54 protein-coding genes and 1 pseudogene (1 of these 55 cut by a window edge) are annotated in these 57,671 nt (G+C 37.4%); 27 read left to right on the forward strand and 28 right to left on the reverse strand.

Annotated features, from left to right (window positions below; genetic code table 11):
- On the reverse strand, positions 1 to 11 hold the start of the coding sequence (locus FJR09_RS01635; RefSeq protein ID WP_168652718.1) for a tellurite resistance TerB C-terminal domain-containing protein. 1,306 nt of this gene lie to the left of the window's left edge; the window shows 11 of its 1,317 coding nt (coding positions 1-11); its start codon is at positions 9 to 11; its stop codon lies off the left edge, out of view.
- 70 nt (positions 12 to 81) lie between these two features.
- Positions 82 to 1,428: an ATP-binding protein gene (locus FJR09_RS01640; RefSeq protein ID WP_015080328.1), complete on the reverse strand. Its 1,347-nt coding sequence runs from the start codon at positions 1,426 to 1,428 to the stop codon at positions 82 to 84.
- Positions 1,429 to 1,994: 566 nt separating this feature from the next.
- On the opposite strand from FJR09_RS01640, the gene FJR09_RS01645 reads away from it, so the two are divergent.
- From FJR09_RS01645 to ctpC, 4 genes are all read left to right on the forward strand, one after another.
- Entirely contained in the window at positions 1,995 to 3,233 is a 1,239-nt protein-coding gene (locus FJR09_RS01645) for an aminoglycoside phosphotransferase family protein (protein WP_015080329.1), read from the forward strand.
- Between the two features lie 61 nt (positions 3,234 to 3,294).
- Entirely contained in the window at positions 3,295 to 4,395 is a 1,101-nt protein-coding gene (locus tag FJR09_RS01650) for a T3SS effector HopA1 family protein (RefSeq protein WP_015080330.1), read from the forward strand.
- 204 nt (positions 4,396 to 4,599) lie between these two features.
- The gene (locus tag FJR09_RS01655) at positions 4,600 to 4,968 is read left to right on the forward strand and encodes a DUF1818 family protein (RefSeq protein ID WP_015080331.1); all 369 of its coding nucleotides are present in this window, start codon (positions 4,600 to 4,602) and stop codon (positions 4,966 to 4,968) included.
- A gap of 233 nt (positions 4,969 to 5,201) precedes the next feature.
- Entirely contained in the window at positions 5,202 to 6,485 is a 1,284-nt protein-coding gene (gene ctpC, locus FJR09_RS01660) for a carboxyl-terminal processing protease CtpC (protein ID WP_015080332.1), read from the forward strand.
- A 9-nt stretch (positions 6,486 to 6,494) separates the two neighbouring features.
- Here ctpC and FJR09_RS01665 read toward each other — a convergent pair whose 3' ends face one another.
- A complete protein-coding gene (locus FJR09_RS01665; protein ID WP_015080333.1) occupies positions 6,495 to 7,595 on the reverse strand; it encodes a serine/threonine-protein kinase in 1,101 nt (366 codons plus the stop codon).
- A 698-nt stretch (positions 7,596 to 8,293) separates the two neighbouring features.
- Here FJR09_RS01665 and sipA point away from each other — a divergent pair.
- From sipA to FJR09_RS01705, 8 genes are all read left to right on the forward strand, one after another.
- Entirely contained in the window at positions 8,294 to 8,542 is a 249-nt protein-coding gene (sipA, locus tag FJR09_RS01670; protein ID WP_015080334.1) for a regulatory protein SipA, read from the forward strand.
- A gap of 50 nt (positions 8,543 to 8,592) precedes the next feature.
- Complete coding sequence (locus tag FJR09_RS01675; protein WP_015080335.1) at positions 8,593 to 9,150, forward strand: peroxiredoxin; 558 nt, start codon at positions 8,593 to 8,595, stop codon at positions 9,148 to 9,150.
- Positions 9,151 to 9,355: 205 nt separating this feature from the next.
- On the forward strand, positions 9,356 to 10,225 hold the full coding sequence (locus FJR09_RS01680) for a polyphosphate kinase 2 family protein (protein ID WP_168652717.1): 870 nt from the start codon (positions 9,356 to 9,358) through the stop codon (positions 10,223 to 10,225).
- 168 nt (positions 10,226 to 10,393) lie between these two features.
- Entirely contained in the window at positions 10,394 to 10,984 is a 591-nt protein-coding gene (locus tag FJR09_RS01685) for a chemotaxis protein CheB (protein ID WP_235081823.1), read from the forward strand.
- A 146-nt stretch (positions 10,985 to 11,130) separates the two neighbouring features.
- Positions 11,131 to 13,026: a CheR family methyltransferase gene (locus tag FJR09_RS01690; protein WP_015080338.1), complete on the forward strand. Its 1,896-nt coding sequence runs from the start codon at positions 11,131 to 11,133 to the stop codon at positions 13,024 to 13,026.
- A 242-nt stretch (positions 13,027 to 13,268) separates the two neighbouring features.
- Positions 13,269 to 14,633, forward strand: coding sequence for a cobyrinate a,c-diamide synthase (locus FJR09_RS01695; RefSeq protein WP_015080339.1), 1,365 nt, complete (start codon positions 13,269 to 13,271; stop codon positions 14,631 to 14,633).
- A 6-nt stretch (positions 14,634 to 14,639) separates the two neighbouring features.
- Entirely contained in the window at positions 14,640 to 17,585 is a 2,946-nt protein-coding gene (locus FJR09_RS01700; RefSeq protein WP_168651531.1) for a UPF0182 family protein, read from the forward strand.
- A gap of 481 nt (positions 17,586 to 18,066) precedes the next feature.
- Positions 18,067 to 18,462, forward strand: coding sequence for a hypothetical protein (locus FJR09_RS01705; protein ID WP_015080341.1), 396 nt, complete (start codon positions 18,067 to 18,069; stop codon positions 18,460 to 18,462).
- Positions 18,463 to 18,790: 328 nt separating this feature from the next.
- On the opposite strand, the pseudogene FJR09_RS01710 reads toward FJR09_RS01705, so the two are convergent.
- A pseudogene (locus FJR09_RS01710) lies at positions 18,791 to 19,060 on the reverse strand (transposase); the annotation flags it as partial.
- Between the two features lie 67 nt (positions 19,061 to 19,127).
- On the opposite strand from FJR09_RS01710, the gene FJR09_RS01715 reads away from it, so the two are divergent.
- Positions 19,128 to 21,197 (forward strand): hypothetical protein, encoded by a 2,070-nt coding sequence (locus FJR09_RS01715; protein WP_254433012.1) that lies wholly within the window; start codon positions 19,128 to 19,130, stop codon positions 21,195 to 21,197.
- Positions 21,198 to 21,263: 66 nt separating this feature from the next.
- Here FJR09_RS01715 and crtH read toward each other — a convergent pair whose 3' ends face one another.
- Positions 21,264 to 22,769, reverse strand: a complete 1,506-nt coding sequence (gene crtH, locus FJR09_RS01720) for a carotenoid isomerase (protein ID WP_168652603.1) — start codon at positions 22,767 to 22,769, stop codon at positions 21,264 to 21,266.
- 278 nt (positions 22,770 to 23,047) lie between these two features.
- Between crtH and upp the strand changes: the two genes are divergently transcribed.
- From upp to FJR09_RS01735, 3 genes are all read left to right on the forward strand, one after another.
- Positions 23,048 to 23,698 carry a uracil phosphoribosyltransferase gene (gene upp, locus FJR09_RS01725; protein ID WP_168652604.1) on the forward strand — a complete coding sequence of 217 codons (651 nt, stop codon included), beginning with the start codon at positions 23,048 to 23,050 and terminating at the stop codon, positions 23,696 to 23,698.
- Between the two features lie 76 nt (positions 23,699 to 23,774).
- Positions 23,775 to 24,110, forward strand: a complete 336-nt coding sequence (locus FJR09_RS01730; RefSeq protein ID WP_168652605.1) for a hypothetical protein — start codon at positions 23,775 to 23,777, stop codon at positions 24,108 to 24,110.
- 98 nt (positions 24,111 to 24,208) lie between these two features.
- A complete protein-coding gene (locus tag FJR09_RS01735) occupies positions 24,209 to 24,487 on the forward strand; it encodes a YggT family protein (protein ID WP_015080346.1) in 279 nt (92 codons plus the stop codon).
- 54 nt (positions 24,488 to 24,541) lie between these two features.
- Here FJR09_RS01735 and FJR09_RS01740 read toward each other — a convergent pair whose 3' ends face one another.
- From FJR09_RS01740 to FJR09_RS01755, 4 genes are all read right to left on the reverse strand, one after another.
- Positions 24,542 to 24,973 (reverse strand): hypothetical protein, encoded by a 432-nt coding sequence (locus FJR09_RS01740; protein ID WP_015080347.1) that lies wholly within the window; start codon positions 24,971 to 24,973, stop codon positions 24,542 to 24,544.
- 764 nt (positions 24,974 to 25,737) lie between these two features.
- Positions 25,738 to 26,355 (reverse strand): Uma2 family endonuclease, encoded by a 618-nt coding sequence (locus FJR09_RS01745; protein WP_168652606.1) that lies wholly within the window; start codon positions 26,353 to 26,355, stop codon positions 25,738 to 25,740.
- A gap of 282 nt (positions 26,356 to 26,637) precedes the next feature.
- Entirely contained in the window at positions 26,638 to 27,879 is a 1,242-nt protein-coding gene (argJ, locus tag FJR09_RS01750; protein WP_015080349.1) for a bifunctional ornithine acetyltransferase/N-acetylglutamate synthase, read from the reverse strand.
- A 254-nt stretch (positions 27,880 to 28,133) separates the two neighbouring features.
- Positions 28,134 to 30,251, reverse strand: coding sequence for a serine/threonine-protein kinase (locus tag FJR09_RS01755; RefSeq protein ID WP_168653656.1), 2,118 nt, complete (start codon positions 30,249 to 30,251; stop codon positions 28,134 to 28,136).
- Between the two features lie 478 nt (positions 30,252 to 30,729).
- Here FJR09_RS01755 and FJR09_RS01760 point away from each other — a divergent pair, with 478 nt between their 5' ends.
- The 4 genes from FJR09_RS01760 (at position 30,730) to FJR09_RS01775 (ending at position 33,914) form a co-directional block, all read left to right on the forward strand.
- The gene (locus FJR09_RS01760; RefSeq protein ID WP_015080351.1) at positions 30,730 to 31,191 is read left to right on the forward strand and encodes a helix-turn-helix domain-containing protein; all 462 of its coding nucleotides are present in this window, start codon (positions 30,730 to 30,732) and stop codon (positions 31,189 to 31,191) included.
- 19 nt (positions 31,192 to 31,210) lie between these two features.
- Positions 31,211 to 31,759, forward strand: coding sequence for a PIN domain-containing protein (locus tag FJR09_RS01765; protein ID WP_168653657.1), 549 nt, complete (start codon positions 31,211 to 31,213; stop codon positions 31,757 to 31,759).
- Positions 31,760 to 31,810: 51 nt separating this feature from the next.
- Positions 31,811 to 32,857 carry a zinc-dependent dehydrogenase gene (locus tag FJR09_RS01770; RefSeq protein WP_168653658.1) on the forward strand — a complete coding sequence of 349 codons (1,047 nt, stop codon included), beginning with the start codon at positions 31,811 to 31,813 and terminating at the stop codon, positions 32,855 to 32,857.
- Between the two features lie 856 nt (positions 32,858 to 33,713).
- Complete coding sequence (locus FJR09_RS01775; RefSeq protein WP_039200542.1) at positions 33,714 to 33,914, forward strand: hypothetical protein; 201 nt, start codon at positions 33,714 to 33,716, stop codon at positions 33,912 to 33,914.
- 68 nt (positions 33,915 to 33,982) lie between these two features.
- On the opposite strand, the gene glnA is transcribed toward FJR09_RS01775, so the two are convergent.
- Positions 33,983 to 35,398: a type I glutamate--ammonia ligase gene (gene glnA, locus FJR09_RS01780; protein WP_168503927.1), complete on the reverse strand. Its 1,416-nt coding sequence runs from the start codon at positions 35,396 to 35,398 to the stop codon at positions 33,983 to 33,985.
- A 373-nt stretch (positions 35,399 to 35,771) separates the two neighbouring features.
- Between glnA and apcB the strand changes: the two genes are divergently transcribed.
- On the forward strand, positions 35,772 to 36,281 hold the full coding sequence (gene apcB, locus FJR09_RS01785) for an allophycocyanin subunit beta (protein WP_015080356.1): 510 nt from the start codon (positions 35,772 to 35,774) through the stop codon (positions 36,279 to 36,281).
- A 577-nt stretch (positions 36,282 to 36,858) separates the two neighbouring features.
- Here the strand turns inward: apcB and FJR09_RS01790 are convergent.
- The 17 genes from FJR09_RS01790 to FJR09_RS01870 all read right to left on the reverse strand — a co-directional run bounded on the left by FJR09_RS01790 (position 36,859) and on the right by FJR09_RS01870 (position 51,119).
- Positions 36,859 to 37,155: a type II toxin-antitoxin system VapC family toxin gene (locus tag FJR09_RS01790; protein ID WP_051155181.1), complete on the reverse strand. Its 297-nt coding sequence runs from the start codon at positions 37,153 to 37,155 to the stop codon at positions 36,859 to 36,861.
- On the reverse strand, positions 37,155 to 37,382 hold the full coding sequence (locus FJR09_RS01795) for an AbrB/MazE/SpoVT family DNA-binding domain-containing protein (protein WP_015080357.1): 228 nt from the start codon (positions 37,380 to 37,382) through the stop codon (positions 37,155 to 37,157). The genes FJR09_RS01790 and FJR09_RS01795 overlap by 1 nt, the downstream gene beginning before the upstream one ends.
- Positions 37,383 to 37,433: 51 nt before the next feature.
- Entirely contained in the window at positions 37,434 to 37,901 is a 468-nt protein-coding gene (locus FJR09_RS01800) for a type II toxin-antitoxin system VapC family toxin (protein ID WP_015080358.1), read from the reverse strand.
- On the reverse strand, positions 37,898 to 38,299 hold the full coding sequence (locus FJR09_RS01805; protein ID WP_015080359.1) for a hypothetical protein: 402 nt from the start codon (positions 38,297 to 38,299) through the stop codon (positions 37,898 to 37,900). The genes FJR09_RS01800 and FJR09_RS01805 overlap by 4 nt, the downstream gene beginning before the upstream one ends.
- A 156-nt stretch (positions 38,300 to 38,455) precedes the next feature.
- Positions 38,456 to 39,523 carry a glycosyltransferase family 1 protein gene (locus tag FJR09_RS01810; RefSeq protein ID WP_168653464.1) on the reverse strand — a complete coding sequence of 356 codons (1,068 nt, stop codon included), beginning with the start codon at positions 39,521 to 39,523 and terminating at the stop codon, positions 38,456 to 38,458.
- 218 nt (positions 39,524 to 39,741) lie between these two features.
- Positions 39,742 to 40,164, reverse strand: coding sequence for a PIN domain-containing protein (locus FJR09_RS01815; protein WP_217357041.1), 423 nt, complete (start codon positions 40,162 to 40,164; stop codon positions 39,742 to 39,744).
- Entirely contained in the window at positions 40,157 to 40,504 is a 348-nt protein-coding gene (locus FJR09_RS01820; protein WP_039201226.1) for a hypothetical protein, read from the reverse strand. The genes FJR09_RS01815 and FJR09_RS01820 overlap by 8 nt, the downstream gene beginning before the upstream one ends.
- A 197-nt stretch (positions 40,505 to 40,701) precedes the next feature.
- Positions 40,702 to 41,595: a glycosyltransferase family 2 protein gene (locus FJR09_RS01825; RefSeq protein ID WP_168653465.1), complete on the reverse strand. Its 894-nt coding sequence runs from the start codon at positions 41,593 to 41,595 to the stop codon at positions 40,702 to 40,704.
- A 183-nt stretch (positions 41,596 to 41,778) separates the two neighbouring features.
- The gene (locus FJR09_RS01830; RefSeq protein ID WP_168653466.1) at positions 41,779 to 43,035 is read right to left on the reverse strand and encodes a glycoside hydrolase family 99-like domain-containing protein; all 1,257 of its coding nucleotides are present in this window, start codon (positions 43,033 to 43,035) and stop codon (positions 41,779 to 41,781) included.
- Entirely contained in the window at positions 43,028 to 43,903 is an 876-nt protein-coding gene (locus tag FJR09_RS01835) for a class I SAM-dependent methyltransferase (RefSeq protein ID WP_168653467.1), read from the reverse strand. Before FJR09_RS01835 ends, FJR09_RS01830 begins: the two co-directional genes overlap by 8 nt.
- Before the next feature lie 256 nt (positions 43,904 to 44,159).
- Positions 44,160 to 45,365: an acyltransferase gene (locus FJR09_RS01840; RefSeq protein WP_168653468.1), complete on the reverse strand. Its 1,206-nt coding sequence runs from the start codon at positions 45,363 to 45,365 to the stop codon at positions 44,160 to 44,162.
- A 12-nt stretch (positions 45,366 to 45,377) separates the two neighbouring features.
- Positions 45,378 to 46,151 (reverse strand): class I SAM-dependent methyltransferase, encoded by a 774-nt coding sequence (locus FJR09_RS01845; protein ID WP_168653469.1) that lies wholly within the window; start codon positions 46,149 to 46,151, stop codon positions 45,378 to 45,380.
- Positions 46,152 to 46,366: 215 nt separating this feature from the next.
- Positions 46,367 to 47,197 carry a methyltransferase domain-containing protein gene (locus FJR09_RS01850; protein WP_168653470.1) on the reverse strand — a complete coding sequence of 277 codons (831 nt, stop codon included), beginning with the start codon at positions 47,195 to 47,197 and terminating at the stop codon, positions 46,367 to 46,369.
- A 9-nt stretch (positions 47,198 to 47,206) separates the two neighbouring features.
- Complete coding sequence (locus FJR09_RS01855; RefSeq protein ID WP_168653471.1) at positions 47,207 to 48,544, reverse strand: ABC transporter ATP-binding protein; 1,338 nt, start codon at positions 48,542 to 48,544, stop codon at positions 47,207 to 47,209.
- Positions 48,545 to 48,602: 58 nt separating this feature from the next.
- The gene (locus FJR09_RS01860) at positions 48,603 to 49,448 is read right to left on the reverse strand and encodes an ABC transporter permease (RefSeq protein ID WP_168653473.1); all 846 of its coding nucleotides are present in this window, start codon (positions 49,446 to 49,448) and stop codon (positions 48,603 to 48,605) included.
- Positions 49,449 to 49,499: 51 nt separating this feature from the next.
- The gene (locus FJR09_RS01865) at positions 49,500 to 50,228 is read right to left on the reverse strand and encodes a Uma2 family endonuclease (RefSeq protein WP_148765737.1); all 729 of its coding nucleotides are present in this window, start codon (positions 50,226 to 50,228) and stop codon (positions 49,500 to 49,502) included.
- An 84-nt stretch (positions 50,229 to 50,312) separates the two neighbouring features.
- Positions 50,313 to 51,119, reverse strand: coding sequence for an ABC transporter permease (locus FJR09_RS01870; RefSeq protein ID WP_168654003.1), 807 nt, complete (start codon positions 51,117 to 51,119; stop codon positions 50,313 to 50,315).
- Positions 51,120 to 51,438: 319 nt separating this feature from the next.
- On the opposite strand from FJR09_RS01870, the gene thiL reads away from it, so the two are divergent.
- Together thiL and FJR09_RS25705 are read left to right on the forward strand one after the other, a co-directional pair.
- Positions 51,439 to 52,461, forward strand: a complete 1,023-nt coding sequence (gene thiL, locus FJR09_RS01875) for a thiamine-phosphate kinase (protein WP_168654004.1) — start codon at positions 51,439 to 51,441, stop codon at positions 52,459 to 52,461.
- A gap of 11 nt (positions 52,462 to 52,472) precedes the next feature.
- The gene (locus FJR09_RS25705) at positions 52,473 to 52,601 is read left to right on the forward strand and encodes a hypothetical protein (RefSeq protein ID WP_256370231.1); all 129 of its coding nucleotides are present in this window, start codon (positions 52,473 to 52,475) and stop codon (positions 52,599 to 52,601) included.
- Between the two features lie 10 nt (positions 52,602 to 52,611).
- On the opposite strand, the gene FJR09_RS01880 is transcribed toward FJR09_RS25705, so the two are convergent.
- The gene (locus FJR09_RS01880; RefSeq protein ID WP_015080375.1) at positions 52,612 to 53,625 is read right to left on the reverse strand and encodes a type I glyceraldehyde-3-phosphate dehydrogenase; all 1,014 of its coding nucleotides are present in this window, start codon (positions 53,623 to 53,625) and stop codon (positions 52,612 to 52,614) included.
- Positions 53,626 to 53,717: 92 nt separating this feature from the next.
- Here FJR09_RS01880 and FJR09_RS01885 point away from each other — a divergent pair, with 92 nt between their 5' ends.
- From FJR09_RS01885 to FJR09_RS01900, 4 genes are all read left to right on the forward strand, one after another.
- Positions 53,718 to 53,867 carry a hypothetical protein gene (locus FJR09_RS01885; protein WP_158310531.1) on the forward strand — a complete coding sequence of 50 codons (150 nt, stop codon included), beginning with the start codon at positions 53,718 to 53,720 and terminating at the stop codon, positions 53,865 to 53,867.
- Positions 53,868 to 54,232: 365 nt separating this feature from the next.
- Positions 54,233 to 55,693, forward strand: coding sequence for a UDP-N-acetylmuramate--L-alanine ligase (murC, locus tag FJR09_RS01890; RefSeq protein WP_015080376.1), 1,461 nt, complete (start codon positions 54,233 to 54,235; stop codon positions 55,691 to 55,693).
- Between the two features lie 101 nt (positions 55,694 to 55,794).
- Positions 55,795 to 56,793 (forward strand): UDP-N-acetylmuramate dehydrogenase, encoded by a 999-nt coding sequence (gene murB / locus FJR09_RS01895; protein ID WP_015080377.1) that lies wholly within the window; start codon positions 55,795 to 55,797, stop codon positions 56,791 to 56,793.
- Positions 56,794 to 56,942: 149 nt separating this feature from the next.
- Complete coding sequence (locus FJR09_RS01900) at positions 56,943 to 57,290, forward strand: YbaB/EbfC family nucleoid-associated protein (protein ID WP_015080378.1); 348 nt, start codon at positions 56,943 to 56,945, stop codon at positions 57,288 to 57,290.
- Positions 57,291 to 57,671 lie beyond the last annotated feature (381 nt).

Below are 57,671 nucleotides of genomic sequence, written 5' to 3' on the forward strand. Positions count from 1 at the left end.
ATTAACGTCATTATTCCTCACATTTTCATTGGTAAATATACAGTTATAATTAGGTTCATATTACATGATAAGTGACTTTTGTCATGAGTCTATAGGAAGATTTTTAGTTTCACCAAACACAGCTAAATCTGAGTTTAAAAAGTCAATAAACTGCCTTGCGGTTCTGCCAGAACGACCATTATGCCGAGTTGCCCATTGTAAAGCCTCAAATTCTAAATCTTCGGCAGAAATATTGATGTTTGCGGCTAAATGTTGGACAATTTGTAAATAGGTTTTTTGATCTGCGGCTGTAAAAGTTAATGTTAAACCAAAGCGATCGCTAAAAGATAACTTTTCTTGCATTGTATCCCAACCATGAACTTCATTGTTATCCTTGGGAGCAGGTCTATCAGTAAAATATTCCCGGATTAAATGGCGACGGTTAGAAGTAGCATATACAACTACGTTTTTTGGTCTAGCAGTTAAATTTCCTTCCAAAACTACTTTCATTGCTTTAAAACTATCATCATCTTCTTCAAAGGAAAGATCATCAACAAAAATAATAAATTTCTGGGGAACACCTCGCAACAATTCGACAATTTTCGGTAAATCTGGCAATTCTGACTTAGAAACTTCTATTAAGCGCAGGTTTCTATGACTATATTCATTTAATAAAGCTTTAACTAAAGAAGACTTACCCGAACCACGACTACCATAAAGTAATACGTGCAACGCAGTTTCTCCTGATAATAAAAACTCTGTGTTTTTCACTAAAGCATCTTTTTGCCACTCATAACCCACCAATGTAGACAGTTTCACCGAATCAGCATCAGCAATACCCACTAACTGCCCATTTTGCCAACGAAAAGCCGCATATTTAGCAAATAAACCAGTTCCATGTTGCCGATAATAAGCGGCTAAATCTGCCACAGCATCACCCCAATTCTCTAACTCAGGAATAGATGCGATTAAACCCATTTCTGTCCCCACTGCTTCCGGTTCTCGATACCAAACCACAGGGGAAATAGGTAAATGAGTTGCCATTTGTACCCACTCGCTTAAAACTGCACTGTTACATTCATATAAACTTTGTAGTATTTGCAAGTCATGTTGTCCAGCGACTACTAAAGCTGAGGGTAATTGCCTAAATTCCTGCTGTTGTGCCAATTTACTCAAAGGATTATCCGCAGTGAGAATTTGCTGAATCAGATATTCTTCCCAGGTTTGATGACTACTGGCTAAAGCTTGGAAATAACTACCGTAAGCCAGGAGGCAATCCCGCCCATCTCCATCAGTGTAACGGATGGTTTGTAATAAATTCAGAAACGCTCTGCCTACGTCGCTTTCTAGGACAGATTGGTACAGTAAAAGGGACGCGGCCTGGCGTTGTAGAAATTGAACTGCCGAATAAGATGTAGTATTTGCCGTAAGCATTGCTAGATGATCCATCAATCAACTGAGTAAATTATCTCTCACTATGAGTTTAAGTATAATAGTGACTTTTGACTATGGCATTTTTATCTTAGCTGATTTGATGAAGGAAGAGTAAATTATAACACCCGTGAAAAGTTACATAAAACTTATACCTACAGGAATACAAGTGTAGCCATTTATATATTAAAGTAGAGAGGATTGGGGATGAAAGTAAATCAATACTGATTATAATCAGGATAAATTACTAACATATATACAGAGAATATGGATCACTGACGACTGTAAGTAACCGTTGTTGTCGCTGGATATCTACTACCAATTAATTTGGAAGCAGTAATGTTTTATTCAAGGTGCAAGGCTATACTACAGATATTGTCAAGATCTTATAGTTTCTTCCGTAGATTTGAAAGTAAAAAAATAGCTAATATTGCCATTTTGGCAGGTCTTTCTGACACAAATGGGATATTAGTAGATAGTAGCAATGTTTCGTAAATTTTTTACCATTAACTAAGAACTGCTACAGCCACCTCAATATTGACTGCGGTAATTCTTTAGCCATTAAAATCATTAGGAAATAATTCATGTTATCATCACTATCTTCTCAAAATGTTATCCAGTATCTGCTCAATGCAGGACTGTGTAGCGCGGAAGATGGCGCTGCATATAGATCTGTATTGCCAGAAAATACCAAGAAGAATCGAAATTTACTGGTCATACTAGCAGATAATCGCCAACTGCTAATTAAACAGGAACGGAACATTAATAATGATCAAAGTTCTCATGAACTTTTTAATGAGTCGCTATTTCACCAGTTATTACAGCAATTTCCAGTAATTGGTAATATTGGCGCGATATCATCATCATTGCTCCACTTTGATGCGGAAAATTCTATCCTAGTGCGGAGCTACTTAAGCGAATATGTGGAGTTAGGAAAATTTTATCAACACAGCAGTATTTTTCCCACAGAAATTGCCAGCGCGATTGGTACTACGTTAGCAGGATTACACCGAGCCACGTTTAATAAACGTGAGTATCGTGATTTTATGTCCACTGCGCCCGCAGGACAGTTTCGCTATAATTTTTACAATCCCGCCCAAGGCATACCATCAATAAATCCAGACACATTTGGGATAATTCCCACTGAAGCACTACAATTTCATCTGCTTTATCAGCGTTACGAAAGTTTAGAATCCGCTATTGCTGATTTAGCTTATGAGTGGAAACCATCTTGTTTAACTCACAACGATTTACATCTAAGTAATATTTTAGTTCATTCCCGATGGGAACAGCTAGATAATTGCCTGATAAAATTGATTGACTGGGAAGCTTGCAGTTGGGGAGATCCAGCTTTTGATTTAGGAACGCTATTAGCAAGTTATTTAAGAATTTGGCTGTCTAGTTTAATAGTAGATCCAACATTAGAGTTAGCAGAATCTTTAAGTTTAGCCATGATTCCTCTAGAGGAAATACAACCTTCAATTCTGGCTTTAATCCGGGCTTATCTTGATGCTTTCCCCATGATTTTAGAATATCATCAAGACTTCATTGTGCGGGTAATTAAGTTTGCAGGTTTAGCATTAATTCAACAGATTCAAAATAGAATTGAATGCCAAAAATCCTTTGATAATAGTAACTTATGTATGCTCGAAGTTGCTAAAAGCCTTTTGACTATGCCCGAACAATCAGTATTGACAATTTTTGGGATCTCCGCAGCAGAAATTTTCCAATCTGTCCCCACATTGCAAAAACTTCCTCAACCCCAAAAGGAACAACAATTAGTCCGTCTTTATTACGAAAAAACTCGTCTGCGCGGTTGTTAGTCATGTTATTCCTGATAATTAGAAATATATTTTCCTGAAATTTGAGGTGCAAAACAAGTTAATGTTTGATGATTCTCCCAATCAAATTTTCCAGTCATTATGCGATATTGCCAGTAATATCCAGATTAAACCTAATTTTTGTATTTACCATCCCCATTATCAACCTTTTGCTTTACCCGCGAATATAGCAAATAGGTTTCAACAAAATCCACCTTCTTTAAAACAGAAGTATTTGAACATACTGCTGAGAAATTTTCTCTATGGAATTTATTATAATGGTTCACTGCAAACAGTCTTAGCTGCAAATAATAATAATTGCCAATCTCAGGTAAATTTCCTAGAAAATAATAGTTTAGGTGTAGATGAAAATTTCTATGAACAGCTACATCATAGCAATCATGGTACAGGCCATTATGAACCCAATTGGCAGATTTTGCGAATTGAACCTGATGGTAGTATGGCTGTGAGTAAGGACGGATTAACCTTATATATTGAGCCAGAATGTCATCTACAACCCCGGAAAAAGTTGCCCAAAGCGGGGGAATTAATAGCAATATGGATGCCTAAAAATCGCTTGCAAAATGGCTGTTATGTGGCAGTTAGCAATATAGGAATAGAAAACCAAGATGCAGAAAATGCTGATTTAGGAGGAGGACGAATTTATTTTAATTTTACGTCAACAGGGGCAATTGCTATTATGGAGAGCCTAACCCAAGCCTTAAATAATGCGGCTATTGCCTTTAGTTTTCAGGTTCTTTATAATCCCGCAGCTTATGGGCGTTATGATGCCGGAGTGCTGCATTTTGAATGCCAAGATTACCCGACAATTCGGACTATTCTTCAAGATATTTATCAAGAACATCAAGCCTATTTTCAGCCAGAAATTCCCTTATTTACTAAATTTTTAGCACCGGGGTTAGGGTTAGCAGAAGAACCAAATCAAAAATTTGCTCCTCAAGAAAGTTTTGGGATGAATCGTTGTCAAATTGTGGCCAATGCGTTGTTAGAATCTTGGCAAAAGGGTAAAAATGCCCTGGAGGAACGGATAGAAGTTATTAATCAACACTTTGCCCAAAATTTAGTTGATATGCAGCATCCTTATCTTAATCCTAGTTCTGAGGATATTTATCAGCCTATGAACTACCCCATCTTACTTCGTTGAAGATGGGGTTTCTAGGTCCCCTTAAACTCAGTGGCGATACCTCAACTACTGAAAGGATAATTTCCCAATTGCGCGGGAAACATCCAGGACACACAGACAGATGGTATATCGAAAAAGCAATTTTTGACTGGGAACGCGATAAAGGACGTTAAGTAGGTGAACACAATAAAAATAAATAATAGCAAGTCTGGTGACTATATAGGTATGGAACGGGTCATTAAAAGTGGGATTGGTTGGCGCATAGGTTGGAATCCAGTTGCACCACAATTTACAGGATTAGTCGGTACAGAAGATTGGGCGGTAGAATTAACGGAAGCAGAATTAAACGAATTTTGTCGCCTTTTTAATCAGCTTGCAGATACCATGAAGCATCTAAGTACGGAGTTAATGGACGATGAAAAAATTGCCTGTGAAGCCGAAAGCGATTTATTATGGATGGAGGTGGAAGGTTATCCTTGTGCCTACAATCTCCGCTTCATCCTCAATACAGGAAGGGGGACAGAAGGTAAATGGGTTGCTTCAGCCGTGTCAGAATTGTTGCAAGCAATCAGAATGCTCAAGCCATCAGCCTGAGTGCAAATCTATCGGCACGAGTTGGTAATTTCATAATAGCGTATTTGCGAAGTTAGGAGTAAGTTGTGCGTTTTGAGGAGATTTTCTCTACTTTTAGGAATTATTAATTGCTCATTAATCCAGTTCTATCCGTAAACAACGTTCAACGGCCAATTCCTAATTACCAATTACTAATCCCTGTGTTAGATTGGGCATACTTGATATATATTTTTTCCTTTGACACAGCCGCCATTATGGTAATTACAAAAAGTAAACTGGTTTTGAGTGCTACGGTGGTAACGCTTTCTACAATCGCCGTTACTGGTCTGGGTATTCACTCAATTGGTAAGGCTTCATTTAAAGATAGTCACAAGGATTTGGTAGATGAAGTTTGGCAAAATATTTACTACCGATATGTAGATGGCACTTTTAATCAGGTAGATTGGCAAGCTGTTCGCAAGGAATATTTAAGCAAGTCCTATACTGATGATAAAGCGGCCTATAAGTCCATTCGGGAAATGCTGAAAAAGCTGGAAGATCCTTACACCCGGTTTATGGACCCAGAGGAATTCAAGAATATGCAAGTTGATACCTCTGGTGAACTTACGGGTATTGGTATCACTATCAGTCAGGATGAAAAAACTAAACAACTGGTTGTGATTGCTCCCATTGAAGATACACCAGCATTTAAAGCCGGTATTTTAGCTAAAGATATTATTCTCGAAATTGATGGTAAAAACGCCAAAGGTATGGATACTAATGATGCAGTATCCCTAATTCGTGGACAATCAGGCAGCAAGGTGAGGTTGACAATTCTGCGGAATGGTCAGAAAAAAGAATTTAATATTCAACGAGCGCGCATTGAAATTCATCCTGTCCGCTTTTCGGAAAAGAAAACTCCAGCGGGGAATCTTGGCTATATTCGCTTGAATCAATTCAGTGCTAATGCCAGCAAGGAAATGAAAAATGCTATTCAAAGTTTAGAAGCTAAAAAGGTTTCTGGATATGTTTTAGATTTACGTGGTAATCCTGGAGGGCTGTTATACGCGAGTATAGAAATTGCTCAAATGTGGATGAATAAAGGCACGATTGTCTTTACTATTGACCGCCAAGGTACACAAGATAAACAAGTTGCCAATGGCAAGGCTTTAACTGATAAACCTTTGATGATATTAGTAGATAAAGGGTCAGCTAGTGCTAGTGAAATTCTTTCTGGGGCATTGCAAGATAATAAACGAGCGACTTTAGTTGGAAATCAAACTTTTGGTAAAGGTTTAGTCCAGTCTGTACAACCTTTAAAATCTGGCGCTGGTTTGGCTGTAACTATTGCTAAATATCATACTCCTAGCGGTAAAGATATTAATAAACACGGTATTGATCCAGATGTGAAGGTAGAATTAACTGATGCCCAACGTCAAAAGTTATGGTTGGGAGGAAGGGATAAATTAGCGACTCTTGAAGATCCTCAATTTGCTAAGGCTGTGGAATTGTTAGGTAAAAAATCGGCTCAAAACACCAATACAATTCAGCAGAATTAAATGATTTCTTCAGCCATTACCAAGAAACCTGGCTTTTAATTCTTCTAATTCTTTATCTATGGGATTATTGCTAGGAGATTGTGGTTGAGAATTAGGGTTTTGTGGTTGGGGTTTACCACCTGTAAATTGAGTTTTTAGTTCTTGTAATTCTTTCTCGATTTGGGTGGAAGTTTTAACCACAGCGGGAGGTTGAGACGTGGGTGGAGTTATTTGTTTGGGTGGTAAAGATGATGGTTGAAAATTCAAATCTTTGATCACTTCATCAACTGTTTGGTAGCGGTGACTGGGGACGGTTTCTACCATTTTGTCAATGATTCGGCTCAATTCTTGACTCACAGGAGTTTTTAGATATTGTCCCCATATCCAAGCTGCGTTATGGGTATCGTAGGAGTCAAAAGGCGATCGCTCTGTTAACAGATTAATACAAGTTACCCCTAAACTATAGATATCACTGGCGAAAAGTGCCTTCCCGCGCATTTGTTCCGGGGCGACATATTCGAGACTACCTATACTGGTTCCCGTGCGGTTTAGGGCTGTTTCTGTGGCGGATTTCGCTGCCCCAAAATCAACTATAACTAATTTGCGATCGCTATTGCGACGAATGATATTTTCTGGTTTAATGTCTCGATGTATGACTCGTTTACCATGACAAAATTGCAGCACTGACAATAAATCATGCAGTAATTGTCGAATCTGCGTTTCATTGAAAGCCCCATTTTGTTCTAATTCTTGGTGTAAATTTAGTCCATTAATAAATTCTTGAACTAAATACTGTCTGTCATCTTGGTTACAATATGCCAAAAGTGCAGGAATTTGGGAATGTTGTCCCAATTCATCCAACTGAACAGCCTCTTGATTAAATAATTCTACTGCCTTTTGTACCGTATTTGTCCCTTGGGATTGGGGGAAAAATTGCTTAATTACACAGGGTGGCTTTGAGGGTTTATCCTCATCTACAGCGAGAAAGGTTCTACCAAAACCACCTTGTCCGATAGGTTTAATAGCGCGGTAACGTTCTTTTAGGAATAATTTCGTCCCACAGGTTTGACAAAACTTAACATCATCAGTGTTTTCTGGGTGAGAACAATGGGGATTAAGACAATAACTCATAAATAAATAAATGATACTTGTCTTTATTGTGCCTTATGCTTGTAAAAACGTGGTTATTAACTTTTATTTTGAGTATCTAAGTCCTCATCTTAGAGGATGTTTTAAAAGTTTTTAATGTGTAAACAGACCCCTCTCCAAACCTCTCCCCTACCAGGGGAGAGGCTTTAAAACCCCCATTCCCTTGTAGGGAAGGGGGGAAGGGGGGTTAGGTTTTTGGAGATTATGGGTTTCATATAATACTTTTCAAACAACCTCTTAACATTTTTCCATCAAAACTAGGTATAAACATCTAAAAACCCGATCAAGGTTGACCGGGTTCTAGTGAATTTGCAGGTTTCAAATGATTAAAGTAAGTAAGTGATTGTAAGTTACTAAGGGTGGACTTTCTAAAACGCAAACACAGCATCTCTACGTCTTTCCGCTCTGGGATTTGGCTTCGCCATCTTATCTAAAGTTTGGCTAGTTGCCACTTTATGATCAATAATGCTGTACTTGTGGGGCTAATGACGGGGGACACTAGATCAATTGCCCTTTCTCTTAGTTGGTTTCTTCTTAACTTGGTGTCCTATGGATTTAATATATCATTTCATTTTGGATGTGGAATATGTTCTTTACATTTATTAACAAATAGGTGGAAAGGAAGAAGAGTAAAATAAAATCGATATTTACCGTTATTCAAAATTACAAACTGTTGTAAAATGTCGTCAGAATTCCCAATTGGTAGTAAAGTCCGTGTGGTATCATTGCCACCTTATGTCAAAACCGCTGACCCAATGCCTATGTTACGTCCTGCTGATGTAATTTATGTTGGTGAGGAAGGTATAGTTCTTGACCGTCGCCCTGGTGGTTATTGGGGTATACGCTTGACTAGAGGCGCTTTTCTTATAGATAGCCAATACATTGAGAGTATCGAAAAACCACTAGAAAACCAGTCAGATTCAGAATAGCGGCTAACAAGAATGTAAACTTATATTAAGTTATATTTCTGGTGAAGACTATGATTTCGCGCCGCACTTTTATTAGCATTCTATTTGCCACTTGCTTGGCTGTTATCAGTTGGTTGAATTTTACTCCTCCTACTCAAGCTTTAGGTGGTATATTACCGGCAATTGATCAACCTGCACCTGAATTTACCTTACCAACTAATACGGGGAATGGTGAGGTTTCCCTGGCTGATTTCCGGGGTAAGTGGGTGGTTCTCTATTTCTACCCGAAAGATTTTACCTCCGGTTGTACTATTGAAGCAAGACGGTTTCAGCAAGATCTACCTAAGTACATTGAGAAAAATACTGAAATTATTGGTATCAGTGCTGATGATATTGATTCCCATGCAGAATTTTGTGATTCAGAAGGGTTAAAATTTCCTTTGTTAGCTGATACTAAGGGTGAAGTTAGTAAAGCTTATGGTTCTTGGATAGGTGTTGTCTCTATGCGCCATAGTTTTATTATTGATCCTCAAGGGATATTAAGAGCAACTTTTGTGGGAGTTAATCCGAGTATTCACAGTATGGAAGTTTTAGCAAAGTTAACAAAATTGCAATCTGCTGTTTTTTAAAATAAGTTTTCACTCTGTCTCTCTGCGGTGAAAAGGTTTTTTATCTAACCACAGAGGCACAGAGAACACAGAGAGAAGGAGGTTATACTAAATTAAGATGAAGCTCCATAGAATAAGATTTCAAAAATAATTAAACGCAGATAAACGCAGATAAACGCAGATGAATTTATGAATTTATGAATTTTATAGGAGTGCTAATTTTTTTATGAATCATGATCCTTATATTGTTAAACCAGGTGATCAAATTTCTTTGGTAAAGGACTATAACCCAGGTTATAAATGTGAGTTTCACCAAAAAGGTGATGCGGTGAAAAAATTAAAGGTAGGTATTTTACAATTAGCGAAATATCAAGATATTCTTTATGCTCAAAATACCTATTCTTTATTGATTATTTTTCAAGCAATGGATGCTGCTGGTAAAGATAGTACCATTAAACACGTGATGTCTGGCGTGAATCCTCAAGGATGTCAGGTATTTAGTTTTAAATCACCGAGTGAAGAAGAGTTAGATCATGATTATTTATGGCGTTCGATGAAGTCTTTGCCAGAAAGGGGAAGAATTGGCATTTTTAATCGTTCATATTATGAAGAATTACTCATAGTCCGTGTCCATCCAGAAATTCTTAAAAAACAACAATTACCCAATTTTCCTCAAGATAATCATATATGGAAACAGCGATTTGAGGAAATTAATAATTTTGAAAAATACTTGTTCAATAATGGGGTAATTGTCCTCAAGTTTTTTCTAAATGTTTCAAAATCGATGCAAAAAAGACGGTTTTTAGAACGGATTGAATCACCGGAGAAAAATTGGAAACTTTCTGTTAGTGATGTTCGGGAAAGGGCTTTTTGGGATGATTATATGGATGCCTATGAGCAGGTTTTTAACCATACAAGTACAGAATTTGCACCTTGGTATATTGTTCCTGCTGATCGTAAATGGTTTACACGCTTAGTGGTAGCAGATATTATTTGCCAAAAATTGCAGGAATTAAATTTGCAATATCCGCAAATGAGTGAAGAACATAAACAGCAATTATTAGCAGCCAAAAAAACTTTAGAAGCAGAAAATTAGTGAATTAAAAGATCCTCTGTAGAGACGTTCCATGGGTAGGGATTCTCGGCTCTACATTTTTGTCCCCAAATGCTTATTTGGAAAGTTCTATACGTCTGTGGATACAGGGAATGAATTGAAAATTTTGATATTTTGAGGATGGGGGAAACTATAATCTTCAAGATAAATATGCCAAATCTTCCTAACTTTGATATTGTGGCTTTAGCGGCTTCTGCTGGTGGGTTGACGGCGTTAATTGAGGTACTTTCACATTTACCGGCAGATTTCAAAGCAGCAATTGTGATTGTTCAACATTTAGATCCTCGTCATCCATCTCTCATGGCAGAAATTCTCAGTCGTCGGACTCCACTGACAGTAAAACAGGCAAAGGAAGGAGACAAACTCACACCCGGGACTGTTTATATTGCTCCTCCTAATAATCATTTGTTGGTGAATAGTGATGGTACAGCCTCTTTATCGCAGTCGGAAATGGTGCATTTTCTCCGTCCTTCGGCAGATTTATTGTTTGAATCTCTGGCTGGAAGTTATAAAGAAAGAGCGATCGCTGTTGTCCTCACAGGAACCGGCAGTGATGGGGCAATGGGAGTAGAAGCAATTCAAAAAATGGGTGGGACGGTAATTGCCCAAGATGAAAAAAGTGCTGAATTTCCAGGAATGCCGTCCGCAGCAATTAAGACTGGGAATGTAGATTTTATCCTGCCTTTAGCAGAAATTTCTTCAGCTTTGCTAACTTTGGTGATGCCTCATCCTGATTTGTAATCTATTACCAATTTAGTTTATTATAAAAGATTGACTATAAAAACATAGATACCCGACTTCTTTGAGAAGTCGGGTATCTGGGGGGATCTGGTGATTCTGTATCTCTATAACGTAGTTCATTTATTAGCAAAATCCTGATTTATTTTATGAATGTCCCACAGAAAGACCCTGATTTTGAAAACCTCCTCGAATATTTACGAATCAACCGAGGCTTTGATTTCACAGGTTATAAACGTTCAACTTTAATGCGCCGTGTTACGAAAGAAATGGAGACTTTAAATATAGATACTTTTGGCAATTATCAAGATTATTTAGAAGTTCATCCAGATGAGTTTAAAAATTTATTTAATACTATTTTAATTAACGTCACCGCTTTTTTTAGAGATGCTTCAGCGTGGGAATATTTAGCCAAAGAAGTTATTCCTAATATCATCAAAAATAAACAACCAGATCAACAGATTCGATTTTGGAGTGCTGGTTGTGCTTCTGGGCAAGAAGCTTATACTTTAGCAATAGTAATAGCGGAAATATTGGGAATAGAAGAGTTTCGTAATCGGGTAAAAATCTACGCAACAGATGTAGATGAAGAAGCTCTCGTTCAAGCTCGTCAAGCTAGTTATTCAACCAAAAATATTGATGAAGTCCCGTTAGAATTACGCGATAAATATTTTGATATAGTCAATAAAAATTATGTTTTTCGCCAAGATTTGCGTCGTTGTGTAATTTTTGGTCGTCATGATTTACTTCAAGATGCACCGATTTCTCGGTTAGATTTATTGATTTGTCGCAATACCTTAATGTATTTTAATTCGGAAACCCAAGGAAAGATTATCAATCGCTTTCATTTTGCTCTTAATGATCATGGCTATCTGTTTTTAGGAAAAGCAGAAATGCTAGTTATGCACTCTAATTTATTTATCCCTATAGATTTAAAAGACCGTGTATTTGAAAAAGTAGCTTTAGGAAACTTCCGCAGTCGTCAAATAGTTATGAACAATTTAGAAAATCAAGAATCAACTACTGATTTGTCTCAAGAAATACGCATTAGAGATTTGGCTTTTGATACAGCATCTAGTGCCCAAGTTGTAGTAGATAATGATGGCATATTAATTATGATTAATGAACAAGCTCGTAATTTATTTGGTCTGACAACAAAGGATTTAAATCGCCCTTTTCAGGATTTAGAATTATCCTATAGACCTGTGGAATTACGCTCAGTAATTGAGCAAGTATATAATGAACGTCATCCGATTACACTCACAAATGTTGAACGTTATCAGTCTAATTCAGAAATTCAAAATTTAGATGTGCGGGTGATTCCTTTACAAGATAATAATCAAATTATTCTTGGTGTAACAGTTGCCTTTAATGATATCACCCGTTATCTGAAACTCCAAACAGCATTACAACGTTCTCGACAGGAACTAGAAACAACCAATGAAGAATTGCAATCAACTAATGAAGAGCTAGAAACAACCAATGAAGAATTACAATCTACCAATGAAGAATTAGAAACAACCAATGAAGAATTGCAATCAACAAATCAAGAAATGGAGACAATGAATGAAGAACTGCAATCGGCTAATGAGGAGTTACAAACAATTAATCATGAATTAAGCGATCGCACCAGTGAACTTGACCAAAGTAATATTTTTCTTTCTTCTATTTTAGGCTGTCTGCAAATGGGAATGGTAGTCTTAGATAATAACTTGAATATTTTAATTTGGAATCATACAGTTGAAGATATGTGGGGTTTACACAGTGAGGAAGTAGTTCATAAATCTTGGTTTAGCTTGGATATTGGTTTACCTGTAGAAAAATTGCGAAATCCAATTCGTGATATTATGTCCGGTAAAAAGAAGTTCCAGGAAATACTCCTTAATGGCACTAATCGTCGCGGCAGACAAATCCAATGTTATATTGCCTGTAGTCCCCTAATGAATGAAACAGTAAAAGGTGTTATTATCATGATGACAGATATTGAAAAAATCAACAGTATGATTTCTCCAACAAAAATTGAAGAAAGACAACGGGAAGGATAATTGTCAGTGGTCAGTGGTCAGTGGTCAGTAGTTAGAATATATGATCTTAGAGGTTGTTTGAAAACTTTTTCGTGTGGGATCTGACACCCGCAGATCCCCCTAAATCCCCCTTGAAAAGGGGGACTTTGAGGAATTTAGCCCCCCTTTGTAAGGGGGGTTGGGGGGATCTCGATTAATTCTGATACTTTTCAAACATCCTCTTAGTTTTTAATTGTTAATTTTGAATTTTTAATTGTTGATCTATGTCTATAATTATTGCTGGAGAACGGAGTGGAGTCGGGAAAACAACAGTTACACTTACCCTATTAGCATCTTTACGTCGTCGTGGTGTGAAAGTACAATCTTTTAAAGTCGGACCCGATTATATTGATCCGATGTTTCATCAATATGTAACTGGTCTTCCTTGTCGAAATTTAGATGCTGTACTAACTTCAGAAAATTATATTCAAAAATGCTTTAACCATCATTCTCCTCAAAGTGAATATACTTTAATTGAAGGTGTAATGGGTTTATTTGATGGTATTGGTCAGTTAGCAAATACAAATGGAAAAACAGACTTTGCAAGTACAGCGCACGTTGCCAGATTATTAGATATCCCCATCATCTTAGTCATAGATTGTAGTCGCTTATCGGGTTCAGTAGCCGCAATTGCACACGGTTATTGTTCTTTAGATAGTAGAATTAAAGTTGCTGGTTTGGTATTAAATCGGGTAGGAAGTGATCGACATTTATCATTATTAAAAACTTCCCTTGCACCTTTACAATTACCCATACTTGGTGTTTTAAGAAGACAAGATAACATTACCATTCCTGACCGTCATCTGGGTTTAATTCCCACTTCAGAATTACCAGAATTAGATCAGATAATTAATAGTTTAGCAGATATAGGTGATACTTACTTTGATTGGGACAAACTTCTACCACTTTTAAAATCATCATCTTCCCCAATTCCCAATTCTCAATTACCAATTACCAATTCCTCAGTAAAAATTGCCGTAGCGCGAGATCAAGCTTTTAATTTTTATTATCAAGATAACTTAGATTTACTAGAACAATTAGGAGCAGAATTGGTATTTTGGAGTCCATTAAATGATTCTCAATTACCAAAAGATATCCAAGGAATGTATTTTGGTGGTGGATTTCCTGAAGTATTTGCACCACAATTAGCTGCAAATATTAGCCTAATTCAAGCAGTCAAAAATTCAATTTCAGCAGGAATACCCACAATTGCTGAATGTGGAGGATTGATGTATTTGTGTGAGCAAATTATTGACTTTGACGGTAACTCCTGGCCAATGGTGGGAATATTACCCACTCATGCACAAATGGATAAAAGATTAACTTTAGGATATCGTCGCGCAGTAATTTTAGAAAATACTTTTTTACTTGATAGCAATAAACATATTTTTGGCCATGAATTTCATCGTTCTCATTTAATCACTAATTCTCCTCAACCATTATTTAATACCTATCGCTATGATTGTGATGAAAATACAGGTTTTGAAGGTTGGTATTTACCTAATGTTCATGCTTCCTATATTCATCAACATTGGGGAGAAAGTAGAGAAATACCTCAAAGATTTATCCAGGAATGTTTAAAATCCTAGTGAAAAATGACATTAAATGTTTTAGAAATGAAAACTATTAGAGTTTTTATAGGCTGTTTGGGTTTGTGGCTATTCTTAGATATAGCTGCTCATTTGGGTGCGGAAATTTTTTGGTTTCAGGAAGTTGGTTATCTAGAAGTATTTCTACAAAGATTGTTAACTCAGGGGAGTTTATGGTTATTTATTGTGAGTTTGAGTGCCATTTACTTGTTAGGAAATCTCACTTTAGCCCAGAGGTTAAAATATCCCCCTTTTCCTAATTCTAGTCCGATACAGGAAATAAAAATTAGTCGCAAATTAACCACTTTTCTTAGTCCTCAGTATCCCACAAATAATCAATCTCCTCAATGGCATAATTATACCAATAAAATTAAATTGCGATGGCTTTTACCTCTAATCCTAGGATTAATTTTTTTGATGTGTTTAGTGTTAGCACAATATGGAGAAATTGCCCTCTCTTATTGGCCAGGGAAAGTTAATCAATCCAGTTTATCAGTGCCACTGCTATTGCGAGTAGATATAATTTTGCAGTTGGGAAAACAGATAATTTCTCAACCTTTGTATTTAGGATTATTTGGGGGATTGTCCATGGCTATATTAATTTATAGCAAATTCTTCCTCAGAGCGATCGCTATTATTTTTAGTCTCAGTTTGGGCTGGATAATGTCTCAATATTGGTCAAAAATTCTCTTATCTTTTCATCCTATTTCCTTTGATCATTCTGAACCATTATTTGGCAAAGATATCAGTTTTTATATTTTCCATCTGCCGATCTGGGAACTCTTAGGATTTTGGTTAATAGGATTATCTCTATATGGTTTTATTAGCGTTATTCTCACCTATTTATTATCAGCTAATAGCTTCAGAGAAGCTATTTTTCCAGGATTTTCTTCTCCACAAATGCGCCATTTATTGGGCTTATCTGGCTGTTTAATGTTAGTAGTATCTTTAAATTATTGGCTGAGTCGTTATCAACTGCTTTACTCGGTTCGTGGAGTGAGTTATGGAGCTAGTTATACTGATGTTAAAGCCCAATTACCAGCAGATACAATATTATATATTTTATCGGTAGCTATAGCCTTATATTTATTGTGGTTAACTGTATTTTGGCAACAAAAATCCTCACATCATCGCTGGGCAATTTATACATTAGGTATGTATATAACTTTTATATTAATTGGTAATTTTATTTTACCTATGGCTGTACAAAGTTTTATTGTTGAGCCAAATGAATTACAAAAAGAACAACCTTATATAATGCGAAATATTGACCTTACTCGTCAAGCATTTAATTTAGATGTCATTGATTCTCAAATATTTAACCCCACAGGAAAACTCACAGAAGCAGATATTAAAGCTAATGAATTAACAATTAAAAATATTCGGCTTTGGGATCAAGAACCATTATTAAAAACCAATCGTCAATTACAACAAATTCGTCCTTATTATCAATTCCCTGATGCTGATATTGATAGATATTTAATTAAAAATAACGGGACTCAAGAAAAACAACAGGTACTAATTGCAGCGAGAGAATTAAATTATCCAGATGTTCCTCTCCCCGCACAAACATGGGTAAACCAAAATATGATTTATACTCATGGTTATGGCTTCACTATGAGTCCAGTTAATACCGTTGCTGCTGCTGGATTACCAGAATATTTTGTCAAAGATATTAGCCAAAATGGTAGCGTCTTAAATACTTCTAATGCCAATATTCGTGCCAGTATTCCCATCGGACAACCCCGAATTTATTATGGAGAAATTAGTAATACTCATGTTATGACTGGGACAAAAGTTAAAGAATTAGATTATCCCAGTGGCAGCGATAATGTTTATAATACCTATGATGGATTAGGTGGTATTCATATCAACTCTCTATGGAAAAGATGGCTATTTTCTATATATTTAAAAGATTGGAAAATGGTATTTACCAGAGATTTTTTGCCAGAAACTAAAGTATTATTACGACGAAATATTAACCAACGAATTCAAACTATTGCCCCTTTTTTAAAATTCGATAGTGATCCTTATTTAGTTGCGGTAGATGCCCATATAGATGGTAAAAATCAACAATTTCCTGGCCAAGAAAATTATCTTTATTGGATAGTTGATGCTTACACCACAAGCGATCGCTATCCTTACTCAGACACAGGTAAAAATAGTATTAACTATATCCGTAATTCCGTCAAAGTCGTTATTGATGCTAATAACGGTACAGTCAGATTTTACATTGCCGATGCCGCCGATCCATTGATTACAGCTTGGTCAAAAATATTTCCCAAAATGTTTCAACCACTGAGGAATTTACCAGTCAATCTCCGCAGTCATCTCCGTTATCCAGTAGATTATTTCAAAATTCAATCTGAACGCTTAATGATCTACCACATGACAGATCCTCAAGTATTTTATAACAGAGAAGATCAATGGCAAATTCCTAATGAAATCTATGACAACGAAAGCCGTAAAGTTGAACCCTACTATTTAATAACCAGTCTCCCCAACGTCTCCTTTGAAGAATTCATCCTCTTACTTCCCTACACACCCAAACAACGCACCAATTTAATCGCTTGGTTAGCAGCACGTTCTGATGGCGAAAATTATGGCAAATTACTATTATATAACTTTCCTAAAGAACGCTTAATTTATGGACAAGAACAAATTGAAGCCAGAATAAATCAAGATCCAGTTATTTCTCAACAAATTTCTCTGTGGAATCGTCAAGGTTCAAGAGTAATTCAAGGTAATCTGTTAATAGTTCCCATTGAGCAATCATTACTATATGTTGAACCAATTTATTTAGAAGCCACACAAAATAGTTTACCAACATTAGTAAGAGTAGTTGTAGCCTATGAAAATCGCATCATTATGGCACCCACCTTAGAACAAGCACTACAAGGAATCTTTCAACCAGAAATTGCACCACCAACAACTATCATTCGTCCCCTGTAGGGGCAATGATCCTGTGCTTACCCCAAAACCCTATCAGGACAACCACGAGGGTTTACCCCTACCATTAAATTAATAGACATCTCCGGTAATTAAATGTGCGTGGTTTGAAACCCTTGTACAGACGTTCTATAGAACGTCTCTACATTCATTTTCGGAGAGGTCTAATGTATCGGTCTTCTAGAAATTCAAAAATTTAAACAACTATTACAATACTGTATTTTTAATATCCACCTACCACTTCAGGTATATATTCACATAATAAAAAACAAAACTATTGACAGAGATAACTAATCTTTACTTTTGCTAAACCTATAATCAGAAGCTATATACAGCTTTACCTAAACAAATCCTAGACTTAAATTAAAAGTTTGAAAATTCAACATCAGTCACAATTAAAACAGACTTTATATTGAGGGGTTTGCCACTTGGTTCTGTCACACTTGTTAATTAAGAACCATTATAGATTATTAAGGAAAATAAGATGTATATAGAGCAGGTATTGGGAAATACACTCATGGCCGACAATACCAATTTGTCCATTGCTCAAAGTGCAGTTCAACAGGAAAAAGTCCAAGTCCAATATCACAACATCCAAATACCAGATTTAGCACTATCTTTAGCTCCTCTGGGATTTATTTTTGTTTGGGCTATGTTTCTCCTACTTTTTCATAAAATCCGCACCAATACAGATGATCGGATATGCGTGAAAAGTAAAATTCTACAAAAAGTTCCCTGTAAAAAATGTCAATTTTTTGCCAATAACCATTATTTAAAATGTGCTGTCAAACCTGATTCTGTTCTCACAGAAGCAGCCATAGACTGTTCTGAATACGTACCTAAAAAAGTTGGCTTTTCCCATAAAAAGTTATTTCGCTAAATACCAAATCATACCAGATCCCCGACTTCTTCAAGAAGTCGGGGATCTATTTCCGATTAGTCCATAAGTGCCATCTATCCGTCCTAAAAAGCGTCTGTGAGTACGTGGAATCCCGATTTCTAAATAGGGCTTGCTGAAAAAGTGGAAAAAGGCAAGAAAAAAGATGACTAAGTAATTAGGCAAAAGTAAGTATAAGTTTTTGTTGTTTAAAATTAGGCAAAATATCACCTTTACTAATAAAATCAGAGAAATTAAAGAGAATTGCGGTAAAATTGCTGTTGTAATTCGTTTTTCAGAGGATGTTTGAAAAGTTTTAGAAAGTGAAAAATTAAGCAAGCCGTCTAACCATAATACGGATCATGGCAAGGTAGATAAAAGTTTCAGAAGTTTCGGGCAATAATTCATAATCTCTAACCAAACGCCGACACCCCATCAGCCACCCAAAAGTGCGTTCTACGACCCAACGCTTTTTGAGCAAGACAAAGCCCTTGGTTTGTTCTGGGCGCAAAACTACCTGTACAATCCAACGAAAAAAATCCATCACCCATTGCATGAACGGTTCACCGTCAAAGCCGCCATCTACCCAAATAGTTGTTAAACCTCAGAAACTCATATTGGGCAAGGGTCAGGTTACTGGGGTATGCTTTACTCATCTCACTCTCTCGGTGCTGTCTATTATCTATTTACAGCTTATACTGAGAGAGCTTTTTTACCACCTTTCCGACTTTTCAAACATCCTCTTAGACTTAGCAGGAAACAATCACGGTACGGTGATTGAGGCGATTACTGTAAATGATCAGACTTTACCCATTGCCCCTAATAGCCTCCTTTGTAATGAGTATGGTAGCGTTTCTTTGGAATCCAATACGAAGCGGAAAGTAGCGATGATGCGCCGTTTCTTTGCTCATCCCTCACCCAATGGCGTTACATTACTCCCTGATAAGCGGGTTGAGGCTTTGGAATTGAAATGGATTGGTAACGCCCAGTTTGCGCCGACGTTGTTGGGCTACATCGAAGGACCACCTCCCGTACCCAGTGAAAACCTGACCTTAGAGGACGATTACAACGGTGCGACATCTGTGGAATTAACCATGTCGGAAGATGTGGAATTTAACTGGACGCGATCGCAGGATTCTGGTTTGGGAGGAACTTTGGACACCTTTATCGGTGCAGGAGGTACAATGTCGTTTTTAACTGCGCCCCTGGGTGTCGGTACGTCAATTGACACCAGTACCAGGGTTGGTTTCAAAGGGAATTTTGATTTCAACTACCAATTCCAAAATGAGAGTAGCATTACCTCTAGTTCGTCTTTGAGCATGACGGATAAACTAGAACTACGAGGAACACCAGAAGTTACTCCCAAATTCCCTCATCTAGGGACTCGTTTTGTTCCTAAAAACATCGGTTATGCCTTAGTCGTTTCGGCTATGGCGGATGTTTTTGTGACTCGTCTTGCTCGCAGTGGTAAAATGATCGGCTATCAAGTGCAACCTGTGGATGGCATTCCTCCCGATGTCAATACCATCACCTTTTTAATGAATCCTGCCTATACCATGAATGGCAGCTTAGATGGGATGACAGGTAGCAGTGCTACGAGCGATCGCTTCTTTAAGCACGTTCCTGAAATGCGCTCTCAGTATGGCTCTCTCTATCCAGCTAGTTACTACCGTCTGCAAGAAGCCTACGATCTCAAACGGCAAATTGAGGCTGAGGATAAACGCCGAGAATCCTATTTCTCTAACTTTGATGTGCGTTTAGTGGATGAAACCTCCTTAAACCGCAATATTGACAGTGGGGATGCCCCCTCAACGGTGGGATTACAACGGGAAGAAGACAAACCGGGTACTCAGATGACAGATGAGGAAAAGAAAAAAGCCCAAGACGACAAAGCACAAAATTTTCAAGATAGTGCGGCTCAGTCTGCTGACAAGACGAGTGCAGCTACTAAACGGAAACAGGCCGAAATCCAAAGCAAAATCGACGACCAAGAGAAACGGGTACAAGCTACTGACAGTTTTGCGGGTTGGCAAAAACGCATGGAAAGTATCCAAATTCGCTCCGGTAAGCGTAATATTGTCAATACCTACGTTTGGGATGCCGATGGCGGACTACGCACAGAAGCTCAAAGTTTTGCTAATACGGTAGAGCATACCATTGGTGGGTCTTTTAGCATGAATGCAGGGTTAGGGCTTCAAAGTGAGTTTTCAGCCTTTGGCGTTGATGTAGAACTCACCGCCCAAGCTACGGTAAACTTAACTCAAACCATGAGTAAAACGGAACTGCGGAGTAAGGGGTTTGAGTTGAATGTGGATTTGAGTGGTTTAGAGTATAAAGGAATTACGGATTATAAAGACCGACCCATTTTACCCGGGGAAAAAGTCGATCGATATCGGTTTATGAGTTTCTACCTCGAAGGTAGCACCAATCACTTCCAAGACTTCTTTAACTATGTGGTTGATCCCGAATGGTTAGCAAGTAATGATGAGGAAGCACGAGCGTTACGTCAAGCTCAAGCCGGAAAACCCAATAAAGCCTGGCGGGTTTTACACCGTGTGACTTATGTAGAACGTCCAGCTTTGATGGGTTTTGGTCATGATGTTCGCAAGTTACGGGCGGCTACTGAGACTTCCGAAAATCAAAGACTCATGGATAAAATTGGCGATTTGGAGAAGAAAAACCAAGAATTAGAGAACAAACTTGATCAAATTCTTGACTACCTAAAACCAAAGCAATAGTTGATCATTGAAGAAGAGCTTAAAAGATCCCCGACTTCTTAAAGAAGTCGGGGATCTATTTCTGATCTATTTCCTGAGTTGTAAATCTACTCCAATCCGATGAGCGCAAGCAAACCCAGAAAAAGCCACAGCATTCACACCTTGTCCGGGGAATGTACTATCTCCTACACAATACAAATTAGGAATCACAGTACGATTGAAAGGCATTCCCAATAACCCCGACAACTTACGTTTAGGTATTGGTCCATAAGTTCCATCTATCCGTCCTAAAAAGCGTCTGTGAGTACGTGGAGTCCCGATTTCTAAATAATCTAACCCAGCATTTAAACCAGGAAAAATAGCCTCTAATCTGTCAATAATTTGCCCCGCTGCTATTTCTTTTTTATCCGCATACTCGCTTTCGGAAAGTCCTTGCCAATTACTAATCCAGTCAGGTGTAAAGGCATGAATAATATGATATCCTGGTGGTGCTAAATCCGGGTCAAGGAGGGTAGGAATAGAAACAAAAATTGTTCCTGTTGCTGTGGTCATTTCCTGCCAATCTGTTAATAAAATATGATGGCATTCTGTTCCTAGAGGTAAAACAGATGATTTTACCCCTATATGCAAACTTAAAAAACTAGGTGATTTAATATATCGTTGTTGCCAATTTTTTTCTTTAACTGGCATTTCTTGGGCTGGTAGTAGTTTTGTAAATGTGTCCCAGCGAGTGGCATTAGATACTATTTTTTTACCATAATAAACTTGACCATTTGCTAATTGTACACCTACAGCTTTTCCCTGTTTGGTAATGATTTTTGTGACTCGCGCTTGGTATTTAATTTCACCCCCCAATTGTGCTAAACCTGTGACTAATTTTTCGGCAATTTTCCCAACTCCACCCCGAGGATAATTAACTCCTCCATAATGTCTATCAGAAAAAACCATACCAGCATTAATCATTGGTGTCATGTCCGCTGGAACTACTGACCAGCAATAACACTCGATATCAATAAATTTTAATAACTGAGGATCTTGAATATACTTTCGTGCCACTTCTCCCACATTTAAGGGTAAATACTTGGCTAAACCTAGACAAGCTAATGGATTTTTAAGAAATACCCGCAGGAGATATTTAGGTTCTTCTAATGATAATAGTTCAATATTATTCAGGCAATTAAAAACTTTTTGACATTCATCATAAAATCGCCTGATTCCCTTGGCTTCCTGGGGAAAATAAGCAATTAGATTTTGGAGAAATTTTTCATAATCTCGATCAATTTTTAAGTCCAAGCCATTGGGTAAATGATAGTGAATCTGGACAGAATCAGGAATGGTTTCGAGATTAACATTGACTGCATCTAAGGCACGGGTGAGTAAGTTGGTTGTTCCTTTATTTCCCATGCCAAAAATCATTGATGCACCGACATCAAATGTATATCCTTGGCTTTGAAAATAACCGGCACTACCACCGGGAATAAGATAACTTTCAAAAACTATAACTTTTGCACCTTTGGCTGCTAATTGGGTGGCTGTCACTAAACCACCAATACCAGAACCAATGATAATGACATCAAATAATTCAGAACTCATAATTTGTAATTTAATCCAAAAAAGAGGGAAAAGTCTGCTGCTGCTGACTAATCCCGCCTGCCGATTCTTTAAAGAGAGGAGAACATTTGAAAACAATATAACTCTGATTGAGAATCTTTGTCAACTATTAATGAGAGGATTTATCAATAAATTATAACGGGTTGTCAGCAAATGAAGTATTAAGTAGGGCTTGAACCTGACTCCTGAACTCCTGATTCGGTGAATTCTGCTATGATGTTCCAGTAAAAAGACAATTATCCAGTCGCCCTTTTCTAGCTATGACACAACAACTCCGTGTTTATGTTCCACCTCATCCCTTAATTCAGCACTGGTTGGGAGTTGCCCGTGATGTAGCTACACCATCAGTATTATTTCGTTCTGCTATTACTGAGTTAGGCCGGTGGCTAACTTATGAAGCTGCTAGGGAGTGGTTGCCGACTCAAGAAACAACGGTGCAAACGCCTCTGACTACCTGTTCAGCAACTTTTATTAATCCTCACATACCTGTGGCTGTTGTGCCGATTTTACGGGCTGGTTTAGGCTTGTTGGAGGGAGCGCAGGGTGTACTGCCTTTGGCATCAATTTACCATTTTGGCTTGGTGCGAAATGAAGAAACTTTAGAACCTACTTGTTATTTAAATAAATTACCTGAAAAATTTGCCCCCGAAACGCGGGTGTTAATTACTGAGCCGATGTTAGCTACTGGAGGCTCTATAATGGCAGCAATGGCGGAATTGACCCAAAGAGGTGTTGATCCGGCGTTAATTCGGATTATATCTGTAGTTGTTGCTCCCCCAGCGTTAAAAAAATTGGCTGCTGTCTATCCTGGCTTAATCCTTTACACCGCTACTATTGATGAAACGCTTGATGATCATGGGTATATTGTACCAGGGTTGGGTGATGCAGGCGATCGCATTTTTGGGACTTGAGCTAGGATGCCGTTAAGGCCGGAAAATAGCTAAAGTATTGTCAAAGTTGCTTATTTTCGAGAAGACGGTAAAAAATATGAGTCAACAAGATGGTTTTGCTAGTGGTTTGCTACTGGGTTCATTGATTGGGGGTGTAGTTGGTGGTGTTTTAGGGGCAGTGATTACTTCGCGCTTAGATGCTAAATTTGCAGATGAAGAAAATGACGGTTTAACTACTGGGGACAATGATAGCCAAACAGGGGCTAAAAAACGGCAAATGAGAGCTTCTGCTCATGAAAGTTTGGAAATAGAAGCAACTAGGCGATCGCTCGAAGATAAAATTGCCCAACTTAATGCCACAATTGATGATGTGCGGAAGCAATTAGGTAATGTCAACAGCAACTCATCCCAGGAAGTTAATGAGCATTCTTAAGCTTTCCCTTAGTTATATTGATTGGCTACACAATGCGACGTGAGCTAAATTAAAATCAATCATGAATCTATGTTTGACATTTAACAGGAAAGTTACCCATGAATTTACTAATTACAACCCTAGCTACCTTTGTCTCCCTTTACAGCTATTTGCTGATTATTCGAGTCTTGTTGACTTGGTTCCCTACGGTTGACTGGTCTAGTCAACCATTTGCGGCTTTAAGCCAAATTAGTGATCCCTACCTCAATCTATTTCGTTCCATAATTCCCCCCTTGGGTGGCATGGATTTCTCCCCTATCCTGGCATTTTTGGCATTGAACATAGTTGGTGGTGTTTTAGATAGTTTAGCTCGCGCTACCTTGGTACAAGGGTTTTAAGCCCCAAATTACGATTTTCAATGTAAGGACGTTCCCAGGAACGTCTCTACACTCTTATCTTCTCACTTGTCCGCTAAATCCAGCAGCTTTAAATTGTTTAAGTTGTAATGGTAAAGGTTGATTACTGGGGACAGTGATTCTAAATTCAAAATCACTAACTCCGGGAGGAACTTCCGCGATTAAACCCAGACGGGTGCGATTTTGTAAGGTTGAATCACCGTTAGCATCATATATGCGCCCAAAAATATCCGCATCATAGACAGTTTTACGGGTGCTATTTTCCGCTTTACCTGTAACTATGAAGCAACTAGCAGAATTTGAACCGCTACTACCCACTACTCCGCTTGTGAGTTCTGATGGACATTCGTGGTAGGAAATATTAGATAGTTTAATCTGTGTTAATGCTAAGGCTGTGGGTGTCCATATCCAGGAAAGTAACCCCATTAGTCCTGCTATAAAAATTAACTGCATTGAGCGTAACCGCATAAAATACACCTTTGATTGGAAATTTACGAATGTCACGAGTACAATTTTACCTCACGCAGAGGCGCAGAGTCCCAAAGACTAAAATTTCCAGTTATTGATTTTTGGTGTTACATGATATAGATATCAAAGTCTGCTAAAGCTATTTTAGGAATAAATCATAATTAAAACTTATAAAAATATAATAATACTTTTAATATTCATAACTCATCACAATTCAAGTTTAGATTTTCTTAATAATTAATTGAGAATTATTTTTATTTAGCAACGAGCTTGCAATACTTTCGGCGATTTGCTATAATCATGAAGATTTTCATAATTGGCCTTATATTGTCAATTTTATATCTGTCTGACAACATGATCCTCAAAACCCTTTATTTATAGTCGTTTCAGAAATCAATATCTAGAAATAATACAAAACTTCATAAATTAGCAGCAATTTTTGAGAGAGATTTAGACAAAAATTAGCCAAGAAATTATGGAAGTTGACTGGGAGAAAAATGTACTGTTGACAAATAAGTTAATTTATGGTATGTAACCCGTGCGACTTAACGGAAGTTTTCTTACCCAATAATCAATCTAAGTAGGTAAACACAATAAAACAAAACTGTGTAAAGAAACGTAAAATCGCTGAAAACTTCTTTACTCTTGCCTATTGCCTCTGGTTACTGAGCGAAGTCGAAGTATTGCCTATTTATTGCCTTGCTATAACGACCATTTTCAACGCCAACCTACTTATGTGACGGAAAAATTTATTCATGATTTTCTTATAAAGAAGCTTGAAAAATTTGATTTGCTGTAAGATCTAATTCAGGAAAAGTTTGGGAAATAATCCGTTCATGATCTCTAAACTTACTAATTTGATATTCTTCATCAACCAAATTACAAACAGAGATTGTCGGTTGTTTAGGATTACCAATAAAATTCCTGCCACCTAAAGCTGCATAATCTACAATCCAATATTCAGAAATTCCCATTTCTTCATAATCAGCATATTTCAAATGGTAATCATCACGCCAATTAGTTGAGACAACTTCAATCACCAAAGGTATAGATGCACCATTACTCAGAATAGATTCTTTTTTCCATAATTTTTCGTTTACCAGATTTTCACGATTTAGCACCAACACATCTGGAAAATAACCAGAATCTTTACCTTCTGGTCTAACTATAACTTGGTTGGGAATACCGTAGGGTAATCCAAGTCGTTTGATTTCAAAGGGAATTTCTACGCCTAGAAATCCTTTTACTTCCTCGTGTTCTCCTACTGGTTGTGCCATTTCAATGATATTCCCATTATGTAGTTCGTAACGTACCCCAGAATTTTCAGGAAGCCCAGCGACAAATTCCTCAAAGGTAGTAACTTTAGATAAGGTTTGAATCATGGCTGTTGAGTATTGCTGACAATAAAAATATTATAACGGCATCGTCATCTTAGAGGATGTTTGAAAAGTATCAGAATTAATTGAGATCCCCCCAACCCCCCTTACAAAGGGGGGCTAAATTCCTCAAAGTCCCCCTTTCCAAGGGGGATTTAGGGGGATCTGCGGGTGTCAGATCCCACACGAAAAAGTTTTCAAACAACCTCTTACAGTTATCACAATCAAGGGCAGGGTTTCCCCGCCCCTAAAGGTTTTGCATACCGCTATATCAGCAACGCCGATTTTTTAAGTTGTATACTCAGCGTTAATTTTCACATAATCATAACTCAAGTCACAACCCCAAGCCTGACCTGTTCCATGACCATTACCAACACCGACGGAAATTAACACCGTGTCTGATTGCAGATATTCACCATTAGCTGCTGCTTTTAAATATGCACTAGCTGCGGCTTTATCAAAGGGTAAAGGTTGACCATTTTCAAATAGCAAAATATCCCCTAATTTAACGGAGAGGTTTTCTTGTTCAAAGGGGACTCCAGCCCGTCCAGCAGCAGCAGCAATCCGTCCCCAATTGGGATCATGACCGAAAATGGCAGCTTTGACTAAAGATGACCCGGCAATGGTTTTGGCGATTTGTCGGGCTGATAATTCATCGTGAGCGCCAGTGACTTGGACTTCTATTAAACAAGTTGCACCTTCGCCATCACGAGCGATCGCTTTCGCCAAATGCTGACACACATAAGTTAACATAGCTTCTAGCTTCTGTGCCTCTGCCCCCATTTCGGTAATTGCTGGGGTGCGAGATTGACCATTTGCTAAAGCAATTAAACAATCATTTGTACTTGTGTCACCGTCAACTGTGATAGAATTGAAGCTTCTATCCGCTGCTCTGGTTAACATTTGTTGCCAAAGCGTAGAAGAGACTGCTGCATCACAGGTAACAAAGGCTAACATTGTCGCCATGTTGGGGTGAATCATCCCTGAACCTTTAGCAATGCCACCAATTCGCACTGGACGGTCATGGATAATGGTTTCTAAGGCTATGGATTTGGTGATTAGATCTGTGGTGACTATTGCTCCTGCGGCTGCGTCTGAGCCTGTTTCTGATAGTTCTGCAACTACTTTGGGGATACCACCCCGCAATATATCCATTTTAATCCGTTGACCAATTACGCCGGTGGAAGCTAATAAAATGGATTCTGGGTTAATACCCAATTCTTTACCTAACAAGTCTGCACTTTCTTGAGCATCTTTAATCCCTTGTTCACCTGTTGCGGCGTTAGCTTGTCCCGCATTACAAAGAATGGCTCTCGCGCTATGTTTCCCTTGTAATACCTGACGACAGTAATCTACACAGGCTGCTTTAACTTGGCTAGTGGTGAATACACCTGCGGCGATCGCTTCCACGTCTGATACAATTAAAGCTAAATCCGGTAATCCCGAAGCTTTCAGTCCTGCTGTAATTCCCGAAGCTTTATACCCCCGCGCTGCTGTCACACCACCAGTAATTATTTGCCAGTCTGCCATAATTTTGCTCACAATTATCTATATCACGTTTACTGCTCAATTACCTTCCGCCTCTGGTTTGATATCAGCGTCCAGTATTTATCTCTATAAGTGAGTTTATCTGTTGACGACAATCTTTTTTAGGTTGGCGTTGAAAATTGTCGTTATAGCAAGAGGCAATACTTCGACTTCGCTCAGTAACCAGAGGCAAGAGTAAAGAAGTTTTCAGCGATTTTACGTTTCTTTACACAGTTTGGTTTTTTCCGTTCACCTACTTACCGAAATTTAGTTTTATCAAGTACCAAACCTCGACGGGAAAAATTTTCGTCATTATTGACTGGAATCTGCCAAATTTTAATTAAATTATCTTCACCACCACTAACTAAAAACTTCCCGTCAGCACTAAAAGCAAGGGAGATAACAGCATTACTATGTCCCGTCAATGTTAGCATTTCCTCTCCTGTAGCCACGTTCCAGAGTTTAATGGTGTGATAGATTTGTTCTTCAGAAATATTTCGTCCAGCACTTGCTAAAATTTTACCATCAGGACTAAAAGCAATAGTATTAACACTATTATCTTCTACCATGAGAGTCCGAATTTCTTTTAGGGTTTGTAGATTCCATAATTTAATTGTGCGGTTGCGGCTGGAACTTGCTAAAATTTTACCATTAGGACTAAAAGCCACAGCTATGACTGTTTGTGAACTGGTACTTAAAGTCTGAATCGGTTCTTCTTGATTAATATTCCATAATTTAATAGTTTTATCAAAACTACCACTTGCTAAGGTGACACCATCAGGACTAATATCTACAGAACGTACCCAATATTTATGACCAATTAAAGTACGAATTAGCTTACCTGTTGTTAACTTCCAAATTTTGATAGTTTTATCATCACTAGCACTAACTAAAGTTTTACCATCACCACTAATAGCTAAACTATGAATTGCATCAGTATGACTTTTTAAGGTGTGAATTAATTGATTTGTTTCTAAATTCCAAATTTTAATAGTTTTATCATCACTACCACTAACTAAAGTTTTCCCATTAGCAGTTATAGCTACTGCATTAACATTTTGGGAATGTCCCTGGAGACTGGTAATTTCTTTACCTGTTATGACATCCCATAATTTAATATTATGACATTGACTATTACTACTTTTCTGACAATCACCACTACTGATAATCAGTTTACCATTTGGACTCATAACCACTGACAAAACTTTGCTTTTATGTCCAGAAAAAGTATTGACTAAAGATAATTTTTTTGCTGATATTTCAGATATTGGTGGACTATTGTGAGGTTGACTCCAACTAAAAGAAAAATTAGTTTTTAACTTGCGAAATTCTCGATAACCAGATTCTGCTAATCCCAAAAAAACAATTATCCCCAAGATGAAAATTAAATTTCTAACCCAAATATATTTTGATGAATGTGGGTGAGAATTTTTTCTAGGTGATTCTATAATTGTATGATTCGCTGCTGGTAGAATATGAGTATGCTTTTTCATCAAATCTCTAATTACTTCATCAGCAGATTGATAACGATCCTGTATTTCTTTTTGTAGTAGCTTATCTATAATTTCTGCTAATTCTAAACTCAAAGGAAAACGTAAATAATGCCGCCAATTTCCTACCCAAGCATAACCATATTCCATCCATAATTGAAAAGGAGAAATTCCTGTTAATAGATGAAAACAAGTCGCACCCAAACCAAATAAATCACTTGCGGGATAGGCTTTTCCATCTCTAATTTGTTCAATGGGAGAATAACCATGTGAACCGATAGAAGTACCATTTTTTCGCTGGACTTGTGCAGTTAACTGTTTAGAAGAACCAAAATCAATAAGTGTTAATCTCCCATCAGATTTTCGACGAATAATATTTTCTGGTTTAATATCACGATGAATTACCCCATGTTGATGCACAAATTTGATAATTGGTAATAAATCTAATAAAATAGATTGAATATCCCAATCTTGATAAATTCTCCGAGATTTTAATTCATTAAATAAATTTTGACCATCAATAAATTGTTGCACTAAATACAAACAATTATCCTGCTCAAAATAAGCTATTAATGTGGGAATTTGGGGATGTTCTCCTAATTCTTGAAGTCGTCTTGCTTCTTCTGAGAATAGCTGAATTGCTTTTTTTTGTGACCAAGTACCTTGAAATTTTGGTGCTAGTTGTTTAACTACACATAATTCATTTAATTTATCAATATCTTCTGATATATAAGTTCTGCCAAATCCGCCTTCATCAGAAAGAACACGGAGTACACGAAACCGATTTCTCAAAAGTGGCACTAACGGAGTGTGACAAGTTTGACAAAGTTGATGATGATCTGGATTTTGAGGATTTGAACAATCGGGATTTAGACAGCAGATCATGATATCTATGGTGCATCTGCATGATAAAATTTATAAATAAACCTAGATTTGACTACAGCAATTAGTAATTATATTTAACCTGGAAATTCACAAGTAGGGAAGATGTATTATTGCCAATTATTTTGATGATATCTCATTTTAAATAGAAAATAACGGCATTTTGCCATTATTATGGTGATGTATATTTTGGTTGGAAATTGCAGTTATATTTTAGGTAAAAATAATTATTTCTTTACCTATATTCTCCCATACAAATCATTTGTTAAACTGTATTTTTGTTTACAGATATGTCAAATTGTGATGAGAATTTACAAGATTTTATCTAGCTTCTCAATAAAAATGTCCAAAAAATAAACTTGCCCAAAATCTATTGCTTTGTCACAACGTTTCACAAAGTATATTTTATTTGATTTCTGTTGCGGATATTGCGTTTAGAGGATATAAAAGATATGATGTAGATATCAAAAATATATTCATTATGAAGACTATCACTGAGCAAAACCTGCCTTTAGAGTCAGTTATGGCTCAAGAACCGGAAAAATCATCTATCAAGCATCTTGAAAGTATACTCCAGCTTGAAGGCTCTCAAGCAAAATTAGTAGGAGTAGACGGTCAAGAAATTCCCATTCCCGAATCGGTTTATCAGATTTTACATCAAGCTGTTCATGCACTAGCATTAGGCAAGGTAATATCTGTAGTCATTCAGGATAGAGAACTAACAACACAAAAAGCCGCAGACATTCTCAAAGTTTCCCGTCCTTACCTGATTAAGTTATTAGACCAGGGTGAAATTCCTTGTATTAGAGTGGGAACACATCGCCGTGTCCGGTTTGATGATTTGATGAAATATAAAGAACAACGTGATATAAACCGGAAAAAATGCCTACAGGAACTTATTGAAGTAACTGAAGAAGCGGGACTGTATGATTATGAGGAATGAGTAAAACACTTAAATTGCGATGCCTAATGTTATCTTAGATGCCTGTGTTTTGTTTCCAATGTATTTACGAGATACCTTACTTTCTACCGCTGAGGCTGATTTGTATATACCCTATTGGTCACAAAAAATCTTAGATGAAGCAATGGAAAACCTGATCAATAAAGGATATATTTCTACTGAGGGAGCTAGAAAGTTAGAGGAAGTTATAAAAATGGCTTTTCCAGAGGCTATGGTTGAAGCACCGAAAGAACTGGAGTCTTTTATGCAAAATCACCCTAAAGATCGTCATGTTCTCGCTGCTGCTGTGGTTGCTAAAGCAGAAATTATCGTTACCCAAAATATTAAAGATTTTCAGGAACAAGATTTAAAGCCTTGGAATATAAAAGCACAGTCACCAGATGATTTTCTCGGTGAACTATTTGAAGAATACCCTCAAACAATGGTTCAAATTTTACTCACACAATCTCAAAAATATAAAAGAACTCCTTTAACTTTGATTCAATTACTAGATAAATTAAATAACCAAATACCAGGATTTGTTGAAAAAATCCATACTTCCATAACCTAAAGTTGACCACAAAATGTTAAATCTAGTAACGTTAAATAGTGGAAAACCAACGTGAAAGCACAAGTATTTAGAGGCGTAAATCAATTATCCTACGAAGAAGTCCCAGTTCCTACCCTAGACGCAGATGAAGTGCTAGTACAGGTGAGGGTTGTGGGTTTGTGTCAGTCAGATATTAAAAAGATTCGTTATCCTTTGTATGAACCGCCACGCATATTTGGACATGAAACCGCTGGAACTATTGCGGCTGTTGGTTCACAGGTAAAAGGCTGGACAGTAGGACAACGGGTAGCGGTGATGCACCATATACCATGTATGCGTTGCGCCTATTGCTTAAATGATAATTTTTCCATGTGCGATGTTTATAAAAATATCTCTACTACCGCAGGTTTTAACGCCAGTGGTGGCGGTTTTGCGGAGTATGTGAAAGTTCCAGGTCACATTGTCGAAAATGGTGGCTTAATTCCCATCCCTGATGATATCAGTTTTGAAGAGGCGAGTTTTGTTGAACCAACTAATTGCTGTTTAAAAGCGGTGAAAAAAGCCCAAATTGCACCGGGACAAACTGTATTAGTAACTGGGGCAGGTCCCATTGGGTTAATGTTTATGATGTTGGTGAAGTATTTTGGAGCGAAAGCGATCGCTACCGACCTCTTACCATCTAGAATTGAAAAAGCTCTAGAAGTAGGCGCAGAAGCGGCTTTTGATGCCCGTGACGCTGATTTATCTGCCAAAATTCAGGCTTTAACTGGGGGAATGGGTGTTGATGTCACCTTGTTAGCTGTTCCCAGTGATAAAGCATTTTTCCAAGCTTTAGACTGCACTCGCAAAGGTGGAAAAATTCTCTTCTTTGCAGAGTTTCCAGACGAGTTAACCATCCCCATTAACCCCAATACTCTCTACCGTCGGGAAATAGACTTAATGGGCAGTTATAGCTCATCCTACCGCCTGCAAAGCCTGTCTGCGGACATTGTATTCAATCGCCGCATTGATGTTAAAGCCTTAATTAGCGATCGCTATCCCCTCCAAAATTTACCACAAGCCGTAGACCAAGCGATCGCCCCCACGGCAGAAACTTACAAAATTTTAATTTATCCCTAAATTAATTGAGGATTTGGGGATTAATCCTGTTAATCCTTAAATCCTGGAAATCCTGATTCTGACAACTACAAGATTTACCACAAGCCGTAGACCAAGCGATGTCTACGACGGGCTGCGCCTACGTCCCCACGGCAGAAACTTATAGAATTTTAATCTATCCGTAAATCAATTTAGGATTTGGGGATTAATCCTGTTAATCCTTAAATCCTGGAAATCCTGATTCTGACAACAATACTATTGCCAATTTTCCAAAATATGTCTGAAACCCAATAAAATCGTGACGATATCAATGGGGTTTCATGGCTTTGGCAATAGTATGGCCATATAAAAATATCTTTCCAAAGGTAGATGTTAAGTAGTTTTGTAATTACTTATAGTATTTTCGCTAACTATAATATGCAAAAAATTGTCTAATCATGAAGACTTATTTACACTTTCTGGTTTCTGTCTTACTACCTATTTTATCTTTTGGTTCCCCTGCCCAAGCTGAAGAAGTATCCACAAAGGCTGCTGACATAAGAGTAATTGGTACTACAAATCAAAGCTCTTACTAAGGGGAGAGTTAGGGAGGTGTAGAACATTTGATACAGCAATCATGACTTTTCAAACACCCTCTAAGACAACCAGGGAAGAGGGGGAAAGAACTTATTAAGTTTTATATCATTTCTTTATTTTGTAGTTTACGCTACAGATTTTTATGTTCTCATCGAAACGACAAGCAGCATAGAGGAAATATAATCATATCAATCCTATTCATTTAAGATTCTGTAGCGTAAACTACAGATTTTTGTGTTATCATCAGATCGCAGGGAATAGTAAATTATTCCTTAGTAAATAAATACAGGGAGGTAGTGTCATGTCTATTCAAGAAAAAGCCCGTCAACTAATGGTACGTCAACATCAGCAAGCTAAGAATCGTCAACAATCCATGTTAATGCGTGCTGCACAAGAACTTGGTTTGCATGAAGAAATATCTCACTACTGGAATCCCATTCAAGGCAAAATGGACCCCGCTACCCAAACGCTTTATGGACGTAGCCAAGCGACTATGAGTTAAGTGAAAAAGAAAGCCACCCCAGAGGGTGGCTAAAAAATTCACTAGTTGTACGTTAGTAATTGTTGTAATTAGCAATCGTAATACAAGAAGAATTCATAAGGATGTGGACGTAATTGCATTTGCTTAACTTCGTTAGCAACCTTGTAATCAATCCAGTTTTGAATGAAATCTTCAGAGAAAACGCCACTTTCAGTCAAGAAAGCATGATCATTTTCCAAAGCTTCCAAAGCCAATTCTAAAGAACCTGGAGTAGAAGGAATCTTAGATAATTCTTCTGGTGAAAGTTCATAGATATTTTTATCTAAGGGTTCACCAGGATGAATTTTGTTTTTGATACCATCAATCCCAGCACAAAGCATAGCCGCAAAAGCCAAGTAAGGATTAGAAGTAGCGTCTGGACAACGGAATTCTAAACGCTTGGCTTTGGGATTGTCTCCAGAAAGAGGAATCCGCACAGAAGCAGAACGATTACCTTGGGAATAAGCTAAGTTTACAGGTGCTTCATAACCAGGTACGAGGCGTTTGTAGGAGTTGGTGGTGGGGTTAGTGATTGCCAACAATGCTGGAGCGTGTTTGAGAATACCACCAATGTAGTAAAGTCCCATTTCGCTCATACCAGCGTACTTGTCACCTGCAAATAGGGGCTGACCATTTTTCCAGATAGATTGGTGACAGTGCATACCAGAACCGTTATCGCCAAAAATGGGTTTTGGCATGAAGGTGACGGTTTTGCCATACTTTCTAGCCACGTTTTTGATCACATACTTGTAAGTCATCAACCAATCAGCGGCTTCAATCAACTTACCAAATTTGAAACCAAGTTCGCACTGACCACCAGTCGCAACTTCATGGTGTTGCTTTTCAATGGGTACGCCACAATCTTTCATGGTTAGCAGCATTTCTGTCCGCATATCTTGAAAGCTGTCAGTGGGAGGAACTGGGAAATAACCTTCTTTGACGCGGGTTTTGTAACCCAGGTTAGGTCCTTCTTCTCTACCAGTGTTCCAACGACCTTCTACAGAATCAACGTAGTAGTAACCGGAGTTGGTGGTTTGGTCGTAACGGACATCATCAAAAATGAAAAATTCAGCTTCAGGACCAAAGAAAGCTGTATCACCAAGTCCAGTAGAAGCTAGATAATCTATCGCTTTTTGGGCAATAACGCGAGGACAACGGTTGTACCATTGGCCAGTACGTGGTTCTTTAATACTACAAATGATACTGAGAGTTGGCTCTTTCATGAATGGGTCAATCCAAGCGGTGTTAGGATCAAGCACCATGGTCATGTCAGATTCTTCGATACCTTTCCAACCCCGAATACTAGAACCGTCGAAAGGTACACCGTCAGAGAATGAACTTTCATCAATCTGGTCTTGGTACATGGTCAAATGTTGCCAAGTTCCCAGTGTATCAATGAATTTCAGATCAATCATCTGAATTTTTTCGTCTTGAATCTTCTTCAAGATTTCTTTTGGGGTTGTCATTTTTACTTTACTCCTGATGTAGCCAATTACCTAATATAAACCCAGAGTCTGCCCAAGCGTCCTCACCTTGTTACGCTAACCCAAGTTGTCATACACCACCTGGAATATCGTAAATAGTTAACTTGACATGATTTTGTCATGTTTGTTACAGATTGTCTGGATTACAGGTTATGTTAACCTTTCTTTCTTAATCTGTACAAAACTAGAAAATTCATGATCAGGGGTCAACTTTGGCATAAAATCCTTAGATAGCAGATGGATAGTTTTTGTGCCAGTGTCTATTTTATGTGAATTGGCACGGAATCTTGTTGGTGCTTCATGGCAACCAAATTAATATCAAATCATAGATAACTCATGATTGGGAGAAAAAAGAATGCGTGATGCCGTTACAACTTTAATTAAGAATTATGACGTAACCGGGCGTTATTTTGACCGGAATGCCATTGATACCCTCAAATCCTACTTTGATAGTGGAACAGCTAGAGTTCAAGCTGCAGCAGCGATTAATTCCAATGCTGCCGCAATTGTGAAACAAGCTGGGGCAAAGTTATTTGAAGAACTACCAGAATTAATTCGTCCTGGTGGCAATGCTTATACAACCCGTCGTTTTGCCGCTTGTTTGCGGGATATGGACTATTATCTCCGCTACGCTACCTATGCGCTAGTTGCTGGTAATATGAATGTTCTTGATGAGCGTGTATTACAAGGACTCAGGGAAACTTACAATTCCTTGGGTGTACCCATTGGTTCAACTGTTCAAGGTATTCAGATAATGAAGGGTATCGTCAAGGAACAGGTAGCGGCTGCTGGTATTGCTAATACTGCTTTTGTGGATGAGCCTTTTGATCATATCACTCGTGAATTGAGTGAGATTGATGTTTAGGATTTCAAAAATAGACATCTGAGGACAAGGTAGAGGCGTTCTATAGAACGTCTTTACTCATAATTGCGCCCGAAAACATGGAGATGTCTATTAATATTCTGGAACTATTAGTTCTAAGGTGGGAAAATAAGTGCGGTAACGATTCACATCTCTGGTTAAAAGTATCATATCCATAATTACCGCATGAGCGCCTATGTAGAAATCAGGTAAAGGAGATTTTTTAGTTCCACCTTGTTGACGATATTTTACAAGATTACTCGGTAAGCGTAAAGCTCAGTCACAAAGCGTGCTGAGATATAAGCGACACGGGCGAAAATATTTAGCCTAACTCGTTGACTAGTAACAGTAGGTGTGATATACTTTTAAAAGTTCCATAATTTAAGTATAACTAAACAACGTAAAAACTTAACTAATTTGGTTGAGTGCGTAGTCATACCTAACAGTATTGCAGTTTAGGAAAGCTAAATTTGGTGAAAAATGAAATACAAAAATCGAGTACGGTAGGGATACGGTCATTAACGCTTTAGGAGAATCGACCTCTGTTTTTGTTGGAGTAATCCAGCAATTGTAAGTTGGCTCATTGATTAAAGAATCTCAGTGTCTTTAGACCTGAGAGTGTCAAAAAGCATTTTCCCGCTAAAAATGCTGATTCCCAAGGTAGGTCTAAACGGTGAAAAAACTTGATAGGTAATATGGCTTCTAGTTCTTCTATCTTTTGAAAACCAATTGAGACTTCAGCATAGATAATGGGATTAATGTTAAGTTTTGTCTTTTCAGCATATTCAGTTAACTTATTAGCTGACCAATCAAACCAATTTGGATCTTCTGTAACAATATCCAAGATTATATTGCTATCAACGAGTATTTCTTTCATTAGTCTTGTCTCGTTAATGCCATTATTTCATCGGTGGTCATTTTGACTGTAGCTTTACCTCGCATCATTTCTATGAGAGTTTTACCTGGGTTGGGTTTCGCTTTGGTTTTTTTTACGTAAACTGCATCTCCGATGATTTCAAATTCTACTTCTGTGTTGGGTGTAAGTCCTAATTGTTCACGTATTTCTACGGGAATAGTGACTTGTCCTTTGGATGTAATTCTCATGGTTTTGATCTCAAGTAAGAAAATTATTACTTTTAGTATTACATAATGGTTTTAAAATTGAATATCCACCCAGTTTTTTGCCTCAGCAAAGCGACTTAAATGTTTGACATTTGTAGTTGCTATCACAATATAGCGACCAGGAAACTCTTCTTTAAGTTTTTGCCAATGACTACAGATAATAATATCAATATCCAAACTTTTATTATCTGCTGTTGGTATTCCTTGACTACGAGCAGAAGCCCAAAGTGTAGATGCTTCTTTTAATAATTCCCAGTCTATAGGTAAAAACGAGATTATTTCTTGGAGTTCATCTAAATTCTGAATACTAGATGATTTAGGTTTATTTTGAGAGATTAAGATTAAACTTCTTCTAATTTCGTAATCACATAATTGAGAAGAACAAATATACACTCCACGAGCAAGCAAAGCATAAAGCCATTCTTCACAATCTTTAGCTGCATCCATTTTATAGGGATTTGTGAGCAGTCCTAGCACACCTGAATCAATAAATACTATCATAATTCTGAATATAATTTTTGTCCTATTGGTCTTTGTGAATCAACTGTTTTTTTTAATTCTTCAAAAAACTCTTGTTGCTGTAATGATTCTTCATCGGACATATTTTTATGTTCTGCAATACGTTGTGCTAAAATTGCCATTGCTTTTTGATTTTTTTGGAGTTGTTCTTGTTGATTCCATGTTGATTTATGGGTGCTAATTGGGGTATTTTGATCTAGTTTTGATTGCAAAATTATTTTCAGATTTTGAGCATCTGATGATTCTAAGTTGATAGGATGAGGATATCCTTCTAAAATTAGTTGATAATCACTATCAATATTATTGTTATTGGGAATTAGGGCAATAAATCGGGTGATGTTGAGGATTTTACCGCTCGGAAGTTCTATGGAGGTGTTCATGGTATTCTCCTTTATTACACTAGTCAATATTTCTTCTATTCTATCATATAGCAATCCTAAATTAGTTATGAACAACAATATATAGCAACTGCTCTAAGAAGTCGGGGATTTTATCTCTTGCAATAGAATCAGGATTTACACTAATTGTAGTTATACTCAAAGATACTTTTTTAAAACTTCAACTGTAACCAGTCCGGTTTTTTCCCAACTAAATTGATTTGCTCTTTTTAGACCTTTTTCTGAAAGTTGTTTTCTGGTTTCTGAATCATTAATTATGATTTTCATTGCTGCTGTAATTTCTTCTATATTATAGGGATTAATTAAAATAGCAGCATCTCCTGCAACTTCTGGAAGGGAGGAAACATTAGAGGTAATAACGGGAGTACCACAAGCCATTGCTTCTAACACTGGTAAACCAAATCCTTCCCACAAACTAGGAAAAACTAGCGCAATTGCTTGATTTATAATTATTGGTAATTCGTCATAGGAGACATAGTTAAGGAATTTAACTAGATGACTTATTCCTAATTCTTGAGTTTGGATTTCTAATAATGGGGAGTAACGTTGATCATAGGGTCCCGCTAACCATAGTTCATAATCATTTCTGTGAGGTAGTGCGGAAAAAGCGGTAATTAATCTTTGCAGGTTTTTGTAAGGGTCTTGACGACCAACATATAGGAAGTAATTGCGGGTGGGGAGATTGAGGAATTGGAAATGTGAGCTATCTCCTGCTAAGAGAATTGGTGTTATTTTATGACTAGGAATCTGGTAAAATTGGATAATATCATTGGCTGTTGATTCTGATATACAAATAATATGTTCTGCTTGTTTAAAAACTTCAGGAGTATAGTATTTATGGTATGTGGTTAATGGTGACAAGCGGTTAGGAAACCGCAAGGGTATCATATCAAAGGCTGTGACAATAAAACGACAGTTAGTATATAAAGGTGCTTCGGGAATAGGGGAAAATAAAAGTTGCGATTTGAGGTTTTGATAGATTTTTGGTAGTTGGAATTGTGTCCAAACTAAGCGGTTTAAATGTCCTTTTAAACCTTGTTCTGATGTTAAGTTAGGAGGAGTTTGATAGCAGTTATAGTCAGGGAGAGATTGGGAAGTTAAAAGTATCGGCTCAAGTTTTTGTAAGTGAGGTAAAAGATTCAGAGCGTAGGTAGTTGTACCTGTGGGTTTGGTAAGTAAGAATGAAAGATTAGTGAGTAATGGCATTTTTAATTTTTAGTTAGTTCAGTTATTAATATTTTTTATTCATACAAATTCAGTTTTAAATAAGCCCGCATAATTTTTATTTTCTTTTTTTATTATAAAGATTACAGAATTTCAGGAATATTACCTTGATTTAGCCAATTAATCATTAAATAAGGATGAACAATGTGAAATTCATGGATAGGAGAATTATAAATACTATGTCTTTCAGGAATGATAAGTTAAATATCTTTATTTAAAAAATCCTTAAAATTAGCTGTCACTAATAGATTAGCTCGACCAGCTAAAGCTGTTTCTAAAACGTGCTGATCTTCTATATCATTAATAGGAATAACACCTGTTCCTCCTAATATTAATTGAGGCTGAATTTGAGCATAACTGCGGATAATATCTACATAAAAAGACGCATCCTCAGCCAAGGGAGTTAATCTTAATAAAACTTCTTCTAAACGATTTAACATTCCCCAAGAAATCACAAGTTCTACTTTTCCCATATAACAGCGACCATAACGAACTGTATCAACTATACTTTGACAAGCTGATAGCTTGCGTGGTGTAGCCATATTTTGATTTTCTTTGATATCAGCTAATAATGCCGCACACCAAATATTGAGATCAAGACATAAGCGTAAATGATTAGACATCACGAGTTAACTCAACTGAAGCACAGAGTAAATCATCTTCAGTTTCTAAAGAATTTAACCAATTTTTATCTATATTTTGGGCAATTCTTTGTTGAGCGAGTTTGTATTGATGATGCAATAAAACTCTTGTAATTTCTTGACTAATTTCTTGCCACTGTGCTTCAGAAGCAACCCCATTTAACTGTAAGAGTGCTGACCAAGCATCATGAGGTAACATAGCTCCTAGCTTGATTGAAGCACTGGCTATTTGGGATATTGAGCGATTTTCCATTTTTGATAATACACTAATTCGCTCTGCTGTTTCTACGTCTAGGTCTGCTGAAATGGTTTTTTCAGTCATTGCTCTATTTTTCTCATAAGTTCTATAAAGATTATAACTTTTAATTTGTTATTTTTCATTTGTATTTTAAGATTTAGTTTTCTTTCTTCTCCTAGTTTATCATAATTTTATGATATCATTTAAATGTGAGAAGTGATCCTAACAGAAGAATTTTTGTTATTTTCTCATTAGGAAGATATTTGTTAGTGATTACATTATTACTTATAGATAAAAATTAATTTGATAATTTCCAAACTATAGGGATTAGATGTTTTGAGATATTCAGATAAAAACTTAAATAGTAAGTATATTCTTAATAGCAATATCTCCCACATTGGACGATGTTTATGATAGTAGTAAATCTGGCTACGTCTATATTCTACAGCCATTTTATTAGATATTTTATTAACAGAATATCCTCTAATATGAATTAGGGAAACATGGGGAGTATAGAGAACTTTATAACCTTTAGTTCTAACTCTCTGACACAAATCAGATTCTTCAAAATACATAAAGAATTTTTCGTCAAAACCACCTAATAAATTAAACAAATCGGCTCGAATAAAAAATGCTGCTCCGACGACAATATCTACTTCTTGAATATCTTGAAAATCCTGCTCTATAATATGCAATTTATTTTTATTTTCAGCATTCTTATGTAATTTTCTTGCTGCAAATTCTCCTTTAATACTAATTTCCGGTGAGAAAGAAATTTGGAAACTTCCATCTGGAAAAAGTAATTTAGGTCCAATAATTCCTACATCTGGATTTTCAGACATTAATTCTAAAAGATGGGGTAGAATGTTATTAGTAAGAATTGTATCAGTATTTAATAAGAATAAAAACTCACCTTTAGCTACTTTTGCACCAGCATTATTTCCTGCTCCAAAACCAACGTTTTTTGGTAGTTTAATTAATTTGATATGAGGGAATTTATCATTAAGAATATCTAAACTATTATCTTGAGAATTATTATCAACTACAATAAGTTCACAGTTGTCTCTAGGAATAAATTTTTCTAGAGAGTTTAAACAGTCTATTAAAACATCTGCACCATTATAGTTAACTAAGATAATTGATATTGTCCCTGATGTATAGTGCTGTTTTATCATGTTAATATTTGTTGATGTATCTAAGCATAAATTTCAATACATAAATCTTGATATAGCAATTTGAGTTAAAATGTAAGAAAAATACGGAGATAAAAATTACTTACTTACAAGCCTTTCAGCCATTTTTTTTACAAATAACTTAGGATTGCTATATCATAGAGAATGATAGATTATCAAGAAAATTTATTTTCCAAATGAATTGAGACGACCGATGATTTTAATAGGTATGCGTAAGACAATTTTGAGCTTTGGATGTGCAGAAACCCAGGAACGTATTTGTGTAAGCAGCATAGAAAAATGATAGGATATTACCTCACTTGCGTCCGTTAAAAACTTACGCTTTTCCATCTTAAATACGGCCTTATCTGGAAAATCTATGAAAGTAGATGAGTTAGATGCAGCACGTAAAGTTGCTTCTAAAAACTGGTTACCATACTTTCTATCGGGTTCAAGGTGGCATCCTTCAGCCCATTCATTCCAGGCATTAATAAATACAAAACTCTCTTGATTCTTATGAATGTTTTTTGTTAACTCAATTGATTGAGCTAACCAATATTCATAATTTGAAGGTGTTCCATTAGGAACAATGAAAGCGCGGCTACCCCGCCTAGCTGTATTGTCCCATGATGGAAAAACAGTTTTAAAAATAAGTTGGTTTTCAATTCTCCTAGTTAAATAGGACTTAGCTATTAATTCATAAGGAATAACATGACCGAAAAACCTGTTGTAAAAACCGACATTATCATTTGATATGCTAATAGCATCAAGGTTATGAGGAGGAAATTCAACACCACTATCAAAACCAAATTGCCTGTAATCTGTATTTCCATGTGTTAGAGCCGCGCATAAATGCAGTTTCTCAATACCCACACTTCGTGCATAGTCCCGCCAAACAGCAAGTGTTTTATTAGCATTTGGTAATTGCTGGGGTCTATAGACAATGATGAATGGGGCATCATTTATTCTGATATAGCGAGAATCTTTTATAACAGGGATAAGATCCTTGATAAAATTCAAATCATCTTCATCCGTATAATTCTGTGCAATTAGTATTTGATGTTCTGCCGCATCCCAACGACGAGTCCAATTTTCGTTTGCCCAACAAATACAGAATGGCATATCACTTTTTGGATCAGCCAACATATCATTAAATGGTTTTTCTAATAAACGTTTGCCTGAGAACCAATAATAATGATAACAAAACCCTTCGATTCCAAATTGTTTGGCTAATTTTATCTGTTGATGTCGAGTTTCTCGTACTCGCAAATCGTAGAAGCCAAAATCAGTAGGTAGATGTGGTTGGTAATGTCCATTATATAATGGTTCAGCTTTTGTAACATTTGTCCACTCTGTAAATCCTTTCCCCCACCACTCATCATTTTCAGGGATAGGATGAAATTGTGTTAGATAAAATGCGATAAGTTTTGGATTTTTAGACATAAATTCCCCACTTTTTCAGGTATAACTGTAATTTGTTTTTTTGGTTTTGTGAAAGCACTTTACGCAGAATACTACGCAAGAAACCAGTCAAGCCATAAGTTTGATTTAAGACACCAAAAGGAATGATCTGAGATGAGGGTATAGGGACTTGAGCAAGTTGTATAGAATTACCTTGAAAGGCTTGAGGAACAACATGAAGTACAACCTGATAAACACAAGCAAAAGGGTTAGACAGAATTTCTTTCTTAAACCCTTGGGGCAACCGTGACCAACGCTCGGCAAACTCGGTTTGATCTGGTGAGCGGACTACAAAACTAACATCAATAATTTTTAAATGTGCATCTTCAATCAAGTTTTGGATATTTTTGATACCAAAGAATCGTATATGAGTGTGATCTAATAAACCCCATTCACCATACTCAAAATCTCCATCCCATAAACAACCTGCAATAACAGCGTGTCCTATATGGGGCAATGAAATAACAATAGATCCATTGTCATCTAATAGCGTTGCCATGTTTTTAAGACATTTTAGGGGATCGTACAGGTGTTCTAAAACATCAGCGGCAACAACAACATCAAATTTTTGATCTTCAGCAAAAATTTTGTTCCACTGCGGGTCATTTAAATCCGCACTAATCACATTAGGACAAAATTCTTTGAGTTTTGCAATATAATCAGGATAAACTTCAATCGCTGTTATGTTGCATTGATTGATGTCTTGCAAAACTTGTAAAATTGATCCTGGACCTGCACCAATTTCCAAAACTTTTTTGTGCTTGCCTACAAATCTTAATACATTAGCTGCTGCTGTATCAGAGTTAGGATCAACAGCATAGGTATAATTAAGTTGCTTTTCTTGAATCATATAACTGAATAAACTAAGATTTCTTTTAAATTTACAAGAAACACTCTAAATTTGCGATCATTTCTTCGGCATTGTAACATCTTTGGTGTTTATAGCAATTCCCATTCAAGTGAGGTACATCATGCTTCGGGCAAGATGCCTGCACTACAAGGGTTTTATCTTGTATCTCTGTACCTCTTAAAACCGGAAACTGCTGTATATAATAATTAGCAATGAATTATGAGATTATACTCAAACAATGTAATTTTCATAACCTTTAAGTTCTAGCTTTACTGATCTTGATTAACCACTGCTGTCCAGGAACTTCCACAAAATCGTAAATTACTAAAGATATCGCCAAACATAAGCCTAATACTATGAAGTAAATTCCTTGAGGAAATACAATACCAATATTAGCTAGATTTTGATAAATTGCCATACCCGCATAATGTGAAATATACAGAGCATAGCTGCTTTTGCCAAGTTTCACTATTAATTTGTGACTTAGTAGACTTGACGCAAAAGTCTTGCCAGAAGCTAAAGTAAAAATGAACAAGGTGAAGCCAGGAGTGTAAACTGCATAAATCCCTAATCCCATACCTCCCATTGTCAAACTATTGATTTGGTGACCAATGTAAATTAGCAACACAGATGTCACCACCAATAAGTTCCGAATATTCTCTTTCGGTAATCTGTCTCTTTCTCTTAACCGGAGGAAAAAACAGCCAATAGAACAACCGATCCAAAACTCAAAACATCTTAAGAATGGTAAAAGATATACAAAATATGTAAGAGTATAACTTCTTACCTCGTCTTCTGTTAGGACTGTTCCGCCTAAATTGAGACTGCTTTTGTACCACGAAGGAAATACATCAAAGGGAATGTTCATTACCAGAGAAAATACTCCTACTATTATCAGGCAAAGTAATCCATAAATTATTACCGAATTCCAAACAAGAAAGCTTTCGCGTTTGATTTTCTTGAATATACTAATTACAACCGGAAATCCTATATAAAAAATTGCTTCAGCAGTAAGTGACCAAGCTGGAGGATTCCAAAAATATAGCCAGGGATTTAGCTCTGGCACAAATACTGCTACTAAAAATAAATTAGCCAACCAAGATATTCCGAGAATTGGTGAATCAAGAGAGATTCCATATGCTATTCTCGCGCTCTCAGATGAACTCATTAAAAAGAGTAGACGTATTGGAATCATTGCAATCATGACAGTCACGAAGGCTGGAGCTAATCTCGCAAATCTAGCCCAGAAAAAATACCTCAATTTGATAGTTTGCAGTTTTTCTAGATAACTGTAACTAAGAATAAATCCACTCAAAATGAAAAACAATGACACAGCAGATATTGCTGCTGGTCGCAAGATTGTACTCACACTAGTAAGTCCAAAGCCGGGACTAAAGTGGTAAGCACAGACAACAAAAGCAGCAAAAAAGCGAATTCCAGTTAACTCTACTAGTTCTTTCATCGAATTTCATTTTTACATGATCGGCTTAAACTTCTTACCTCGATTTAGATATTTTTGTTCAAGTTTAAAGTCTCCTGGCTCAAATTTAGCAGATCCTCTCCGGACTGTAATCACCGATTGCTCTATTTGTAAGCTTGCCACTAAGTCAGGTCGAGATGCACACAACATTGAAATTTCTATCAACAAATTAGTCAGTGAAGGACTCTTTGACGAAAAATACTTGCTCTTTTGCCACTCATCTCCAGCCCAATGAGCCCAACCCCAATCTTCGATAATATAAATCCCTCCGGGTCTTAACATGGGAAAGAGTGTTTCAAATGAGGATCTCGTTTCAGCATAGTAATGCGAAGCATCATCTACAACTAGATCTAGCTCCACTCCACCAAATTCAGCCCCTACAATTTGCCTCAACTGCTTACTGTCCGCCTGGTTTACACCATAATATGTACTCACTTGCTTCTGTAAACCATTTTTAGCAATAAAATTATTTAAAGGTTCTACAGGCTCTTTGGAATATTCAATCCCAACCAACTTTAAAGGCATAAATAGCAGTGCATACAAAGCTATACTACCTCCCTTGTAAATACCGAGATCTACAATTTGCTTGATACTCTCCGAGTCTCGCATTGCGACGGTATTTGTTACTAGATTACGAGTTTTGCCTAGCAGAAAACGCTCATTTGTTGTCTCTAAGCGCTTTAAATCCTCTGGATTGTGCATCATTAAGAACTCAGTTTCTGCTAGAGTAAAACTTGCATCACTTTTCCAAATAGGATTATGATTCATTTTTTTTGTAGTTTTGCTTTCCTAGTTAAGTCATTTTAACCCAAGTTGCCATTTTTTTTTTAATCTTCTATATTTCAAGTAAATATCGTATATTTCTATAGGGCTACTATTTGATTTTTGAACAAGCTGTAAACTGTAAACCCCATCGAATCAACGATTGAGTCTCAGTATAGTGAACAAGAATTAAACCGGGATCCTATATGATAAATTACATCTTATTTGATTATCAGTCCCTTAAGTTTAAACCAAGCATTTCTCATCTTCCAAAACTTACTACTCTCCATTGCTTTTATACATTGCTGAGTTTGTTGTAGTTGAGATTGCAATCTCTCTAATTCATATTGATATTGTTGGGCATAATATTCTGTCTGATGGAGTTTACTTTGCAAATTTACTAGATCAGATTGAGATCGCTGCAACTGAAACCGATATAACTCTGTTTGTCCTCTTTCCGTTAAAATCTCAAGATAACGTTCATTAAAATGCTGAGATTCAATCATTAATTCTTTATTCTCAAGTGGCTTCCTTGCTATTAAAACAGAGTCATGCCAAACATTACTGCCATCAGCATAATCTTCATCTTTCCACTGAGTAAATATCTCTAAAACTTCGAGTTTAGCAAATTCTGCTATTGCTCTCATACCATCTGGATAAAACCTCCAGCAGTCTACTGGATATCTGTGTTCGTAACCACTTGAAGGTGCAACAAGACAGCATATTCCACCAGACTTTAAGACTCTGACAATCTCCATTATTGTGATCCAGAAATATTCAATATGCTCCAAAGTCTGTCCAGATATTAATACATCAACAGAACTGGATTGTATTTCATCCCAGCTATAAGCATTTCTGAGAACAATATCTACATTTTCCCCTGCTTCTAAATCTACCCCACAATATTTCCAGTTTGGCGAATCGAAAATAGGCTTGTAAGATCCTCCGATACTTTGACTACCTAGATCAAATATAATGAGTTTCTCAGATTGCTTATCTTGGAGGTATTTCTCCTTAAAAGACTGCATTTTGTCTATTGAACTTTGGTGCATATACTCTCTCTAATTAATTTGATTTAATTTCAACACTTCTACCTCCATACTAACATCCACAAGAGCAGTAATTTTTTTATTTGTATTCGGAGGCAGCACCTGAAATACTAGTGCATTATCAATCCAATCTAAGGTTAAAGTCTCATAGTCCTGGGCTACTGCAACTGTTACACTGTATGAACTTGGTCTTAAAGGCAAACTAAATTTAAATTTAGTTTCCAATTCTTCATTTGGTTGTAATTCATCAATTTTAATGTTCTCTTCATAAGTATTGCTACCAATAACTTCGTTTCCATTTTTATCACAAATAATGAAACCTATCATACAACTTTGGAGATGTTCATAAATTTTTGCTTTTACTAATAGCACAACCTCTTGATTAAATTCAAAGATAGGACTTTCACCAATATTGTCACCTAAATTATTCAGCAACTTAATACTTTCAATTCTAGCTTTTCCGCTTCCTCTGCGGAATAAATTTCCAGGATTTTTATCAATAGGTGTTTTATCATAAGTAGGCAACAAATGTGATTTATCATCTTGGGTTACATCTAGAAATTCCCTATTTGGCTCTTGTTCCAATTTTGTATCTATCTGTGTTAAACCCATATCTAATTCTGTCGCTAATTTTAAATATTTTTTAATTATTATATTTGGTGAACCAGTGCTAATAATTGCCCCATCATGAATCATGATTGCCCAATTACATAATGTTTTTATTGTACTAGGATCATGGGAAACAAATAAAGTTGTGACTCCAAAATCCATCAATGCACGCATTTTGCGTATACAACGATGTTGAAAGAACATATCTCCAACGGCTAAAGCCTCATCAACAATTAAAATATCTGGTTCAACATTTACCGCTACAGCAAAAGCTAACCTGACAAACATACCACTAGAATAAGTTTTAACCGGCTGATCAATAAAATCTCCAATATCGGCAAAAGCAGCTATATCATCAAACTTATTTTCTATTTCTTCCTGACTTAAACCTAGAATACGTCCATTAAAGAATACATTTTGCCTCCCAGTAAACTCAGGATTAAACCCACTCCCTAATTCTAGTAAAGCCGAAACTCTGCCATTAACTAATACTTGTCCTCTAGTTGGTGTTAGCGTACCTGCAATAATTTGTAAAAGTGTACTTTTACCCGATCCATTTTGTCCGATAATCCCAAAGGTTTCACCTTTACAAATATCTAAGTTAATATCCTGTAAAGCCCAAAACTCCTGTGAATAGGATTTTCCAGGCAACAACAACTCTTTAAGCCTATCTACAGGACGGGCATACCGCTTAAAGCACTTTGATACATTTTTTAGGGAAATTGCAATTTCTTCTCCCATGCTTTTACTGTTAATCCTCACAAATTCAAAACAATAACCACAGTGCCATCCTCAATGTTCATAATACATCAGCAAATGCTGGACGCAATCGCTTATAAACTGTAAACCCACAATAAAATATCATAACTGATATCGCCGCAGCTACACCCCACTCACTCCAATGCTGTACCTCCCCCACTAAAACTATATCCCGATAAACTTCTGCTATAGCTGCCATAGGATTTAACCAAAACACCCATTTTCGGAATGCTTCAGGAATTGCTGAAGCCGGATAGATAATTGGTGTCAAGTACATCCACACATTTAATAATACTCCCATTGTTTGCGGAATATCTCTCAAAAACACTGTTAGCCCCGCTGTCAAATAACCCAACCCAGCAGTTAATAATAACTGTGTCAGCCAAACTAAGGGTAACAGAGCCAAGGTAGTATGTAAAGTATGAGTCGTGATAGCTACGAAAAATATCAACGCCATTAAACCAAAGGAACTTTCAATAAACGTTGATAAAATTGGCACTAGAGGTAACAATGCCAGAGGAAATACCACCTTCTTAACTAAATTCGGCTGTCCTATTACTGAACCAGCAGACTGCATAAGTCCACCTGTAAAAGCAATCCAGGGTAATAACCCCGCAAACAGCCACAAGCCAAAGGTAAAATTATTTTCTGGTAAACCCTTTAAAGTGTGCAGTTTCACCTTCAGCACTACGGAAAATACATAGGTGTAAATTAGTAATTGTGATAACTGATTAAGTAGAGGCCACAAATTTCCTAGTACAGAACCTTTATACCTTGCTTCCAAATCCCGACGGACTAAAGTTCTCAGTAAGTCGAATTTCCCCCACCATTTTTCATCTACTGGTAGAATCCGCCTTAATTTTCCTATTTTACGTATAAACTCCACTGTTGATAACAATTTTTGATTCCTTGTGACTAATATAGACCTCTTTTTCTCCTAATTTATACTATCAGGATCTACGCCTAGCGATCGCAAATACTCAGCTAATTTATCAGCCCGTTGGCGTTCGTTTTCTGCCCGTTCGCGTTCAATTTCTACCAGTTGAAGGGCAATTTCAGCTTTTCTAATTTCTTCTAAATAAGCTTCTTCTGGTGTAGGAACTAATCTTCCTTCAACAGTAAAATATCTTAACTTATCTTCCCAAATCCCTAGGTATAAACCTAACTCCTGACTCCAATACCAGCCATTTTCTGATGCTGGAATACTTTTGTATTCACTATCTGTTAATCGCCATCCCACTAATTCTAAGGTATTTGGGGAAAACCAAAAATACTCGGGAGTACGGAATTGATTTTGATATAACTGTTTTTTCAATCCCTTATCTACTTTGGCAGTAGAATCAGAAAGTAATTCAATGATCACATTGGGATATTTACCATCTTCTTCCCATGTTACCCAAGACAGACGTGGACGTTTTTCCGTATCTTTGACTAGAAAAAAGTCTGGCCCCCTAAAATCTCGATTTTTTAACTGTTGACGACTATAGTAAACACTAAGATTTGCACCAATAAAAAAATCTTCTCTATCACGCCATAACCATTCTAAACAAGTTACTAATATTAATAGTTGTGTATAGTGTAAGGAGCTTTCCATTTCTGGTTCGTCGCTGAGTAGTTCAGTGCAATCTGGCATTAATGCTTCTATTTCTTGTGCGGTTAAAGCCATAGATTTTATGGGGATAAATTACTATCTTTTATTAATTATAAACTATCAGGATTTAGTCCGTGCAATTATCAAGTGATAGTCATGTTAGAGCAAATCCATAAATTGATGCCGCCACAGATGAAAACAAGTCCATCCCAAGGTTAAAATAATGATGCCACTCAGTAAAGCCCCCCAAATCAAACCTAAATCTGGTGAAGAACCTGATAAGGTAATCTGACGCAGACTTTCAATAATTGGGGATAAGGGATTTAAACCTAAAAATTGTTTTACCTGCTTGGGAACAATAGCTGCTGGATAAAATATGGGACTACTAATCCAAATTACAAATACTACTAATTCATAAAAGTAAGGTAAATCTCTAAAAAATACGTACAAAGCACTAACTAAAAACCCAACTCCTGTAGAAACTAAAATTAGTGCAAGAAAGGGAAATACTAATGCTAGGACATTGACTAGACTTTGGGAATTAATCAAAGTCATAATCGCTAGTAACGGAAACGCTCCCACTGAAAACTGAAATACATTCGCCGCAATCATTGATACTGGGAAAACACTGACTGGCAAGCGAATTTTATTTAATAATGCACCATTGCCGACTACGCTGGTTAAAGCTTGGGATGTGCAAGCTGAGAAAAAATTGATGACCAACAGCCCCGTCAGTGCTGCCAGCATATAGTTAATAATGGAGTTACCATAATAAGATGCAAAGGTAGCACCAAAAATGGCAGTATACAACCCTGTCATAATCAATGGGTTCAATAGTGACCAATAAACCCCTAGAAAAGACCCCCGATAACGGACTTTCAGTGTCCGTATTACTAAGACGTGCAGGAGTTCACAATAACGCTGCACTTGTAACCAATTTAAATTATCTTTCAGGGAAAGTGTCATTTTTATAGCACCATTACACACCAGAAAAAACTCATTTGGGCATTATATACTATATAAGTCCGATTCTTTACGATTAATTTTAAGATTAGTAAAATTTCATCTATCTTTAGGTATTACTTACAAACTATCAATACTTTCGCCATTTTTTGCTTTGTTGGGTTAAGCGACAGCGCGACTCAACAAATACATTGGGTTTCATGCTATTGCTTGGCAATGCTAACGTTCCACAACCCAACCTCCGAATCAAGGCTTTTTTCAATTTGGCGAAGGTATTGAACTATCAGGATCTATTCCCATAAAGTAATGAGTACATTTAATTATGAATAGTGATTTATCTGGCTTACGAGTTCGAGATATTGGCGAACAAGGTCTTTTAGAAAGATTACAACGCTTTTGTCCACCCGATATAATTGGTGATGATGCCGCAGTTTTAGAAACCTTACCAAATCAATCTTTGATAGTTACTACAGATATGCTCGTTGACGGTGTGCATTTTAGTGATGTTACCACCTCTCCAGAGGATGCTGGTTGGCGGGCTGCGGCGGCTAATTTATCCGATTTAGCAGCAATGGGGGCGACTCCCGTGGGCATAACTGTGGGATTAGGTTTACCGGGAGATGTAACTGTAAATTGGGTTGAGCGACTATATCAGGGCATGACAGAATGCTTGTCAAAGTATCATGTTCCCATAGTTGGTGGTGATATAGTGCGATCGCCCATTACCACTTTAGCAATTACTGCCTTAGGTCAAGCTAACCCCAATTTCATCATCCGTCGTGCCACCGCTCAAGTAGGAAATGCTATTGTCATCACAGGTATACATGGAGCCTCCCGTGCAGGCTTAGAATTACTCTTACATCCCGAAATAGCTCAAAACCTCAAAACTGAAGCCAAGGCAGCCTTAATCACCGCCCACCAACGCCCCAAACCCCGTTTAGATGTAATCTCTATCCTCAAAGAAATTCTCATATCCCCCTGTTCCCTGCCTATGTCCGGTATGGATAGCAGCGACGGTTTAGCAGACGCAATATTACAAATTTGCCGAGCCAGTAACGTCGGTGCGGTTATAGAATCTAGTAAAATACCCTTACCATCAGCCTTTGAAGGGTGGCTCACACCAGAAAAATCATTAAAATACGCCCTCTATGGTGGCGAAGATTTTGAATTAGTCCTGTGTTTACCACCAGAACCTGCATTAGCATTAGTGCAAAAATTAGGCACAGGTGCAGCCATAATTGGCACAATTACCCCAGGCTCAAAAGTGATTTTACACCACGAAAAAGCAGAAATCCCCGACCAAGTTCTCAGCCTCAGCCAGGGATTCCAACATTTTGGTCAGTAGGGGCGAAGCATTTGGAAGATAAATTATCGGTCATTGCCAAAAATAGTTCTCCAAATGCTTCGCCCGTACAGTGGTCAGTAGTCAGTAGTCAGTGGTCAGTGGTAAAGAAAAACAACGGACAAAGGACAAAGGACAACTGACAAAGGACAATTAAACCCATTTTTCAGCTACTAATTCCGCCAAATCAAGAACACGTTGGCTATAACCCCATTCATTGTCATACCATGCCATGACTTTCACCATGTCATTGCCCATAACTAGAGTCAAGTTGGCATCAACAATAGAAGATTCATCTGTACCTTGATAGTCAGAAGATACAAGTTCCAATTCGCTGTAACCTAAAATGCCTTTCAATGGACCTTCAGCAGCTTCTTTCAGAGCTTGGTTAACCTCTTCGGCAATAGTGCGCTTTTCAGTTTGTACTACAAAATCCACCATGGAAACATTAGGGGTTGGTACACGCAAAGCCACACCATTTAGCTTACCCTTCAACTGAGGAAGTACCAACGCTACTGCTTTTGCTGCACCAGTAGAGGTGGGAACGATGTTGATAGCTGCTGCTCTTGCCCGACGCAAATCACGATGAGAAGCGTCTAGTAAACGCTGATCACCTGTGTAGCTGTGGGTAGTGGTCATTATGCCTTTGATGATCCCAAATTTTTCATCTAATACCTTGGCAATGGGAGCTAAACAGTTAGTTGTACAACTGGCATTACTGATAATGTTATGGATGTTGTGGTCATAATCATGATGATTGACACCAATTACAAAAGTACCATCTTCATTTTTGCCAGGAGCGGTAATCAGAACCTTTTTAGCTCCGGCATTTACGTGCCTCATTGCCCCTTCTTTGCTGGTAAAAACGCCTGTTGATTCGATAATCAGGTCAATTCCCCACTCTTTCCAGGGTAAGTTATCTGGGTTGCGATCAGATACGCACTTAACTGTATTACCATTAAGGGTTATAGAGTTATCATCAGCACTAATATCTACACCTTGCAGCTTGCCTAACATTGAGTCATATCTAAGCAAGTGAGCATTAGTTCTAGGGTCAGATGTGTCATTAATCCCGACCAGTTGAATATTGCTATTTTCTCTACCCACCCAGCAGCGGGCAAAGTTACGTCCAATGCGCCCAAAACCGTTAATTGCAACTCTAATCACAGTATCTTGCCCTCTGTATTTATGCCTATAAGTTGATATCGTTGACCCCAATCATATCGCAAAGGGGGCGGCTATTTATAACGATAAAGTCTTTGATCAACAAAAAAATACAGAATTTTATAAGAAGGAGTCAGGAGTCAGGAGTCAGGAGTCAGGAGTTAGAAAGAAGGAAGGAAGAAGAAGAAGAAGAAAATTCTTCCCCTGTTCCCTGTTCCCTGTTCCCAATAATGATTTCTATTTAAACAATAATTTCACTACCAATGTACTATTGTAGACAATTCCGACAGAGGCTTTTGGTAAGTGATGCAAATTGCTATATCTAAAGCCATCCTACTTAGTGCTAAAAAAGTCATCACGAAATGTATTTAAATTTACACAATTTTCTTTCCCGATGTAGCAGATATTTTCAGAATAATCTTATGAGCAGATTAAAAATAATTTTCGGGGGGTAATCTGGCTCAGGGGGCAAAACAAAAGTCAAAATTTACTCATTCAGCAGGGATGAATATTTTAGATGGGATAATTAGGATCTGTAAAAATCAAAATCCTGGTATGATACGCGTGTCTTATGTGATTCTGGTGTGGTGTGGTGTAAGAGGTAAATAAAATGAGTAATTCTATAGATTTTAGTGGTAGACCATTTCATTTCATCGGAATTGGTGGGATTGGAATGTCTGCTTTGGCTTATGTTCTAACCAAACGTCAATTACCAGTATCTGGTTCAGACTTGCGTCCTAACCATATTACGCACAAGTTAGAATCTCTAGGCGCTCACATTTTTAGTAAGCAAGAAGCAAACAATCTGGAGTTCTTTGTCCCTGAAGCATCAGCTGATGATTTATTGTTAACTTCACCAGAAAAGTTGTCTGCGGCAAAAACAACCTGGCCTCAAGTGATTTGTTCCACAGCTATTAATGCTAATAATTTGGAATATAAAGCGGCGCTGGCATTAGGTTGCCCAATTTGGCATCGTTCTGATGTTCTTGCGGCTTTGATTGCTGATTATTACAGTATTGCTGTGGCCGGAACCCATGGGAAAACTACTACTAGTAGTCTGATTGGTTATATGCTTTTGCAAGCTGGACTTGATCCGACGATTTTGGTCGGTGGTGAAGTTAAGGCTTGGGAAGGTAATGCCAGAATGGGGTCTAGCCGTTATTTAGTAGCGGAAGCAGATGAGTCTGATGGTTCTTTGGTGAAGCACGCTCCAGAGATTGGTATTATTACTAATATTGAATTAGATCATCCTGACCACTACGAAAGTTTAGAAGAGGTAGTTAATACCTTCCAAACCTTTGCTCAAGGTTGCAAAACTTTGGTAGGTAGTATTGATTGCGAAACAGTGCGCGAGCGCCTGAAACCAACCATTAGCTATAGTCTTTACCCAGATAAAGGTGCTGACTACACCGTTACTAATATAGATTATCGGGCTGATGGGACAACAGCTTTAGTATGGGAAAAAGGTCAAGCCTTGGGGGTACTAAATTTACAGCTATTAAGTCATCATAACCTCAGCAATTCTTTAGCAGCAGTAGCTGTGGGTAGAGTTTTGGGATTAGAATTTGGAGAAATTGCCAAAGGGATTACTAGCTTTGAAGGTGCAAGACGACGGTTTGAGTTTCGAGGTGAAGCTGCTGGGGTGACTTTTATTGATGACTATGCCCATCATCCTAGTGAAATTCGTGTTACTCTAGCCGCAGCTCGTCTTCAAACTAGACCTGGACAAAGGGTAGTTGCTATCTTCCAACCCCATCGTTATACTCGGACATTAACGTTTTTAAAAGAGTTCGCTGAGTCTTTTACCCATGCTGATTTAGTTGTGCTAACTGATATTTATAGTGCGGGTGAGCCTGATTTAGGACAAGTTAGTGGACAGGATTTAGCCACTGCAATTAGTAAATACAACCCTGAAGTGGTTTATCAGCACACTTTACCTTTAGTGAGTGAATTTTTACTGCAAACCCTCCGTCCGGGAGATTTGGCATTATTTTTAGGTGCGGGTAATTTGAATCAGGCTATTCCTGAACTTATTACCACTATGAGTGAACCGGCAATTGCCACATCTTAGGATCAGAACTGCACTCTGGCAGGGTTTGATTAGTTAACTCCAGTACCGGATTTTTCTGGTAAATAAAGAACATAAGTCAAAAATTACCAATTTAAGTAAAGATGATAACTTCCCAGGGATTTAGCAAAATCTGCAAATTTTCTGATTTGACTCCACAACTACAAACTAAAGATGATGTGGATAATAGCAAATTAATTTACTTACCAGGAACTGATTGTCCGCTCAAAACCCATACTTCCTTGTCGGCATTTACTTCTTATCGGGTGGGAGGAGAGGCTGAATGCTACGTTTCTCCCCGCGATTTAGGAGCGTTGCAAGCAAGTATTGAGTACGCCAAAGAGAATGATTTAGCAGTCACAATACTAGGTGCTGGTTCTAACTTGTTGGTGAGCGATCGCGGTATCCCCGGTTTAGTCATCGCTACTCGTCATCTCCGGTCTAAAAACTTTGATCCAGCTACAGGTCAATTAACTGTATCCGCGGGAGAGCCTATCCCTAGTTTAGCATGGGACGCAGCGGCTTTGGGATGGGAAGGATTAGAATGGGCTGTGGGTATTCCTGGAACTTTGGGCGGTGCGGTGGTGATGAATGCTGGAGCGCATGATAGCTGTATCGCAGATATGTTAGTTAGCGCTCAAGTTCTTTCTCCAGATGGAACTTTGGTAACTCTCACTCCAGAAGAATTAGGCTACAGATACCGAAGTTCACTACTACAAGGTGGTAAGCGGGTTGTGACTCAAGCCACCTTCCAACTGCAACCAGGAGCAGATCCGGTGCAAGTGACAGCTAGAACTAAGGAACATAAAAAACACCGCCTCAGCACCCAACCTTACAGCTATCCTAGTTGTGGCAGTGTGTTTAGAAATCCTAAACCTTATACTGCTGGTTGGTTAATTGAACAAACCGGACTCAAAGGTTATCAATTAGGGGGAGCGCAAGTTGCCCAACTCCATGCTAATTTTATTGTCAATCGGGGAGGAGCTAAAGCCAGTGATATTTTCTGCCTCATTCGTCATATTCAACATGAGGTACAAGAACGCTGGTCAATTTGGCTAGAACCAGAAGTGAAAATGTTGGGTGAGTTTCAAGTAGTTGCTTAAAGGCAAGAGGCAAAAGGCAAAAGGCAAAAGGCAAGAGGCAGGGATTTTCTCTATTCCCAATTACCAATTACCAATTACCCATCACCAATTACTCATCGCATCTATAATTGAATTTGATTTGTAAGTAATCGTACGGCGGATAACCAGTTATGGCAGAAAAAGGACAGGGATTTGGCTTTGGCTTAGGCAAAATGAAAGAATTAGCGGAAGCGTTTAAAAAAGCCCAACAGGTTCAAGAAGGTGCAAAGCGTCTTCAAGAAGAATTGGAGAAAATGGAGATTCTAGGAGAATCTGGTGGTGGACTTGTTAAAGTTATTGTCAGTGGTAACCAAGAACCCAAACGGGTGGAAATTGCTCCATCTGCTTTAGAAGAAGGTGCAGAAGTGCTTTCTGATTTGGTAGCTGCGGCCATGAAAGATGCCTATCAAAAGTCTACCGAAACCATGCGGGAACGGATGGAAGATCTAACCAGTGGACTGGAATTACCTGGAATGTAGTCATTAGTTAATAGTCAGTGGTCAGTAGTATAAAATAACTGGCGACTGACACAAAAATTAAATCAAAATATTATGCCTTATAAGAAAATAGGCTGAAAACCCCGGAATTAACCCCTAAAAATCCTAAAAATTTTTAGGGGTTAATGTCTTTTAAGCCGGGGATGAAAGCCAATTAGAGGCTGTCTTCCTCCAGTGACTTGTGTTATACTATTTGTAACAGGAATGGTAATCAACCTGTATAAAAACCTAACTGCCTAACGGTAATCTGTACCTTGACAATTAAATCTATGCGGTTCTACTGCATTGTTCTAGTTTCCTCCTAGCAGTAGGTAAAAGATTTATAGGGGCTAGACTTGTGTTGAGCGAAGTCGAAACACGAAT

The organism is Dolichospermum sp. UHCC 0406 (assembly GCF_009712025.1).
In the GTDB taxonomy this organism is placed as follows: domain Bacteria; phylum Cyanobacteriota; class Cyanobacteriia; order Cyanobacteriales; family Nostocaceae; genus Dolichospermum; species Dolichospermum lemmermannii.

Excerpts from the sequence above, each read along its gene's own strand:
- FJR09_RS01760 (WP_015080351.1), top strand. The coding sequence starts at position 30,730 with ATGAAGACTATCACTGAGCAAAACCTGCCTTTAGAGTCAGTTATGGCT.
- ctpC (WP_015080332.1), top strand. The coding sequence starts at position 5,202 with ATGGTAATTACAAAAAGTAAACTGGTTTTGAGTGCTACGGTGGTAACG.
- argJ (WP_015080349.1), bottom strand. The coding sequence starts at position 27,879 with ATGGCAGACTGGCAAATAATTACTGGTGGTGTGACAGCAGCGCGGGGG.
- upp (WP_168652604.1), top strand. The coding sequence starts at position 23,048 with ATGACACAACAACTCCGTGTTTATGTTCCACCTCATCCCTTAATTCAG.
- FJR09_RS01850 (WP_168653470.1), bottom strand. The coding sequence starts at position 47,197 with ATGCACCAAAGTTCAATAGACAAAATGCAGTCTTTTAAGGAGAAATAC.
- FJR09_RS01800 (WP_015080358.1), bottom strand. The coding sequence starts at position 37,901 with ATGATAGTATTTATTGATTCAGGTGTGCTAGGACTGCTCACAAATCCC.
- sipA (WP_015080334.1), top strand. The coding sequence starts at position 8,294 with ATGTCGTCAGAATTCCCAATTGGTAGTAAAGTCCGTGTGGTATCATTG.
- FJR09_RS01900 (WP_015080378.1), top strand. The coding sequence starts at position 56,943 with ATGGCAGAAAAAGGACAGGGATTTGGCTTTGGCTTAGGCAAAATGAAA.
- FJR09_RS01790 (WP_051155181.1), bottom strand. The coding sequence starts at position 37,155 with ATGAAAGAAATACTCGTTGATAGCAATATAATCTTGGATATTGTTACA.
- FJR09_RS01685 (WP_235081823.1), top strand. The coding sequence starts at position 10,394 with ATGCCAAATCTTCCTAACTTTGATATTGTGGCTTTAGCGGCTTCTGCT.
- FJR09_RS01735 (WP_015080346.1), top strand. The coding sequence starts at position 24,209 with ATGAATTTACTAATTACAACCCTAGCTACCTTTGTCTCCCTTTACAGC.
- apcB (WP_015080356.1), top strand. The coding sequence starts at position 35,772 with ATGCGTGATGCCGTTACAACTTTAATTAAGAATTATGACGTAACCGGG.
- FJR09_RS01870 (WP_168654003.1), bottom strand. The coding sequence starts at position 51,119 with ATGACACTTTCCCTGAAAGATAATTTAAATTGGTTACAAGTGCAGCGT.
- FJR09_RS01855 (WP_168653471.1), bottom strand. The coding sequence starts at position 48,544 with ATGGGAGAAGAAATTGCAATTTCCCTAAAAAATGTATCAAAGTGCTTT.
- FJR09_RS01805 (WP_015080359.1), bottom strand. The coding sequence starts at position 38,299 with ATGAACACCTCCATAGAACTTCCGAGCGGTAAAATCCTCAACATCACC.
- FJR09_RS01730 (WP_168652605.1), top strand. The coding sequence starts at position 23,775 with ATGAGTCAACAAGATGGTTTTGCTAGTGGTTTGCTACTGGGTTCATTG.
- FJR09_RS01740 (WP_015080347.1), bottom strand. The coding sequence starts at position 24,973 with ATGCGGTTACGCTCAATGCAGTTAATTTTTATAGCAGGACTAATGGGG.
- FJR09_RS01650 (WP_015080330.1), top strand. The coding sequence starts at position 3,295 with ATGTTTGATGATTCTCCCAATCAAATTTTCCAGTCATTATGCGATATT.
- FJR09_RS01645 (WP_015080329.1), top strand. The coding sequence starts at position 1,995 with ATGTTATCATCACTATCTTCTCAAAATGTTATCCAGTATCTGCTCAAT.
- thiL (WP_168654004.1), top strand. The coding sequence starts at position 51,439 with ATGAATAGTGATTTATCTGGCTTACGAGTTCGAGATATTGGCGAACAA.
- FJR09_RS01815 (WP_217357041.1), bottom strand. The coding sequence starts at position 40,164 with ATGTCTAATCATTTACGCTTATGTCTTGATCTCAATATTTGGTGTGCG.
- FJR09_RS01765 (WP_168653657.1), top strand. The coding sequence starts at position 31,211 with ATGCCTAATGTTATCTTAGATGCCTGTGTTTTGTTTCCAATGTATTTA.
- FJR09_RS01675 (WP_015080335.1), top strand. The coding sequence starts at position 8,593 with ATGATTTCGCGCCGCACTTTTATTAGCATTCTATTTGCCACTTGCTTG.
- glnA (WP_168503927.1), bottom strand. The coding sequence starts at position 35,398 with ATGACAACCCCAAAAGAAATCTTGAAGAAGATTCAAGACGAAAAAATT.
- FJR09_RS01840 (WP_168653468.1), bottom strand. The coding sequence starts at position 45,365 with ATGAAAGAACTAGTAGAGTTAACTGGAATTCGCTTTTTTGCTGCTTTT.
- FJR09_RS01695 (WP_015080339.1), top strand. The coding sequence starts at position 13,269 with ATGTCTATAATTATTGCTGGAGAACGGAGTGGAGTCGGGAAAACAACA.
- FJR09_RS01865 (WP_148765737.1), bottom strand. The coding sequence starts at position 50,228 with ATGGCTTTAACCGCACAAGAAATAGAAGCATTAATGCCAGATTGCACT.
- FJR09_RS01825 (WP_168653465.1), bottom strand. The coding sequence starts at position 41,595 with ATGATAAAACAGCACTATACATCAGGGACAATATCAATTATCTTAGTT.
- FJR09_RS01775 (WP_039200542.1), top strand. The coding sequence starts at position 33,714 with ATGTCTATTCAAGAAAAAGCCCGTCAACTAATGGTACGTCAACATCAG.
- FJR09_RS01665 (WP_015080333.1), bottom strand. The coding sequence starts at position 7,595 with ATGAGTTATTGTCTTAATCCCCATTGTTCTCACCCAGAAAACACTGAT.
- FJR09_RS01655 (WP_015080331.1), top strand. The coding sequence starts at position 4,600 with ATGGAACGGGTCATTAAAAGTGGGATTGGTTGGCGCATAGGTTGGAAT.
- FJR09_RS01820 (WP_039201226.1), bottom strand. The coding sequence starts at position 40,504 with ATGACTGAAAAAACCATTTCAGCAGACCTAGACGTAGAAACAGCAGAG.
- murC (WP_015080376.1), top strand. The coding sequence starts at position 54,233 with ATGAGTAATTCTATAGATTTTAGTGGTAGACCATTTCATTTCATCGGA.
- FJR09_RS01680 (WP_168652717.1), top strand. The coding sequence starts at position 9,356 with ATGAATCATGATCCTTATATTGTTAAACCAGGTGATCAAATTTCTTTG.
- crtH (WP_168652603.1), bottom strand. The coding sequence starts at position 22,769 with ATGAGTTCTGAATTATTTGATGTCATTATCATTGGTTCTGGTATTGGT.
- FJR09_RS01755 (WP_168653656.1), bottom strand. The coding sequence starts at position 30,251 with ATGATCTGCTGTCTAAATCCCGATTGTTCAAATCCTCAAAATCCAGAT.
- FJR09_RS01690 (WP_015080338.1), top strand. The coding sequence starts at position 11,131 with ATGAATGTCCCACAGAAAGACCCTGATTTTGAAAACCTCCTCGAATAT.
- FJR09_RS01830 (WP_168653466.1), bottom strand. The coding sequence starts at position 43,035 with ATGTCTAAAAATCCAAAACTTATCGCATTTTATCTAACACAATTTCAT.
- FJR09_RS01835 (WP_168653467.1), bottom strand. The coding sequence starts at position 43,903 with ATGATTCAAGAAAAGCAACTTAATTATACCTATGCTGTTGATCCTAAC.
- FJR09_RS01700 (WP_168651531.1), top strand. The coding sequence starts at position 14,640 with ATGACATTAAATGTTTTAGAAATGAAAACTATTAGAGTTTTTATAGGC.
- FJR09_RS01795 (WP_015080357.1), bottom strand. The coding sequence starts at position 37,382 with ATGAGAATTACATCCAAAGGACAAGTCACTATTCCCGTAGAAATACGT.
- FJR09_RS01640 (WP_015080328.1), bottom strand. The coding sequence starts at position 1,428 with ATGGATCATCTAGCAATGCTTACGGCAAATACTACATCTTATTCGGCA.
- FJR09_RS01705 (WP_015080341.1), top strand. The coding sequence starts at position 18,067 with ATGTATATAGAGCAGGTATTGGGAAATACACTCATGGCCGACAATACC.
- FJR09_RS01810 (WP_168653464.1), bottom strand. The coding sequence starts at position 39,523 with ATGCCATTACTCACTAATCTTTCATTCTTACTTACCAAACCCACAGGT.
- murB (WP_015080377.1), top strand. The coding sequence starts at position 55,795 with ATGATAACTTCCCAGGGATTTAGCAAAATCTGCAAATTTTCTGATTTG.
- FJR09_RS01745 (WP_168652606.1), bottom strand. The coding sequence starts at position 26,355 with ATGATTCAAACCTTATCTAAAGTTACTACCTTTGAGGAATTTGTCGCT.
- FJR09_RS01845 (WP_168653469.1), bottom strand. The coding sequence starts at position 46,151 with ATGAATCATAATCCTATTTGGAAAAGTGATGCAAGTTTTACTCTAGCA.